The 57,279-nt window shown below is 45.8% G+C and carries 60 protein-coding genes (1 of these 60 running past the window's edge); 15 read left to right on the plus strand and 45 right to left on the minus strand.

The genetic code is table 11. From position 1 onward, the window contains the following. The 6 genes from HPY31_RS13390 to HPY31_RS13415 form a co-directional block, all read right to left on the minus strand. On the minus strand, positions 1–64 hold the beginning of the coding sequence (locus HPY31_RS13390) for an NAD-dependent epimerase/dehydratase family protein (protein ID WP_172141125.1). It extends 938 nt beyond the left edge of the window; the window shows 64 of its 1,002 coding nt (coding positions 1–64); its start codon is at positions 62–64; the stop codon falls past the left edge of the window. Positions 65–79: 15 nt separating this feature from the next. Next, positions 80–1,255, minus strand: coding sequence for an ATP-grasp domain-containing protein (locus HPY31_RS13395; RefSeq protein ID WP_172141126.1), 1,176 nt, complete (start codon positions 1,253–1,255; stop codon positions 80–82). After that, positions 1,245–2,240 carry a beta-ketoacyl-ACP synthase III gene (locus tag HPY31_RS13400; protein WP_172141127.1) on the minus strand — a complete coding sequence of 332 codons (996 nt, stop codon included), beginning with the start codon at positions 2,238–2,240 and terminating at the stop codon, positions 1,245–1,247. Before HPY31_RS13400 ends, HPY31_RS13395 begins: the two co-directional genes overlap by 11 nt. Positions 2,241–2,382: 142 nt before the next feature. Then, positions 2,383–3,078 carry a response regulator transcription factor gene (locus HPY31_RS13405; protein ID WP_087343121.1) on the minus strand — a complete coding sequence of 232 codons (696 nt, stop codon included), beginning with the start codon at positions 3,076–3,078 and terminating at the stop codon, positions 2,383–2,385. Further along, positions 3,075–4,532, minus strand: coding sequence for a sensor histidine kinase (locus tag HPY31_RS13410; RefSeq protein WP_172141128.1), 1,458 nt, complete (start codon positions 4,530–4,532; stop codon positions 3,075–3,077). Before HPY31_RS13410 ends, HPY31_RS13405 begins: the two co-directional genes overlap by 4 nt. Before the next feature lie 27 nt (positions 4,533–4,559). Further along, entirely contained in the window at positions 4,560–5,465 is a 906-nt protein-coding gene (locus HPY31_RS13415) for a hypothetical protein (RefSeq protein WP_172141129.1), read from the minus strand. Positions 5,466–5,637: 172 nt separating this feature from the next. Here HPY31_RS13415 and HPY31_RS13420 point away from each other — a divergent pair, with 172 nt between their 5' ends. Beyond that, a complete protein-coding gene (locus tag HPY31_RS13420; RefSeq protein WP_172141130.1) occupies positions 5,638–6,516 on the plus strand; it encodes a proline iminopeptidase-family hydrolase in 879 nt (292 codons plus the stop codon). Between the two features lie 50 nt (positions 6,517–6,566). On the opposite strand, the gene HPY31_RS13425 is transcribed toward HPY31_RS13420, so the two are convergent. From HPY31_RS13425 to HPY31_RS13450, 6 genes are all read right to left on the minus strand, one after another. Continuing rightward, positions 6,567–6,863 carry a hypothetical protein gene (locus HPY31_RS13425; RefSeq protein ID WP_172141131.1) on the minus strand — a complete coding sequence of 99 codons (297 nt, stop codon included), beginning with the start codon at positions 6,861–6,863 and terminating at the stop codon, positions 6,567–6,569. A 79-nt stretch (positions 6,864–6,942) separates the two neighbouring features. Next, positions 6,943–8,952, minus strand: coding sequence for a peptidoglycan D,D-transpeptidase FtsI family protein (locus tag HPY31_RS13430; RefSeq protein WP_172141132.1), 2,010 nt, complete (start codon positions 8,950–8,952; stop codon positions 6,943–6,945). Positions 8,953–8,963: 11 nt separating this feature from the next. After that, positions 8,964–11,015 carry a penicillin-binding transpeptidase domain-containing protein gene (locus HPY31_RS13435; protein ID WP_172141133.1) on the minus strand — a complete coding sequence of 684 codons (2,052 nt, stop codon included), beginning with the start codon at positions 11,013–11,015 and terminating at the stop codon, positions 8,964–8,966. Positions 11,016–11,184: 169 nt separating this feature from the next. After that, complete coding sequence (locus tag HPY31_RS13440) at positions 11,185–11,877, minus strand: FHA domain-containing protein (protein ID WP_172141134.1); 693 nt, start codon at positions 11,875–11,877, stop codon at positions 11,185–11,187. Between the two features lie 200 nt (positions 11,878–12,077). Further along, the gene (locus HPY31_RS13445) at positions 12,078–12,407 is read right to left on the minus strand and encodes a cupin domain-containing protein (protein ID WP_015892924.1); all 330 of its coding nucleotides are present in this window, start codon (positions 12,405–12,407) and stop codon (positions 12,078–12,080) included. Positions 12,408–12,590: 183 nt separating this feature from the next. Continuing rightward, positions 12,591–12,866, minus strand: coding sequence for a DUF2277 domain-containing protein (locus HPY31_RS13450; protein ID WP_015892925.1), 276 nt, complete (start codon positions 12,864–12,866; stop codon positions 12,591–12,593). 199 nt (positions 12,867–13,065) lie between these two features. Between HPY31_RS13450 and HPY31_RS13455 the strand changes: the two genes are divergently transcribed. Next, complete coding sequence (locus tag HPY31_RS13455; protein WP_172141135.1) at positions 13,066–13,518, plus strand: VOC family protein; 453 nt, start codon at positions 13,066–13,068, stop codon at positions 13,516–13,518. 73 nt (positions 13,519–13,591) lie between these two features. Continuing rightward, on the plus strand, positions 13,592–14,068 hold the full coding sequence (locus HPY31_RS13460; RefSeq protein WP_172141136.1) for a hypothetical protein: 477 nt from the start codon (positions 13,592–13,594) through the stop codon (positions 14,066–14,068). Positions 14,069–14,193: 125 nt separating this feature from the next. Here HPY31_RS13460 and HPY31_RS13465 read toward each other — a convergent pair whose 3' ends face one another. The 4 genes from HPY31_RS13465 to HPY31_RS13480 form a co-directional block, all read right to left on the minus strand. Then, the gene (locus HPY31_RS13465; RefSeq protein WP_172141137.1) at positions 14,194–15,126 is read right to left on the minus strand and encodes an aldo/keto reductase; all 933 of its coding nucleotides are present in this window, start codon (positions 15,124–15,126) and stop codon (positions 14,194–14,196) included. Between the two features lie 188 nt (positions 15,127–15,314). Beyond that, positions 15,315–16,091, minus strand: coding sequence for a GNAT family N-acetyltransferase (locus tag HPY31_RS13470; RefSeq protein ID WP_172141138.1), 777 nt, complete (start codon positions 16,089–16,091; stop codon positions 15,315–15,317). 29 nt (positions 16,092–16,120) lie between these two features. Continuing rightward, on the minus strand, positions 16,121–17,014 hold the full coding sequence (locus tag HPY31_RS13475; RefSeq protein WP_172141139.1) for an AEC family transporter: 894 nt from the start codon (positions 17,012–17,014) through the stop codon (positions 16,121–16,123). A gap of 12 nt (positions 17,015–17,026) precedes the next feature. Next, entirely contained in the window at positions 17,027–17,992 is a 966-nt protein-coding gene (locus tag HPY31_RS13480; protein WP_172141140.1) for a carbohydrate kinase family protein, read from the minus strand. Positions 17,993–18,208: 216 nt separating this feature from the next. Between HPY31_RS13480 and HPY31_RS13485 the strand changes: the two genes are divergently transcribed. Next, positions 18,209–18,733, plus strand: coding sequence for a DinB family protein (locus HPY31_RS13485; RefSeq protein WP_172141141.1), 525 nt, complete (start codon positions 18,209–18,211; stop codon positions 18,731–18,733). 61 nt (positions 18,734–18,794) lie between these two features. Here HPY31_RS13485 and cuyA read toward each other — a convergent pair whose 3' ends face one another. Beyond that, entirely contained in the window at positions 18,795–19,793 is a 999-nt protein-coding gene (cuyA, locus tag HPY31_RS13490; protein WP_172141142.1) for a D-cysteate sulfo-lyase, read from the minus strand. A gap of 150 nt (positions 19,794–19,943) precedes the next feature. Between cuyA and HPY31_RS13495 the strand changes: the two genes are divergently transcribed. Next, positions 19,944–20,435, plus strand: coding sequence for a DUF2569 domain-containing protein (locus HPY31_RS13495; RefSeq protein WP_172141143.1), 492 nt, complete (start codon positions 19,944–19,946; stop codon positions 20,433–20,435). Here the strand turns inward: HPY31_RS13495 and HPY31_RS13500 are convergent. Beyond that, positions 20,387–21,133, minus strand: a complete 747-nt coding sequence (locus HPY31_RS13500) for a Crp/Fnr family transcriptional regulator (protein WP_172141144.1) — start codon at positions 21,131–21,133, stop codon at positions 20,387–20,389. The two genes, HPY31_RS13495 and HPY31_RS13500, sit on opposite strands and share 49 nt — an antisense overlap. 109 nt (positions 21,134–21,242) lie before the next feature. Here HPY31_RS13500 and HPY31_RS13505 point away from each other — a divergent pair, with 109 nt between their 5' ends. Further along, positions 21,243–21,584 (plus strand): DoxX family protein, encoded by a 342-nt coding sequence (locus HPY31_RS13505; RefSeq protein ID WP_172141145.1) that lies wholly within the window; start codon positions 21,243–21,245, stop codon positions 21,582–21,584. Here the strand turns inward: HPY31_RS13505 and HPY31_RS13510 are convergent. From HPY31_RS13510 to HPY31_RS13545, 8 genes are all read right to left on the minus strand, one after another. Next, a complete protein-coding gene (locus HPY31_RS13510) occupies positions 21,581–22,198 on the minus strand; it encodes a DUF3267 domain-containing protein (RefSeq protein WP_172141146.1) in 618 nt (205 codons plus the stop codon). The genes HPY31_RS13505 and HPY31_RS13510 overlap by 4 nt on opposite strands. A 120-nt stretch (positions 22,199–22,318) precedes the next feature. Next, a complete protein-coding gene (locus tag HPY31_RS13515; RefSeq protein WP_172141147.1) occupies positions 22,319–23,254 on the minus strand; it encodes a cation diffusion facilitator family transporter in 936 nt (311 codons plus the stop codon). A gap of 174 nt (positions 23,255–23,428) precedes the next feature. Then, positions 23,429–24,343: an N-acetylmuramic acid 6-phosphate etherase gene (gene murQ, locus HPY31_RS13520; protein ID WP_172141148.1), complete on the minus strand. Its 915-nt coding sequence runs from the start codon at positions 24,341–24,343 to the stop codon at positions 23,429–23,431. 38 nt (positions 24,344–24,381) lie between these two features. Continuing rightward, positions 24,382–25,995, minus strand: a complete 1,614-nt coding sequence (locus HPY31_RS13525; protein WP_172141149.1) for a glycoside hydrolase family 3 protein — start codon at positions 25,993–25,995, stop codon at positions 24,382–24,384. A gap of 30 nt (positions 25,996–26,025) precedes the next feature. Beyond that, positions 26,026–26,988: a GNAT family N-acetyltransferase gene (locus tag HPY31_RS13530; RefSeq protein ID WP_172141150.1), complete on the minus strand. Its 963-nt coding sequence runs from the start codon at positions 26,986–26,988 to the stop codon at positions 26,026–26,028. A 26-nt stretch (positions 26,989–27,014) separates the two neighbouring features. Then, complete coding sequence (locus HPY31_RS13535) at positions 27,015–27,842, minus strand: carbohydrate ABC transporter permease (protein ID WP_015892945.1); 828 nt, start codon at positions 27,840–27,842, stop codon at positions 27,015–27,017. A 17-nt stretch (positions 27,843–27,859) separates the two neighbouring features. Then, entirely contained in the window at positions 27,860–28,807 is a 948-nt protein-coding gene (locus HPY31_RS13540) for a carbohydrate ABC transporter permease (protein WP_142497140.1), read from the minus strand. Between the two features lie 29 nt (positions 28,808–28,836). Beyond that, complete coding sequence (locus tag HPY31_RS13545) at positions 28,837–30,168, minus strand: ABC transporter substrate-binding protein (protein WP_172141151.1); 1,332 nt, start codon at positions 30,166–30,168, stop codon at positions 28,837–28,839. A 535-nt stretch (positions 30,169–30,703) separates the two neighbouring features. Here HPY31_RS13545 and HPY31_RS13550 point away from each other — a divergent pair. The 3 genes from HPY31_RS13550 (at position 30,704) to HPY31_RS13560 (ending at position 32,747) form a co-directional block, all read left to right on the plus strand. Next, positions 30,704–31,327, plus strand: coding sequence for a hypothetical protein (locus tag HPY31_RS13550; protein WP_172141152.1), 624 nt, complete (start codon positions 30,704–30,706; stop codon positions 31,325–31,327). Between the two features lie 15 nt (positions 31,328–31,342). Beyond that, positions 31,343–32,005, plus strand: a complete 663-nt coding sequence (locus tag HPY31_RS13555) for a hypothetical protein (protein ID WP_172141153.1) — start codon at positions 31,343–31,345, stop codon at positions 32,003–32,005. Positions 32,006–32,147: 142 nt separating this feature from the next. Further along, on the plus strand, positions 32,148–32,747 hold the full coding sequence (locus HPY31_RS13560) for an undecaprenyl-diphosphatase (RefSeq protein ID WP_172141154.1): 600 nt from the start codon (positions 32,148–32,150) through the stop codon (positions 32,745–32,747). Between the two features lie 7 nt (positions 32,748–32,754). Here the strand turns inward: HPY31_RS13560 and HPY31_RS13565 are convergent, their stop codons facing one another. The 10 genes from HPY31_RS13565 to HPY31_RS13610 all read right to left on the minus strand — a co-directional run bounded on the left by HPY31_RS13565 (position 32,755) and on the right by HPY31_RS13610 (position 40,179). After that, complete coding sequence (locus tag HPY31_RS13565) at positions 32,755–33,654, minus strand: SDR family oxidoreductase (RefSeq protein ID WP_172141155.1); 900 nt, start codon at positions 33,652–33,654, stop codon at positions 32,755–32,757. 151 nt (positions 33,655–33,805) lie between these two features. After that, the gene (locus tag HPY31_RS29035) at positions 33,806–34,207 is read right to left on the minus strand and encodes a DUF4183 domain-containing protein (protein WP_172141156.1); all 402 of its coding nucleotides are present in this window, start codon (positions 34,205–34,207) and stop codon (positions 33,806–33,808) included. Positions 34,208–34,313: 106 nt separating this feature from the next. Next, on the minus strand, positions 34,314–34,598 hold the full coding sequence (locus tag HPY31_RS13575; protein WP_064201426.1) for a DUF4183 domain-containing protein: 285 nt from the start codon (positions 34,596–34,598) through the stop codon (positions 34,314–34,316). 164 nt (positions 34,599–34,762) lie between these two features. Continuing rightward, a complete protein-coding gene (locus HPY31_RS13580; protein WP_371811714.1) occupies positions 34,763–35,275 on the minus strand; it encodes a hemerythrin domain-containing protein in 513 nt (170 codons plus the stop codon). 57 nt (positions 35,276–35,332) lie between these two features. Continuing rightward, complete coding sequence (locus HPY31_RS13585; RefSeq protein ID WP_172141158.1) at positions 35,333–35,650, minus strand: hypothetical protein; 318 nt, start codon at positions 35,648–35,650, stop codon at positions 35,333–35,335. A 28-nt stretch (positions 35,651–35,678) separates the two neighbouring features. Continuing rightward, positions 35,679–35,882, minus strand: a complete 204-nt coding sequence (locus HPY31_RS13590; RefSeq protein WP_048034491.1) for a hypothetical protein — start codon at positions 35,880–35,882, stop codon at positions 35,679–35,681. Then, a complete protein-coding gene (locus HPY31_RS13595) occupies positions 35,866–36,399 on the minus strand; it encodes a Rieske (2Fe-2S) protein (RefSeq protein ID WP_172141159.1) in 534 nt (177 codons plus the stop codon). The genes HPY31_RS13590 and HPY31_RS13595 overlap by 17 nt, the downstream gene beginning before the upstream one ends. 16 nt (positions 36,400–36,415) lie before the next feature. Further along, positions 36,416–36,985: a 4Fe-4S dicluster domain-containing protein gene (locus HPY31_RS13600; RefSeq protein WP_088909171.1), complete on the minus strand. Its 570-nt coding sequence runs from the start codon at positions 36,983–36,985 to the stop codon at positions 36,416–36,418. Further along, the gene (locus HPY31_RS13605; RefSeq protein WP_172141160.1) at positions 36,978–39,152 is read right to left on the minus strand and encodes a molybdopterin oxidoreductase family protein; all 2,175 of its coding nucleotides are present in this window, start codon (positions 39,150–39,152) and stop codon (positions 36,978–36,980) included. The genes HPY31_RS13600 and HPY31_RS13605 overlap by 8 nt, the downstream gene beginning before the upstream one ends. Further along, a complete protein-coding gene (locus HPY31_RS13610; protein ID WP_172141161.1) occupies positions 39,139–40,179 on the minus strand; it encodes a hypothetical protein in 1,041 nt (346 codons plus the stop codon). The genes HPY31_RS13605 and HPY31_RS13610 overlap by 14 nt, the downstream gene beginning before the upstream one ends. A gap of 186 nt (positions 40,180–40,365) precedes the next feature. On the opposite strand from HPY31_RS13610, the gene HPY31_RS13615 reads away from it, so the two are divergent. After that, on the plus strand, positions 40,366–41,073 hold the full coding sequence (locus HPY31_RS13615; protein WP_172141162.1) for a Crp/Fnr family transcriptional regulator: 708 nt from the start codon (positions 40,366–40,368) through the stop codon (positions 41,071–41,073). Positions 41,074–41,156: 83 nt separating this feature from the next. On the opposite strand, the gene HPY31_RS13620 is transcribed toward HPY31_RS13615, so the two are convergent. Beyond that, on the minus strand, positions 41,157–42,656 hold the full coding sequence (locus tag HPY31_RS13620) for a nitrate/nitrite transporter (protein WP_172141163.1): 1,500 nt from the start codon (positions 42,654–42,656) through the stop codon (positions 41,157–41,159). Positions 42,657–42,801: 145 nt separating this feature from the next. Here HPY31_RS13620 and hcp point away from each other — a divergent pair, with 145 nt between their 5' ends. After that, positions 42,802–44,097: a hydroxylamine reductase gene (gene hcp / locus HPY31_RS13625; protein WP_172141164.1), complete on the plus strand. Its 1,296-nt coding sequence runs from the start codon at positions 42,802–42,804 to the stop codon at positions 44,095–44,097. Positions 44,098–44,159: 62 nt separating this feature from the next. Here hcp and HPY31_RS13630 read toward each other — a convergent pair whose 3' ends face one another. From HPY31_RS13630 to HPY31_RS13640, 3 genes are all read right to left on the minus strand, one after another. Continuing rightward, on the minus strand, positions 44,160–44,528 hold the full coding sequence (locus HPY31_RS13630) for a hypothetical protein (protein WP_172141165.1): 369 nt from the start codon (positions 44,526–44,528) through the stop codon (positions 44,160–44,162). Positions 44,529–44,670: 142 nt separating this feature from the next. Next, positions 44,671–45,735: a hypothetical protein gene (locus HPY31_RS13635; RefSeq protein ID WP_172141166.1), complete on the minus strand. Its 1,065-nt coding sequence runs from the start codon at positions 45,733–45,735 to the stop codon at positions 44,671–44,673. Further along, a complete protein-coding gene (locus HPY31_RS13640; protein ID WP_172141167.1) occupies positions 45,725–46,300 on the minus strand; it encodes a sigma-70 family RNA polymerase sigma factor in 576 nt (191 codons plus the stop codon). Before HPY31_RS13640 ends, HPY31_RS13635 begins: the two co-directional genes overlap by 11 nt. Before the next feature lie 174 nt (positions 46,301–46,474). Between HPY31_RS13640 and HPY31_RS13645 the strand changes: the two genes are divergently transcribed. After that, positions 46,475–47,296, plus strand: a complete 822-nt coding sequence (locus HPY31_RS13645) for a DUF2785 domain-containing protein (RefSeq protein WP_172141168.1) — start codon at positions 46,475–46,477, stop codon at positions 47,294–47,296. Positions 47,297–47,368: 72 nt separating this feature from the next. On the opposite strand, the gene HPY31_RS13650 is transcribed toward HPY31_RS13645, so the two are convergent. Continuing rightward, positions 47,369–47,962, minus strand: coding sequence for a YdeI/OmpD-associated family protein (locus tag HPY31_RS13650; protein WP_172141169.1), 594 nt, complete (start codon positions 47,960–47,962; stop codon positions 47,369–47,371). A 177-nt stretch (positions 47,963–48,139) separates the two neighbouring features. Between HPY31_RS13650 and HPY31_RS13655 the strand changes: the two genes are divergently transcribed. Beyond that, a complete protein-coding gene (locus tag HPY31_RS13655; RefSeq protein WP_172141170.1) occupies positions 48,140–49,957 on the plus strand; it encodes an APC family permease in 1,818 nt (605 codons plus the stop codon). A gap of 64 nt (positions 49,958–50,021) precedes the next feature. Here HPY31_RS13655 and HPY31_RS13660 read toward each other — a convergent pair whose 3' ends face one another. Further along, the gene (locus tag HPY31_RS13660; protein ID WP_253901797.1) at positions 50,022–51,827 is read right to left on the minus strand and encodes an FG-GAP-like repeat-containing protein; all 1,806 of its coding nucleotides are present in this window, start codon (positions 51,825–51,827) and stop codon (positions 50,022–50,024) included. Between the two features lie 286 nt (positions 51,828–52,113). Here HPY31_RS13660 and HPY31_RS28840 point away from each other — a divergent pair, with 286 nt between their 5' ends. Beyond that, a complete protein-coding gene (locus HPY31_RS28840) occupies positions 52,114–52,980 on the plus strand; it encodes a hypothetical protein (RefSeq protein WP_253901798.1) in 867 nt (288 codons plus the stop codon). Between the two features lie 251 nt (positions 52,981–53,231). On the opposite strand, the gene HPY31_RS13670 is transcribed toward HPY31_RS28840, so the two are convergent. After that, positions 53,232–53,837 (minus strand): hypothetical protein, encoded by a 606-nt coding sequence (locus HPY31_RS13670; protein WP_172141171.1) that lies wholly within the window; start codon positions 53,835–53,837, stop codon positions 53,232–53,234. A gap of 436 nt (positions 53,838–54,273) precedes the next feature. Between HPY31_RS13670 and HPY31_RS13675 the strand changes: the two genes are divergently transcribed. Then, positions 54,274–54,966: a hypothetical protein gene (locus HPY31_RS13675; protein WP_172141172.1), complete on the plus strand. Its 693-nt coding sequence runs from the start codon at positions 54,274–54,276 to the stop codon at positions 54,964–54,966. Between the two features lie 5 nt (positions 54,967–54,971). On the opposite strand, the gene HPY31_RS13680 is transcribed toward HPY31_RS13675, so the two are convergent. Both HPY31_RS13680 and HPY31_RS13685 read right to left on the minus strand, forming a co-directional pair. Then, on the minus strand, positions 54,972–55,292 hold the full coding sequence (locus HPY31_RS13680) for a hypothetical protein (RefSeq protein ID WP_172141173.1): 321 nt from the start codon (positions 55,290–55,292) through the stop codon (positions 54,972–54,974). A 162-nt stretch (positions 55,293–55,454) separates the two neighbouring features. Next, positions 55,455–56,468, minus strand: coding sequence for a hypothetical protein (locus HPY31_RS13685; RefSeq protein ID WP_172141174.1), 1,014 nt, complete (start codon positions 56,466–56,468; stop codon positions 55,455–55,457). Positions 56,469–57,279 lie beyond the last annotated feature (811 nt).

Below are 57,279 nucleotides of genomic sequence, written 5' to 3' on the forward strand. Positions count from 1 at the left end.
GTCGTGTAGCCAGCTTCTGTCCGAGAAACCCTGTCGCCCCTGTTACTAGAACTCGCTTGTTCATTTCTTCCTCACGTCCTTACGCCTCTTCTCCGTTCCATTCGATATCGCTCGTACTGCAAGCGATCATGCTTTTTCCCGTTCGAAAGCTCTGCCAAGCCAAATCTGCCAGCATGGTGAATTGATCAAAAAAAGGCCGTGGATCATCCCACCTAAACAGAACATCCCTTGCAGAAAGCAGGTCGCTCACCCAACGCTTTGCCTTCTCTCCATTTGTCATGCCAGCAAGACCGTATGTCAGCATCGCCATCCCTAGCATGCAAGCTTGCTTTCCAGCAGGAACAACGGTTTTTCCCCGATCAGAAAAATAGGCAGTAGCCGCCTCTTGCTGTCCTGTAAACAAATGAACACCGCTTGTCAGGCGTGGATTGCACTCAATCACATAAAGCTCTCCCTGCTCATTCTCAATGAAATCAAAAGCGATTTGTCCATGAAACGTATGCCGTTGCACAAAGCGACTAACAAAATCTCTTACCTGTGGATGGTCTGAATAGGCGAAGTAAATCGAGGCACCCTGCCCTGCTGTATGTGTTGTTTCGTAATCGGCGTACAAGGTGAGCTTTCCATCCAGAGCAACCGCGTAGCTGCACACCTGTTTCCCTTTTATAAACTGTTGAACTAGCCATGGTTGCTCAACTGTCGGTTCGGGCAGTGAGGACTGCCCTACCGCAGATAACGGGTCAGCTACGATTTGTACATGAGCTGCGAAACGAGAATAGACGGGCTTCAGCACCACAGGTCCCCCGGCTTGTAGCATGGCCTCCCGCAATTGAGCCGAAGATTGTACCCGAACCGTCTGTGGGACCAGTGCTCCCACCTCGCGCGCCATTTCGGCAAAAAGCCATTTGTCGTGCAACGAACGCAATACCTCGATTCCTTCCACAAGCACTTCACCATAGTCAAGCAATCGATCCCGCCCCTGCGATACGTAAAAGATCTCCTCGCAAGTCGGGATCAACAAATCGATACCCTCACGCTGCATGATTTCACACAGCTTTTCGATATAAGCATCGGGCTGCTGTCGGGGTGGAGGCACTTGGTAGGATCGCTCTACATAACGAGAGTGCTGGCATAAATGTCGCCGCGCACTCTCCGCTACAATGACTCGGTGTCCCACAGAACCCAGCAAGCGCGCCAGCTCTAACGTAGCTGGAGCTCGTCCTCCTGTCAGCAAGACTGATTGTTTAGTATTCAAGCACAATTCCTCCGAGAGACAAGCCAGCAGATGTGCCCAACAGCATCAGGTGATCGCCTCGCTGTACTCGTTTCTGCCCAATCGCTTCATGCAGCGCCATCGGAATCGAAGCTGCAATGACATTTCCATGATCCGCCAAAATGTTCACCATTTGCTGGTCGCTAAATCCGAGCTTGCCCGCCATGATCCGCATCGCCATCCCACTGGCCTGATGAGGAATAACGGTACGGATTTGCTCCTTGGTTACGGAGGCTGACGACAGCAAACGATCCACGAATCCGGTAATCAGCTGCGAGGTCAGGCGAAAAATTTTCCGTCCATCCATATCAAATGCAAAGTCCGCTTCTCTTCCTTGCGCAAATTGTCTCGGGTGGATCAGCGTGCCGCCACCCCTTATTTCGGAATAGTGCGCGCCTTCACTATATGTTTTCATGCTTGAACCCAAGATGCGGGAGCTTTCTGTTTCTGGCGTCCTGCCGATGACAACAGCCGCAGATCCATCTCCGAACAGCACGCAGCTCTCTTTTTGCTCCCAATTCAAACCTGCGGAGGATATCTCTGATGAAATGATCAAGACTCGCTCGTAAATACCAACCGCCATCTGGCACGACATCACATCCAGCGCAGTGACGAAGCTGAGGCATGTCGCATTTATATCAAAGCAGGGAATGCCTGATTTGCTTAGTTGAAGCTCTTCTTGAATCAAAGCAGCCGTGCATGGGATTTCCTGCTGCGCCGTTCCGCTTGCACATACGATACAATCGATATCGTGAAGGGAAAGTCCCGCCGCTTCTATAGCACGCCTAGCAGCGATGGCTCCCATCTGTGCTGCCGTTTCATTCGTCACAAAATGTCTGACGCTTACCCCGGACTTTTTCTCTACCCATCCAGCTGCAAGTCCCAGCTTTTCTTCCAGTTCTGCTGCTGTCACTCGCCGAGTGGGCAAGTATTTCCCTGTTCCGAGGATTTTGATTTTTCTCTCCATATTCTGTGTCTCCCTTAGCTCGCATTCCTACACACTATTCGACATCTGCCATTTATTTTACCTAAGTTTGTCGATTTATGGGAAACAGAATAAACACTTGGTACGAAATACCCAAGTGTTGATGTATGTCTCATTTCTACTACTATAGTAAAAAGCGATAACCGACACCCCACACCGTCTCGATGTATTGCGGCTTAGCCGGATCACTTTCTATTTTTTCCCGCAGCTTGCTAATATGCACGGTCACCGTCGCGATATCCCCGTACGAATCGAGACCCCAAATTTTTTCAAACAGCTCCGTTTTGCTAAATACCCAGTTAGGGTGGGTTACCAAAAAGAGCAGGAGGTCGTATTCCTTGGAAGTGAAAGCTACTTCATTTCCATTGATATAAACTCTCCTCGCCAGCTTGTCGATGCGAATCCCACGAAGCCTGATCTCCTCTTTTGCCGTATGCGGTTTGGAATCGGAAACGAGACGGTCGTAACGGGCCAGATGGGCTTTGACCCTCGCTACCAGTTCTCCCAAGCTAAAAGGCTTGCTGATATGATCGTCGGCACCTAGACCCAGGCCACGGATCTTGTCGATGTCTTCCTTTTTCGCAGAGACGAGCAGGATGGGAATATTTTTGGCTTTCCGGACTTGCTTGCAGATTTCGAAGCCATCCACGATGGGGAGCATCAGGTCTAGAATCAGGAGGTCATACTCCTCTTGCAATGCCTTTTGCAAACCCCTATCGCCGGAAGTAGCAACATCGACCGAGTAGCCGTTTGCCTCCAAGTAATCCTTTTGCACCTCTGCAATCACCGTGTCATCTTCAATGATTAAAATGTGCTTCATTCCGTGTTACCCCCGACTCTCTTGATATCTGGCAAGGTAAAACAAATACGGGTCCCGCGTCCACTCTCACTCTCCACCCATACACGACCACCGTGCCCCTCCACAATTTGTTTGACGATGGCGAGTCCAAGACCGCTTCCTCCCATGGCCGAATTACGTGCAGGGTCCTCCCGATAAAAGCGGTCAAAAATATGGGGCATTGCTTCTTTTTCAATCCCTGTTCCATTGTCGGAGATTGCCACTAGCACTTCACTGTTGGCTTTCTCCACTTCCAATCGAATCAGCTTCTCATCCTTGTTCAAGTACTTCAAGCTATTGTCCACGATATTCATGAGCACACGATGGAGTTTTTCCTGATCAGCCATGACTGGAATCGGACTTCCCTTATGCTCGTCATAGCGAATAGATACGCCGTGCATTCGCGGGTCTAGTCGCAGCTCTTCGGCAAACTCTGCCATATATGCTCGCATATCGACTTCTTCAAAGTGAAAGGGAAGCTTGTTCAAATCCAGTCTCGAGAATAAAAACAGCTCATCAATCAGACGGTCCATCTGCTCTGATTTGATGGCAATCATCTTCATATATTTTTCCCGCTTCGCTTCCGTATCCGCAATCCCTTCCTGCACCGCTTCCACACATGCTTTGATTCCTGTGATGGGTGTTTTTAGATCATGGGAGATACTAGAAATTAGTTGCTTGCGATTTTCCTCATACTGTAGCTGCAAATGGATAGAATCATACAATCTGCTGCGCATCTCTTCAAATGCTTCTCCCAGCTCTCCCAGCTCATCTTTGCGATAGAGTTGAACAGGACGCTCCAGATTGCCTTCTTTGATTTCGTTCGCTGCCTGCTTTAAGGCGTACAAAGGTCGAATGATACTGCGTGAAACAAGAAATGTTAATACACCGTTCGTCAGCGCCACTATCGTTAGAAGACTGAGAATCAATGCACTAAAAAAATAAATGCCTGTCTGCATATATGGGGAAGAATTCGCAAGGAAGTAGAGCCTTCCTTTACTTTGATCAACAAAAGTAAACTCGTACGTATCAAGCGTGTAGCCGTCCTGTTTAAACGGCTTCCAGCTATGCATATGCCCCTGATCCGGTTGATCCTGCAAATAATCAGGCACGTCAGCGCTATCAATCGACGGGGAAACAAATAGCACATGATCATCCTTTGTCAGAATTAATGCACCGCCAACTGCTTGTAGCTCCGCATCCGTCTCTGTTAGCATCTTCTGGTTCGTCAATTGATTGGGCGCGTATTTAGCCATGAATGTGACACCAGCAAACAACTCGTCTCGTTTATTGAGCGTATCACGAAGGAACGGTTTGCCTGCTTCTCGTTCCCCCCAAAAGTAATTCGCCAATCCCGATGCCACCAATCCAAACAAAACAAGGGGGATGATAATCATGGCAATATAGGATAGCAAAAGTCTTGTTTTGATCGACATGGTTCATTCCCCCTTTGCAGTCATGGTTTACTCGGAATCGGAATGCTTCGCCCAGCCTTTTCTCCATTGGTTCTTCATGTCTTCATTGGAAACCTTCTCGACTTGCTTCCCAGTAAGATCGATGCGATCAGGTGTGGTCGTACCCAGATCGGACAGGCGGATATCCAAAGAAAGCTGGAGCTTGTGCTCTTTCCCAGACGCGTCCGTTCCCGAGAGGTGTATCACAGCAGCTTGCTGTTCGATTTGATTTTTTTCGTTGATCTTGGCGTTCAGCAATACTTGGTCCACTTGAACATCCTCTTGCAAGCGGGGAAGCTTCACAGATAGATGGTTTTCAGAGGAAGACGCTTCTTGACTATGTTCGGCGAGCTTATCGTAGAGAATAGGTCCGGCCGCCTGGATCAATGCTGGAATTTGCTCTTCGGAGAGCTGAAGCGACGTACGCTTGCCTCCATCTGGTAGATTCTCAACGGTCGCGTTTTTTCCGAGATCGCCGAATACCGTAGCAAACAGCTTATGCATCATGGCGCCGCGTTTGTTATCAGCGTCATTTTCTGATTGGGGTCTTCTATCCATTTTTTCCATGACCCGATAAACGTTACTATCCCCTTTTTTAACCACAACTTGATCCTTTTCCAGAAAGGCTTGCATGCTTTTCTCGCCCAGCGTGTCTGTAATAGTCGCATTCACATTCCCGATGTGCTGGTTATGATCGATCTTTGCAACTCCCTCGAGTGTGAGCAACTTCGTTCCGTTGTCAGTGAGCGCTAGCTGCGCGTGGGCCGTCATGTTCTTCGCTTCCTTCGTTTGATGCAGAGCTGATTCATACACGCCCATCGTCGTGCTATCCGCACTCGCTGAAGCCCCGAATCCCCAAATCAATGCTCCTGTGATTCCAACCGACAAGCCGATACCCAACCATTTTTTTCGCATGCTAATCCCTCCTAGTCTTATCGAAAGCAACTGTCATCGCTTTCTATACAGTGATGATAAATAGTGGGTCTAAACATGCTCTAAATCAATTCTAAAAAAAGTGTAAAAATAATTCCATATGCTATATTGAAAGAAGAGAGATCAGTATGAACCTGAAGTGGAGGCATTATCGATGAGTATGCAAGAAGACTATATTGAAGTTCCTGGCGGAAGAGTATGGTACAGTCGTGTCGGCGAAGGGGAGAAAACGCCTCTGATCGTCCTTCATGGCGGACCTGGCAATACCCATGATCCGCTCAAATCAACGCTTCATGTCTTAGGCAACGACAGACCCGTCATTTTCTACGATCAGCTGGGGTCAGGCAATTCTGATCGCCCGACTGATCTGACTCTTTGGAAAACCGAACGCTTTGTGGAGGAGCTCGCTTGCATCAGACAAGCCCTTGACTTAAAAGAGGTACACATCCTGGGGCATTCGTGGGGCACGATGCTGGCAGCAGCTTATTTGGTGGATGCGAAGCCGGAAGGGGTACAGAGCATCATCTTCTCCAGCCCATGCCTGAGCGCTGAGCGTTGGAAACAGGACGCAGATCGTTTAATCGAGCAATTGCCAGTGGATGTGCAACAAACCATCGCCACACACGAGGAGCAGGGTACAACTGATTCACAAGAATATCAGGCTGCCATGAAGGAATACTACAAGCGCCATGTGTGCCGCCTTGATCCAATGCCAGCGGTCATGACAGAAAGCCGACCAAAAGCGAACAAAGAAGTGTACATGACGATGTGGGGACCGTCCGAGTTTTGCCCAACAGGGAATCTGAAAACATTCGACTACACACCCCAGCTGCATCAAATCAACATCCCTTCCCTGTTCGTTTGCGGCCGCTATGATGAAGCGACGCCTGAATCAACTGGTTATTATCAGTCTCTGGTGCCAAACGCCGAGCTCCATGTCTTTGAAAACAGCTCACATGTCGGCTATCTAGAAGAGACAGACGAATACGTGCAAGTCATCCGCCGCTTTTTGCAAAAAGCAGATTCGAAATAAAAAAACGGAAAAACTTCGTATCACCGCCGATGCGAGTTTTTCCGAGTCTCTCATTCTTTTTTTAAGTAAAAAAGGAAATTAAGGATGTTTAACCCTACAATGATGAAAAACATATAGGTAGACATAACGTCTCCACTCAGATTAAATTCATCAGCGATATATCCCATGATTATAAGATTCGTGCCAGAAACGGTTACTGAAATTGCTGAAATCATGCTAAGTGTGAATCCATTGACAAGATTACCTCGTTTCTTTTGAAGCAATAAAGCAACGGAAATAACGACTAAACTTATGATAAAAGTAATCAAAACGAAACGTAATAAATCGTTTATCTCCACCCCTGCCATAATCATCCCCCTAGTCTGTCAAATGGCTTAACGAAGCTGTCCGAAGTAGATCCTCGGCAGAATCACTTCGAACAGCTTGCTATTTCAATCCGATATGCTTGTCATACACTTCGTATACGGAACGTGAAATGATCGCGGCCGATCTTCCCCCATAACCACCCTCAGGAACGATTACGGCTACTGCCAGGACCGGATCGTCGACAGGCGCATACGAAATGCTGACACCATTCGTAATGCGGGCGTGCATTTTCCACTTTGTCTTTTTCTGTCCTGTTTTCTCATCTGTCACCGTCACTGGTACATAAATGTCTTGTTCAGATGTACCTGTTTTTGCTGCTACCTGAAACGGCATTCCCGCATACGCGCGGACTGCTGTTCCCCCCGGTTTCGTCACCATCACCATGCCTTGCTCTAAAACATCCCAATATTTATCTGGGTGAGGAAAGGTACTCATGGTTTTTGACGTGTACGTTTTCACCAGGTTTCCTTTTGCGTCTGTGATCTTATCTACCATCTGCGGCTGCAAACGTACACCCTTATTTGCAAGTGTAGCCGCATACTGTGCCAATTGCATCGTCGTCGCCCGAACTTGCTGTCCGAAGGAAGCCTGCACCATCGATGCTAATGGACCGTAGTTTTCATTCATCACTAAATAGTCTTCTTTCCCCTTGTTTTCATTCGGCAAATCTACACCCGTCTGAACGCCTAATCCGAACGCATGATAGTACGATTGCAGGACGGACGCTGACTCTTTTCCTTTTCGACGGGACAGCTCCTCGCCAATTCTCGCCATATATGTATTCGATGACTTTTGCAGGGAAATCGCTGGGCTAATCATGCCATGGGCTTTTGAACTGTCATTCTTAATCCGATCCGTACCACGTCCATAGTGATACACACCTCCATCATTCCAACGATCGGAGGGAGTAATAATGCCTTGCTGCAAACCGAGCAATACCGTAATCGGCTTGATGACAGACCCAGATGGCACAATTGAACCTGGGTGCTTGTAGCCCTCCTGGATGGCTGCCTCTCCTTTTAATGGCTGTGTATTGTATGGGGCTTCCCGAATGGTTCCATTCGTCACCGCCAGCTTGATCTGGTCATACATTTTTTGATCCGGTCCCTCAATCCATACGTTTGGATCGTATTCGGGATAGCTGACCATCGCGACGACCTTGCCTGTCTTAACCTCGACTGCCACGACGTACGCTCCCTTTGCCCCCCTCGCCTCAGGGATGGTTGCACGCAGCTTCGGAAGAAACTCTCGGATCGAATCCCGGATACCTAGCTGTACCCGCTGATCAATGGTGAGATACACATGATTGCCCGGGACGGAAGGAACTTCCTCCACTTGCTTCACAACCGTCTGATTGGCTGCGACCTCATACATCCGGTAACCGTTGCTCCCGCGAAGCTCGTTTTCGTAAGACAGCTCAATCCCATCGAGCCCGACTAACTGGTTCGGCAAATACCGCGTACTCTCATCCTTGTAGGAGGCGAGCTTCACATTTTCAGCAATGTGAAAGGGCCGTACATATCCAACCGCCTGGACAGCGATTTGCTTCGGATCGTATTTTCGGATCGGTTTTGTCACCACCTCAATCCCCGGCAGATCGCCACGATGCTCACCCAGTACCGCGATTTCTTTAGCCGTCAAATCCACCTTCAGCTCTTTCTCCAAATAGCGCGGCAATTGTCGTGCCGCTTCCACGTACTTGCCATTCTCGTAGGCATAGCCGACATCCATCTTTTTTAACAGTGTGGCCTTGTCGAGACTCAGTATTTTCCCCAGCTTTTCCACCAGGTCAAAGTACGCTTTCTTCTCCATGATCTCTTGTTCACGAAAGACGGCGAGATGAGAAGGCCGACTTTCGGCAATGACATATCCGTTGCGGTCATAAATGTTTCCTCGCATAGCCGGAATGTAATCTTTTTTGTACGATCTGTCTGCCAGCTCATTTGCATAAATGCTCCCTTGCTGGATTTGAATTTGCGCCAATCTCAAAATGATACCCACAAACATCAGAAATACGACGATATATACGATTTGCAGTCGTTTCACACGATCGTTTTTTGCTTCTTTCATACTTGCTCTCCCTAATTTTTCAGTACCTTCGTGAAGATCCGTTTGATACGTGCATCGAGTACATGACTGCCACCCCTACCACGGACATCCTCTATCATCATGGTAACCAGCAAACGCGGATCATCTACATTAAAAACGGCGTACCATCCGTTTTCCAACCCAAGCTCGCCTTTTTTCTGTTTCAGCTCAGCAGTTCCAGTCTTACCCGCCATGCGAATACCAGGGACGCGTGCTCCTCGACCGGTACCGCGCGGGTCTTCCATAACCTGTATCAAATGCTGCTTCACCGTGCTCGCCACATCGGCAGGTATGACATTCGTCTTCCAATACCCATCTTTTTTGTCTCCCTGCAACAGAGATGGATTCACGATATTCCCGTCATTTGCAAAAGCGCTGTACACCAACGCGAGGTGAAGCGGCGTCATCGTTACCTCGCCCTGACCGTAACCGGAGTCTGCCAATTGAATCTCGTTTTTGAAACCGTCGTTATACAGCTTCGACTTTTCTAGTGGATATGGAATCGGAAGTGCTTCATGGAATCCAAACAACTCGCTCTTTTTCACGAATGGCTCCTCCCCAATGGAGAGCGCCGCTTTCGCAAAATAAATATTGTCGGAGTACACCAATGCTTTTTCCAAATTGACAGGTCCCCCGTAATCGCTGACCCGCGTTACCTCGTATCCACCCCAGGACAAATCCTTTTGCCAATGCAGTCCGCGGACGTGGATACTATCCGCAGGGGTAATAGCTCCTGACCCAAGGCCAATCGCTGCCGTAATCGGCTTGAAGGTGGAGCCCGGCGCAAACCCGCGCGCGAATCGATTGAGAAGCGGCTTTTGCGGGTTTGCGTTCAGTTGCTTCCATTCTGTAGCCGACATCCCAAGCACAAACGCATTCGGATCAAAGGACGGAGAATTGACGAGGGCCAGTATTTCTCCTGTCTTTGGTGAGATGGCCGCAGCCGTGCCTGCTTCGTTTTTCAGCTCCTGGTAAATGGTCTGTTGTACTTCAGCATCTATGGTTAATGCCAGTGGCTGTCCATGCTTGGGCAAACGTTCCACCACGGTCTTTTTTTCCGTTCCATCTGCATCCGTGATGACGATACGCCCACCTGCACTCCCTCTTAGCTTCTCCTCAAAAATCTGTTCCAGTCCTGATTTTCCAATCATATCTGACGTTTTATAGCCCTGATCCTTTCGCTTCTCGTACTCTTCCTTGTTGATCGCTCCTACATAGCCAACCAGATGGGCCGTCGCGTCCTGATAGGGATAGAAGCGGACTTTCTTTTTTTGCAATTGGAGCCCTTCTGTTTTTTCTAATTGTTTGATGCGTGCGTCGTCCTGCGGAAGCGTGGCGATCCGGATAAACTTGGTCGACTTGCTTGTCGTAGCTTGGACCTTCGAGGTGAGGTCATCCAACGGAATTTGCAAGAGCTTACTGACCGCCATTCTCCCGGTTTGTGACGTCTGGTTCCATTCTCCCGGATTTATCCCGACATCTATCACGACACGCTCTGTTGCCAATGGACGCCCTGCCCGATCCGTGATTTCGCCTCGTCTGGGATACACCGTATTAGCTCTTACTTTGTCCCCTTCTTTCATTTCGGGAAAAATAAAAGTAGGATTCCAATGAATGTACCAGTCCTCCAAGTCGTTCTGCGTTTCTTTGACAAGCGTTGCTTTCCCTGTAAAAGAAATCGGTTCGACGAAGGTTTCCATCGTCAGCCGATAATGAAAGTTGATCTGCCCATTCTCTCCTGGCTTGACGTCGCCATTGTACATCGGCTCGACCACAATCGCTTTGGCCTCGACTCCTCTGTAAATGTTTTGGTAACGCGAAACGAATTCTTCTTTGCTGATAGTCTTTTTTGTATGTAAAGAAAGCTGCTCGTACATGTCAGAGAACTTCTGTTCTTTCCATTTTGTCGTATACGCTGTGAATGCGGCCTTTGCCCTCTCACCATCCGACTGCGTGGTGTCCTTCCAAAAGTCCCAGAAAAGATAGAAAAACCCTGAAAGAACAACGACAAAAACCGTCCAAAATACTATCCATGTCTTTTTCACTAGTCATTCACCTTCCCTACCACACGATATTACAGTCAGATACCATAATATATGGAAAAAAGATGATGACAGGATGAGACTATTCTCATAGTACGATGATAAGTGTCAGATAGTTACATCAAATGCAAAAAAACACAGGAAATGCATCCTGTGTCTGCCGTACTGCCTACTATTCTTCCCACATGTAACCAAAGCGCGGGATTGTGGTGACATTCTCGCCATATCTGCCCAGCCGCTTACGCAAGCGATACACGAGAGCGTTGATCTCGGCTCGTCCAACATCGGGAACGCTGCTCACCGCATTCAGCAACCGCTCTGGCCAGACGAGTACCATGATTTCCTCATAGCTGACCGCCTGATTCGCACGTTGGTACAAAAGCATGAGCAAGTCCATATCTTTTCCGGTCAAATGGATTCTTGCGCCATCGAGACGGATTTCCCTTCGTTCCAGATTGATGACCAAGCCGGAAGTGGAGGTCGTTTCTTTTTGATTCATCAAAGGAAATGAGAACTCCCTCGTCACATCCATCTCGCTACCCTCTGCGAAAAATATCATTTCGACCACGCCTTTGGCCAGCGAAATATGATCGCCATGATAAAGAAAATGGGGTGCTTGCTGTATTGGCATTCCGTTTACTTCTGTCCCATGCTTGCTTTGCAAATCAGAAATGGAATATTGGTTATTGATTCTCCTTATCACTGCATGCCTTCTGGATATATACGGACTGGAAAAAGCAATGTCTGGCTGTAATTGATTGCCCCGTCTCCCAATCGTACACTCTTCCTTATGTAGAAACTGACGCTTTTGAAGCTGTTCGGGGTCTCCCTTTTTGATCAATACATATATGCCGTCGTCCAACATTCATCACCTCGTAAAGAGTTGGAGCTATCATCTGTATTTATTACAGTACAAAGTACGCATAAGTCAACACTTTTTTGAACATATATTAATAGCAAAAAAGCCGCCAATTGTCCAGCCCAACGAAAATGACCGGTCGATTGACAGCTCTATATCATCGCTATCCACAAATGAATAGCGCTCGATTTTCTATGTTGATCGTCTTAGGAGCAGCGCTTGAGAGCAGCAAATTTTTTCGGTTCAATCGCCAGTAGATGACAATCGCCATTCGGGATAAACAGCTTGTAGGACACTCCCTTTGGTACAACGATAAACTCTCCGGCTTCCACCCATATGTTACGCTCGTGGTACATCAGCAGCAGTCTGCCTTTGACGACAAACAGCAGTTCATCTTTTTGCTCATTTTGTTGCCAAGGATACTCACCTTGCAGCTTCTCTAGCTTAATAGACGTATCATTCATCTCTCCGACAACCAGAGAGCTCCAGGAATCTTGCAAGCGTGATAAATGTTGTGCGACGTTCACCTTTTCCATGATGATCCTCTCCCCTTTGCACTCTACGATAATATAATTTGCAGGAGAGAGACATAGTAACGAAATGATAAATCATCTCATAAGGAGATGATAAGATACTGAAATTTCTGATATAGGAAACAAAAATAGGCAGTTACCCTGAAGGCCTGCCCGTTAACTAGTCTGTTCATCTTTGGCGTCTCACTACTCTGTCGTGCCAAACCGTTTGGCGTTTCTTGCGCGAGCTCGCTCGATTTCGACTTCTCGATTGCGTGGGTCTGCATTCGTCACGAGCGAATCCAGGAGATTTTTCGCAACAACGGAGACCTCTTGGACCGCACGATGAAAAGCCTCTTCATTGGCCTTCGAAGGCGTGTTGAAGCCCGAAAGCTTTCGTACGAATTGCAGGGCTGCTGCTTGAATCTCATCTTCTGTCGCGGGTGGGTCGAAGTTGAATAAGGTTTTGATGTTTCGGCACATCGCTTACACCTTCTGTTCCCTTTTTTGTATCATTCTACTATACGTAAGCAATGAATCCTAGGTTGTGCTGATTGTGCCTCAAAAAATCTCACTGACGAGGCGTCGTAATGTTAATCATTGGGGGGTAATTGGTAATCCTTGATAGAATAAATATGAAGATGACCAGGGAATAAATTTGTACACATAAGGAGATAAAACTATGGCGAATAACAAATTATTAAGAATGGACAATGTTGGCATCGTTGTAGAATCCCTTGATGACGCAATCTCTTTCTTCGAGGAGATTGGCTTGAAGCTCGAAGGGCGCGCTACTGTCGAAGGTGAATGGGCTGGTCGCGTAACCGGACTGGGTTCACAATGTGTAGAGATTGCTATGATGGTTACCCCAGATGGCCACAGCCGACTTGAACTTTCGCGATTTCTCACCCCGCCTACTATATCAGATCACCGAACTGCTCCTGTAAATGCCCTCGGTTATCTGCGCGTCATGTTCACCGTTGAAGACATTGACGAAATGGTATCCAGACTCACTAAGTATGGCGCTCAGCTCGTCGGAGAAGTGGTTCAGTACCAGGACTCGTATCGGCTCTGCTACATTCGTGGAATTGAAGGACTTCTAATCGGTTTGGCGGAAGAGCTCCGTAATAAATAAGTGACGTTTAAAAGAAGACTTAACTGAAATATATACAAAACTTGTCATTGGGAAACAGGTGGTGTGAACGAAGGTGGCAGACAACAAGAGAACGATCGTAATTTGCAAGGATGTGGGTCTTTATTTTGACGCTCTGACACGTGGTAAGCATTACGAAGTTTTAGCTGAAGACGAAGTAAAAGAACAGATAAGGGTTGTTGGTGACAATAACCGAGCAAGATGGTTTAGAAAGTATTATTTCGTACCTGACGGGAGTAGTGTGCCAGTATTAGTTAACTGGGCATTTGACGATACGATTCAAGATTCAAGTGAAGAATCTTTAGAACATATTGAGATCACAGTCACCTTGAGTGAAGGTGAAAAGAGATGGTGTTCCCTTTGCACTAAGGCTGGATTGTTGGATTACATTGAGCGGTGCATGGACGATAATGTTTTCTTAATAGAGAATCAGGTAATTGTGAAAAACTTTTCAAAAGAAGTAGTCAATGACGCATTAAAGCGATTAGACCAACAAAATCTACTAATTAGTTCAACCAAACCGTTCAACTAACGGGGTCAATAGACTAGGATCATGTACGGTGAACCGTATAACAAGTAATGGTAAAGTTGTGTAACTAAGGAGGTCAACCAGTAACAACTGGCTAACCTCCTAATACAAAAGGGCACCACAGAGACCTATTTAAAAATACGATCAATTTCTTTGATTTCTTCTTCTGTCAGGTGGACGTCTACTGTTTTAAAATTATCCAGCATTTGCTCTGCTCTTTGTGCTCCGGGAATGACAACATCAATTGAATCATGTGAGAAATACCAAGCAAGGACTATATGGGCAACTTCGGCATTCTTTTTATTTGCAATTTTACGGAGCTGCTCTACCTTTTCTAGATTTTTTTTGAATTTGTCGCCCTGGAAGTGAGGCATATCTTTGCGTAGATCATTGAATGTCATATCCTTATTGTATTTACCGGCAAGCAAGCCTGACGCTAGTGGAAAGTATGGAATAAACGAGATGTTATTTTCTATCGTATATGGAAAAAATTCTTGTTCCGCTTCACGCTGCAGCAAATTGTAGTTTCCCTGTAATACATCGACATACCCATCCTTATTTGCTTCTTTCAATTGTTCCAGTGAGAAGTTAGAAACGCCAATTGCTCTAATTTTACCTTCGTCCTTTAGGCGCTTTAAGACTCCAACCGCCTCATCTTTTGGTGTATCCTGATCTGGCGCATGAATATAAAATAAATCTATGTAATCTGTTTGTAGCCTTTTCAAACTATCTTCAACGGCTTGTTTTAAATAAGCAGGTGAATTATCCATGGTAACATCATTGCCGACAAGTGTAAGGCCACCTTTTGTTGCAAGGATGAGTTCATGACGCTTTCCTGCTTCTTTTATCACTTCACCTATTAACTCCTCTGAACGTCCTGTCCCATAAAAAAACGCTGTATCTAAAAAATTTACTCCATGGTTGATCGCAGCCCGCACCAAATTTTTTCCTACTTCTTCATTTAAATTCGGGTAAATATTGTGGCCACCTACAGCGCTTGTTCCAAGTCCGATTGGATTGACAACTAAATCTGTTTTACCAATTCGTGTTTGTTTCGTCATTCTCTTCAACTCCCTCCCATTTTTAAGCTTAGCGTACGTCTTCGCGCGAGGCTTTTACCGGTATCTACAGCATAATTCATTACGTTACGTAAGCTTCAAGTGCTATTCTTACAACCGCTACATAAACGTATCTCTGCAACTACAAAAGCTGCCCCTCACAACAACGGGCAGCTTCCTTTAGCGCGATACTATTTATACTCATAAAAACAAGGATAAGAATAGGCGAGAAATTCAAAGCCTTTTTTCTCCAAAATCGGTCGACTCATCGGACTCGCATCCACCATCAATAGCGGATACCCGCGTTTCTGTGCTTCTTGTACCCGGACTGCTACAAGGGCCGTATAATAGCCTTTACTTCGGAAGTCAGGTAAAGTAGAGCCTCCCCACAGACTGCCAAAGGACGTTTTCTCATGCAAGTACATCCAAGCAGCACTCACTGCCTGATCGCCACTGTACGCAGCGTAAACGAGCAGGTGCTCAGGATTTTCGGCCAAATCCCGTTTTAATCTCGCAGCAAGCTCCTCATTAGCACTGCCCCATACCTGCTTCTTCAAGTGCATGATATCATCAATGCCCGCCGCGTCGGTGATTTGCCGTATCTCTGGCGGAATGACAAGGCTTCGTAACTCCTCTGCCTGCGCCACCTCCAACACAAGCGTCGCTTCCTCCTCATCAACTGTAAAACCATGACCTTTCAGCCTCTCAAGCAAATTAGCCGGTTGGTCATAGTCAAACAGCTTCCACTCAAAGGATTGCTGTAGACTTGAGAAATATTCGAGTTCCTGCTTGATAACTTCCTCTGCATTTTCTTCAGACAGCCTGGAAAACAAGACGACTCCGGAATCATCCGGGGTGGGTGAGATGTGACGAACGAGGTGTTCTGTCTCCTCCCGGCGGAGGGGCGGATAGGTGATTTCCACCCTCATCTCTTTGTCAAAAAGCCGCAATACTTCTGTCTTGTTCATGTTCTCATCCTCCCTTGTCTACATCAGTACTAATGCAAAATGTTTAGCAAAAACGTTACTGTTCCTATACTGATCACTGTCGTAACCAACACGCTGCTGGAGACGAATTGCGGTCGCATGTTGAATTGGATCGCATAGATCGCTGTAGTGGCGGCAGAAGGCATGGCTGCCAGAACGACCAATACCTTTTGCAGAAGCGGATCAATCGGGAATAACAGACAGATGAGGTACGCCAAAAGTGGTGACGCCACTAGCCGAATGACGCTCGCAGCACTGAGTCCCTGCCACTCTAGCGCTTTGGTCGATACATTGGCGAGCTGCATGCCCAGGATGAGCATCACAACTGGAATCGCCGCCTGTGCAACGAGATCAATCGCCTGGTAGTAGCTTTGCGGGATGACGATTTGCAGCTGTTGTAGCAAAATGGCGAGAACCACAGCGTAATTGGACGGCTGCTTGAAGATCGCCTTGATGGCCGTCCCCATCCCATTCCCGCCTCGAGAGGCAAAATACACACCGAATACGCCCATCATGATCGAGTGGAAAACCATGATTTGCACCGCATACGTAAAGCCGGCCTCCCCAAAGGCAAACAAAATAATCGGCGTACCGTAATTGCCACTGTTCATGAAGGCGGTCGCGAGCATCAGTGCGCTTTCCTGTTGCTTGTCGTATTTGAACATGCGTGCCGTCAGCTGCGTGATCACAACGAGAGCAGCCAGCAAAAGCAGCGAAATCATCACGATATAAAATAATTGCAAGTCGAGCTGTGTTTTGTAAAATGTCCGAAAAACGAGAGCCGTCGACAAGATGTAAATCGCCAGGGAAGAGATCGGTTTCAAATCCATTTTGAAAATGCGCTGCAAAATATAGCCGCTAAGAAAAATGAGCAGGACGGGCAGGATGACTTCCACAAAAATCATGATTTTTCCCTCCTACCGTGCTGCTTCCATGAAGCTTTTTACCTCGGACAGCGTAGGCATGGAGGGAATGGCACCTAATCTCGTTGTCGTGAGCGCACCTGCGGCATTCGCAAAGCGCACCATGTCCTCTATCGTGGCTTGTGGGATATCCAGCATACTTTCCCCCACCTCAAGAAGCTGATAGAGCAGCCCGCCCACAAACGCGTCTCCTGCGCCAGTCGTATCGATCGCGGTTACTGGAAAGCCACCGACTGTGCCAAAATGATTTCGTGTGCGGTAAAAACACCCCTTTTCCCCCAACGTGACAAAAACAGCTTGCAGATCATATTGCCCAAGCATCCTCGCTGTCGCTTCCACGACATCCTCGCTCCCCATGAGAAAAGCCAGTTCTTCCTCGGACAGCTTGACGATATCGGCCTGCGCCATTCCTTTGAGGGCCAACGCCTTCGCTTCCTCCAGATCCTCCCACAAGGACGCTCGAATATTCGGGTCAAATGAAAGGAGCCGCTGATGCTTTTGGGCGTACTCGACTGCTTTCCAGGTTGCTGATCGGGTTGGCTCATGCGTCAAGGACAGCGTACCGAAATGAAAAATCGCTGCCTGAGCAATCAGCGCCTCGTTCACGTCTTGCTCCCGCAGCATCATGTCCGCACCCGGATTGCGGTAAAAGTGAAAAGAACGATCACCTGTCTCATCGAGATGAACAAAAGCCAATGTCGTAGGCGCTTCCTCCGTGAGTACGAGCCCTTCTGTGCCAATATTCAGTCGGATTAAGGTCTGCTGCAAAAAACGTCCAAACACATCGTTTCCTACCGCACCGATAAAGGAAGTCCGTTTCCCAAAGCGCGACAGAGCGGCAAGTACATTGGCAGGCGCTCCTCCAGGGTTTTGCTCAAATGCAATGCTGCCCGGTTTTTCCTTCTGCTGTACAGGTGTAAAATCAATCAATAGCTCCCCACATGCAACCACATCTACCATGTTGATTTCCTCCGATGACCGTGATAGCTCCAGTATGTCACAGGTTCTTTTTTTTGCCAATGAAAGCCAGCGGATGTAAAAAGATTGACGAAAGATCCAGACATGATCTGTGATCTCTATCACACAAACAAATCCACCCTTCTCCAAACAAATAGGAAGGGATGACGTTGGTAAAAGGCGAATAACTCCGGATTCCCTACCGAAAGGAGTCGTACCATGAATTTTAATCTGGATGAAGCGATTGAGGTTCTAGAGCGTACGTCACAAACGTTGGAATCCTTGTTAACAGGCTTATCGGATGGGTGGTTGCTGCACAACGAAGGCGACGGCACCTGGAATGCCACCGAAGTGATCGAACACCTTATTGAAGCTGAGAAAACGAATTGGCTCCCACGTCTGGAGATCATTCTGCAAGAGGGAGAGAGGAAACCGTTTCCTCCATTTGAACGGTACGCTCACTTACAGGACAACTCGGTTAGACCGTTCGAGCAAAAGCTGCTGGACTTCAAAACGCTTCGAGCCCAAAACATAGCCAGGCTGCGAACGCTCGTGGAACCGGAAAAGCATCTGGAATTAACCGGACTCCATCCTGCATTTGGCGTCGTAAAAGTACGAGAATTGCTCTCTACGTGGGTCGTTCACGATTTAACGCATAAGGCGCAAATCGTACGGGTCATGGCAAAAAGGTACACGGCTGATGTAGGGCCATGGAGCGAATATTTAGGTATTCTGAACAAATAATTGAACAGGCAAGGGTAGCTCTGAACGGAAATGTACGTCATCGCTACCCCTGCCTGTCTTTTTACGGCAAAAACAACTGTGGAACCGTATAGAGTGCAGGGGAACCACCCGTATGCAGGAACAATACGTGATCACTCTTGTTAAAATGCCCTTCGCGAATCAAGCCAATCAAGCCTGCCATCGCCTTTCCGGTATAGACTGGATCTAGCAAAATTCCCTCTGTCCGAGCAACCAGCTGAACGGCCTCGATCATGCCATCCGTCGGAAGCGCATAGCCTGGCCCGACAAACCTGTCGTCGCAGAGCACAGCTTCTGCTCGTATGTCCCCTTTCAAACCGATCAGTGCAGCTGTACTGTGCAGTAACCCCATCACCTTTGCTTCCTGTGCAGCCCGATCGCGGCTGACATTGATCCCGATTACTTTTGTGCTAGACTGACGCGCCATAAATCCCGCAAGTAAGCCTGCTTGGGTACCGCCGCTTCCCGTTGCCGTCACGACATAATCGTACGGAGTCATCGTTTCCCAAGCCTGTTGCTCGATTTCTTCCGCACACGCCATGTATCCCAAGGACCCGACTTCGTTGGAGCCTCCTACAGGGATCAAATATGGTTTTCTTCCTTGTTTTCGCAGACTTTCAGCAAGCTCTTCCATAGCTGCAAGCAAATCTGCCTCTGCGGGAATGACCTCGATTTTTTCTGCTCCGAGCAAGTGAAACAACAGATGATTGCCACTCGCCTGCGGTTGGTAGTCCCCCGTCTCAGGCGCGGACAGCACGAGCTGGCAGTGCAGACCTTCGCGAACTGCCGCCGAAAGTGTCAACCGACAGTGATTGGATTGGACAGCTCCGCATGTAATCAACGTATCTGCCCCTTGCTCGATTGCCTCCGCCACCAGATATTCCAGCTTTCGCGTCTTGTTTCCACCTGCTGTCAAGCCAAGCATGTCGTCTCGCTTGATAGAAATACTCGGTCCGCCTAACTCTTTGGATAATCGCTCCAGCCTTTCGATTGGTGTATGACCCTGCGTGTATTTTCTGCGATGGTAACGGATTTTGTTCATGCTTTTCTTCCCTTCTTCTATCGTATCTTGGGATTAGCTCTTGCCAGCTCCTTGCAAAAATCTTAGTTTTAACAATTGACCTTCTGCCTTTCATTCTATACCATTATTTGGTACACACAACATTACGAACAGAGAGGTAAGAAAACACGAATGAATGTCCAAGTAGAAGAAACTGTAAAGAAACCAAACGGATTGGGCGGTTGGTTAATCTGGCCGACCATTATGGTCGTTCTCAGCCCATTTTCCGTGCTTGCATCCATTATCGGCATTTTTCAAGATCATGCTGAAGCAATGGAAGAGCTCCAACCGTTTATGGAGCAAAGTCTGTCGTTCACTTTGTATTACTACAGCAACATTTTGTTAGAGATAGGTTTACTCGCATTTTCACTGACCCTTCTCGTTTTTTATTTCCAGAAAAAGAAACGTGCTCCCCATTTATTTGTTGGTATGATTCTTTTTTTTATCATCTTAAACATGATCGATTTGTTGGCTTGGGCGAGCTTTGATAGTCTTTTCGGAGACACAAGTCAGCTTGTCAAGCAATCAGGACTAAAATTGCTCCAGACTGGCATTACCGCAATGATCTGGATTCCCTATTTCCGCTTGTCCATACGAGTAAAGAATACATTTGTGAATGAATGAGGGACCAGCTCTTCCCTCAACCGCTCCCGCTGTATCCATAACGGCTTACGCAGTCCCGCTTTCTTCACGATGCCTTCTACAGTTAGCTCATGGAGCGTTTCTGTTACGGTTTCACGAATACACCCCATCATCGTCGCCAGCTCCTGATGCGTCAGGTTCACTGCCAGCTCGATCCATTCTGGTGCGTCAGCCTGGCGCTCTCCTCCGTATTTCTGGCACAGCCTGTCGAGCAAATATACAAGACGCTGTCGCACACTTCCATACGCCATGAGCTCCATCATTTCTTCTACCTCTCGTAAGCGATTGGAGACAATCTCGATAAAATGCAAGGCAAGCCTCGGTTTCTCCAGCATCAGTTCTTCAAATTGTCCTTTATCAATCGAACAAATCACCGAATCTTCCCACGCTTCGGCGTACATATTGGTTGAACTAATCGTAAAAGACCCGATCTCGCCAAAAACATGGCCTGTGCCGAGCAAATCAATCGTTAGCTCTTTGCCGTCAGCCGAAAGCTTGTATAGGCGAACCTTCCCAGCCTTGATCAAAAACAGCCTTTTTAGCTCCAGGTGAGGGGAGGAAATTATCGTTCCTTTTTTGACCACTTCCATAGGAGTCACCGGTCCCAATTGGGCTAGCTCTGCTTCACTTAACGACTGAAACAAATTGATGCGGGATAAAAATTTCTCCTTTTCGATCACCTTGTACTTCCTCCTGCTCACTGTAGGCTGGACTACATATTGTATGGATCACTCCCATTATACTCCTCGTTAAGCAATGGATTTCGAATGAACAAAGGAGTGTAAATCGTTGAACACATTCATCATGATTCTTTCACTGATTTTGGCTTTGATGTTTTCCATCTCTGTGTTAATGAAATTTTTACGCGCAAACTCTATGCTTCAGCACTGGAAGGAATATGGGTACCCCCTTTGGTTTATGGACGTGATTGCCTCACTCGAGCTGGTCGGAGTTATCGGCGTAATTAGCTCCTTTTGGATTCCTGGAGTCTTAACATTCGCTTGTATCCTGTTCGTCATCCTCATGCTCGGTGCTATCCATGCCCATCTTTTTCGGGCAAAGCATAAACCCGTCATGGCGATAAATGCAGGAATTTTGCTTATTTGTTCGTTGCTTCTCCTTTGGCTTTAATCGTTTCGGAGCGCTTTCCAGTACGTTTTTTGTCCGTTACTGATCAAGCTTGCTTGTTTCGGAACTTGCTTCATCACCAGGAAAAGATTCAGCATATCAACCGATGAAGCGATTGCGTTTATCAAAATCATAAATTTTAATACAGTAGTGAACAGCCCCAAAAAACCTAGAAGAAAAGGCAACATAACCGAAATGAGAATGAATGGAGCGACGGTAATCAGGATGTATCTTGCTTTTGGAATCTTTTCTTCTGTTGCTACAAACCCGCCAAACAACGTTAGCCCCATCCATGTTTTTTCTGATCTCAAGAAATTCGGGATAAAAATCAAATGCAAGCATTCATGAATAATGACCAAGGCGAGTAGAGAGAATATCACGCTGAAGTCAATGGATATGGATAGCGAGTCAGATGTCAGCCCCAAGTCCTGCAAGGTTATTGGCGAAAAAATATGGATGATCCCAAAGGCGATGAGGGCATTGATCAGCATGAAAGGAATCGATAAAAGCGTTGCCATACCCAAGCTCTGTGGTTCTTTTAGTGGAACCCATTCATTTCTCAACAACTCAACATGTACATTTTCATGATACTGTGGCAATTTGGTTGTGATTCTCATAAAAAACCTCCCCTTTCTAGTAAGACGTTCACCCTATGTAATCAGTTTCTTTAATGGGGATATAAATAAAAAAGGCTATCTCCTGAGCTTGCCTGGAGAATAGCCTTTTTTCATGGTCATTTATACTTGGTTAAGCAAAAACTGTTTGCCATATTCCCCGTGATCCAGAATCGTCGGGTGCTCGATCTGAATCGTCGAATGGTCAATTCCGTACTTCGTTTGCAAAATATGATTAATCGCCAGAATGACACAATATGGCTGGATGCCTTCACGAACGAACACATGCGCTGTCAGGGAGTAATGTTCTGTGGATACCGCCCAGAGGTGCAGTTCATGAACATCCTCCACACCCTCTACTTCACTAAGGTCCTGACGGATTTGATCGAGATCAAATTGCTCTGGGACAGATTCCATCAACACAAGCAGCGACTCACGAATGATTTTGGCACCACCTGTAAAAATAATGCCCCCAATCACCAAGCTAATCAACGGGTCGAACAAGTAGAAACCTGTCATGTAAATGAGAATCGCCGACGTAATCACACCGACAGAGCTGAGCAAATCCCCGATAAAGTGCCATAACGCGCTTTTTACATTGAGGTTGTCTTCTTCCTTCATACTGCGGGAAAGGACGATGGTCAACACGATGTTTACAACCAAACCGATGGATGCAATTGTCAGCATCAACTGCAAATCAACGTCTTGCGGATTGATTATTCGCTTGATCCCTTCAATCACGATCCCAATCGAAATTACGGCAAGAGCCAAGCCATTCAAGAACGAAGCAATAATTTCAAAGCGGAGAAATCCGAACGTGTACTTCTTCGTCGGCTTACGTGTCGCCATATAAATAGCGGTCATACTCAACCCTAATGCAACGACGTCAGAAATCATATGGGCGGAGTCAGACAGGAGCGCGAGTGAATTGGACATCAAGCCCCCCACAACCTCCACGATCGTAAAAAACAACGTCAAAAGGAGCGTAATCCACAGTGTTTTCTTCGATGTTTGCTGTTCTTTCACATGATCAAGATGGTGAAAATCACCCTTTTTCATACCTATCACCTCTGTCCAATTAATTTATAAAAATTACAATATAAGAATGAATGTAATCATATCCTCTTTTTCGCTAATATTCAAATGAACATTTTATGGATCATACAAGTGATTTTCATTACCAGTCATGTGGTACCAAAACAAAAAAAGCCTCATCCAAAAGGATTAGGCTGATCATTCCTGATTGTGATTCCCTTCCAAAACTCGCCGGATATTGCCCTTGTACTGGGTGAGCAAGCGGCTTGCGTCCTCTGCTTGCAGCCCTGTTTTTTGCATGACGATTGCCAGTTTTGCGTCACCATCTGCCTTGTGCAACAGTACGTCTGCTTCATCGGTAGAGACGTTGGTCGCTTCTGCCACGATTTGTTTTGCTCGTTCCTTCAGTTTCTCATTGGTTACCTGCACATTGACCATCAAATTTTTGTACACTTTTCCCAACCGTACCATGCATCCGGTCGTTATCATATTGAGAACCATCTTCTGCGCCGTCGCTGCTTTTAAGCGAGTCGATCCGGTCACCACCTCTGGCCCAACTACCACATTAATCGCTACATCCACACCTTGGCTGATCTGCGCCACCTGGTTGCAGGACACCGAAATGATTTTTGCCTGCTGCCTTCTTGCTTCCGCCAATGCTCCGATGACATAGGGTGTCCGACCACTCGCTGCAATTCCCACCACCGCATCCCCTGCCTTAACGCCATAGGCAATCACATCTTCCCTGCCGTTTTGCTCCACGTCTTCGGCTCCTTCGACTGCCCTGACGATCGCTTTTTCCCCGCCTGCTATGACTCCCTGCACCAATGAGGGGTCCGTCCCAAAGGTCGGGGGGCATTCAGCAGCATCGAGCAAGCCCAATCTCCCACTCGTTCCCGCTCCAAAATAAAAGAGTCTTCCGCCGTTTTCCAGACATTCTGCGATCAAATCAACGGCCGCTGCAATCGAAGCCAGTTCCTTTTCAACGGCAAACGCAACTGTTTTATCCTCTTCATTCATAATCTGGACAATTTCCATCGTAGAGAATGTATCCAGCTCTTCCGTATTCCGATTCCTTGTTTCTGTCGTTAAATCACGCAGGTGAAACTTCATCCAGTTACCTCCCACCCATCTACACTCATCTTCTCTTTCTACCCCATACCATGCTGCTTTTTCTCCGATGGAAACAGGCTGACCGGAAGATGTCCAGCGGCCTTTCGTTTGCCGAACAAAATGTCTGCCACAAGCTCTATGGCTTGGTACGTATGGTCGTAAACGGCGAGATACGCATCGACCTCTGGCATTACCAAGAGATCATACGGGTTTCGCAGGGCGACAGCTACGACCTTTTTCCCCTGTTGAATGAGCCGATTCACCAGCAGCGATTGGCCTTTAAAGATATGGGCATTGTACGTAAAAACGACGATTTGCTCCGTGGCTGACATCACATGCGCCGCCATCCCCACTTCATCCTCTGTCGGGTTGAGCGTCGACATCATATAGTATTCAACTTCACGGTATTTTCTCAATGGTTCGACCAGATCGCCAGAAGCTGCTTGCCCATCCTCTGCCAAAGTAAGGTTGGCAAGCCCCGGAAAAATGACACCGAGCGGTTGCGTGCTTCCCTGCAAAGGAAGCAGCTGATGTTGATTTTTCACCAAGGTTATCGCTTGGGCGAGCGCACTTTTCGCCATGTCTGCATGCTGGACACGGTCAAAGGAAGGGCCTTTTGCTCGCAAGCAATGTTCCCAGGAAAGAAATCGTTTCTTTAATTGAAGCACGCGATTTACAGCTTCGTTGACCCGCTCCTCCGACAGCTCGCCCGAATGAATGGCTGCAACGAGTCGATCGTACGTTTTTTCCTGAACTTCATACGTGTGGGACACCAGCACCAGATCAATCCCAGCCTGCACACAACGAACCGCCGCTTCTGCAACCCCGATAGTACCCGCAATGGCTGCCATCTCCATGCAATCCGTAATCGCGACCCCATCAAAGCCGAGTGACTCACGCAATATTCCCGTTACGATCTCCCTGGAATACGTAGCAGGAGAGCCTGACGCATCCATGCTGGGCAAACTGATATGTCCAACCATCACCATGGGGACTCCTGCCGCAATGCTACGCTGGAATGGAACCAACTCGACCTGATCCAGTCGCGTCCGATCATGCCCAAGCACAGGAACGGCTTCATGAGAATCGATGCTCGTATCACCATGACCGGGGAAGTGCTTGATAGCGGGAATGACACCACTCGCAAGCAAGCCTTGAATGGCAGCCTCACCAAACCGTGCCACCTGCTCTGGCGCTTCTCCAAAAGACCGCACCCCAATGACGGGATTGTCCGGATTGTTGTTCACATCGACCGTCGGGGCAAAATTGACTGAAATCCCTGCTGCACGCAGCTCTTCACCTGTTGCCTCGTAGATGCGCTTGGCCTGATCGAGATTGCCTGTGGCCCCCAAAGCCATCGCTCCAGGGAAGCGCGTCGCCCCTTTTTGCAGACGGGAAACCACACCATTTTCCTGATCGGTACCGACCAACAGCGGATAGGGATGCCCAGACTCATACGCCAAGCTCTGGAGCTTCTGTACGCGCTCATAGGTCTCCTCCGGTGTCCCGATATTGCGGCTAAAAAGAATCACGCTGCCAATCTGTTTTTGTTTGATCCACATTTCCATTTCTACGGGAATGTCCAGCGTAGGGTAACCGATCATCAGCAGTTGCCCGACCTTCTGTTCCACCGTCATATGTTCGGCTTGCATGGAATCCTCCTCCCTACTGACCCACTCTTTTTAAGAGAATGCTTTACCGTACTTCGCATACTGCTTCCAGCTGCGATACCCGAGCCTCGCATAGAAGTCGACCAGCGTCGTCCAATCGATGACAATGTTTGAGATACCGCGATTTCGCAAAGCCACAATGCCTGCCTCCACAATCGCCAGTCCCAACCCCCGTCCTCTGTACTCCGCATCCACGCCCAACGGACCGATGCCGCCCAGCTCATCTGCAAACAAAGGTGCCCAGTATACGTTTTGGGCAATAAATGGGGAATTGGCATCATTGATCCGGCAAAAACCGACGATCTCACCGTGCAGCTCCACCACAACGAATTCGCGTCCGGTTCCTCCCCGCTGAAAATAGTGAATGGCTTCATATTCCCAGCGTCCGGGGAAGCATCGATGCAAGAAGGCCAAAAAGGCATTCTCGTCCGCCCTCGTCAACAAGCGAAAACGGCCATCTGGTATCTCTGGCAACTCCAGCTCGGATGGTTCGGGATATCGGCCTAACAGATCGTTCTCCAACCGATCCTCCGAATGATACCCTTGTCGCTCAAACCACGCTTTTACGTCCGCAGATTCATTGGGTATGCCCGGGAAATAATGATACGGATCGCGCCCAAGCAAGACCTTTTCCACCCCTTGCTCTCGCAACGCATTTTCTGCTCTTGCCAGCAATTCACGTCCGACCCCTTGCCCGCGATGTGCTGTAGACACGAGCAAGACCTGTATCCAGCCAATGTCTTTTCCCAACTGAATGTCGAGCCTTTCCTGCCAGCATTTGGCTACGACAAAACCAACGGGACGCTGCGTTACAGCATCTAGCACAATCCACGACCCGGCTTTGACTACATTCTGATCCTCGAAGCTATTTTGCCGCATGAGCTCCGTCCGCATGGGAAAGCGATCACCCAACTCCTGATTCCACAGCTCGCACAGAGCGTCCGCATATTGATCGTCCCAAGGTACGTATTGCATCGGATGCTTGCCTCCCTTCCTACGCCCTATTTCAATCCAGAAGTTTTGGAGCCTTCCACAAAATATTTCTCCGCAAACAAAAACACGATCAAAATCGGGATCAAGCTGATCAAGGCCCCTGCTACCAGCAGTTGATCCTCTGTCTTGTACTGACCACTCAAAGACAAAATCCCTATCGGCAGTGTAAAGTTCTCGTCCGAAATGAGATAAATGACTGGCGCCAAAATCTCATTCCACTTCCCCATAAACGTAAAGACCGCCAGTGTTGCCAAGGAAGGCTTGCACATCGGCAAAAACACCCGCCAGTAAATCTGGAACGGATTGCAGCCATCCAGCTTTGCCGCTTCCTCGTAATCCTTCGGGATATTTAAAAATGCTTGCCTCATTAAAAAAATAGCAAACGGCTGTCCGAGCCACTCCAAAATCCAAAGCGGAGCCAACGTGTCGAGCAGTCCCAAATTTTTAAAGATAATAAACTGCGGGACTATCGTGACGATCCCCGGGATCATCATCGTTCCCAGCACAATCATGAACAGCGTGTCTCGAAAAGGAAAACGCAGCCTGGCAAAGGCAAAGGCAATCATCGAACTGGACAATAAGGCCCCGATAACAGAAAGAATCGCGACAATCAGACTGTTGATCGTATAGCTGCTAAAATTCGCCTGTTCCCACACGGTTGTATAGTTGCTCCACTGTGTTGGATTGGGCAGCCATTCTGGCGGAAATTGCATGTACTGCTTGTAGGTTTTCAGCGAGTTAAACACAGTCGTCAAAAACGGTACCAGCATAATCAACGCACTCGCTATGACAAACAGGTATCCGACGATTTTATTGAGTGGAAAACGCTTTTGCATGGCTACCTCCTTGCCTTTTAATCATAATGAACCCATTTCTTTTGCAGCTTGAATTGGATGAGCGTAATGGCAAGCAGGATAAGGAACAACACCCACGCGATAGCAGAGGCGTAGCCCATTTTGAAAAAGCTGAATGCTTGACGGAACATGAACAGCATCAGGACGAGGCTGGCGTTATTCGCTCCACCTGTCGAGCCTGCCTCCGTAGAGCCACCCGTCATGACAAAAATCTGCTCGAAGTTTTGGAAGGAGTAAATCGTATTCAAGATGACGACCAGAAACGTCGTGCCAGAAATCATCGGGACTGTCACCCGCCAAAACTTTTGCCAAGCGTTTGCTCCATCAATCGAGGCTGCCTCGTACATGTCAGAAGAAATTCCTTGCAGCCCAGCGAGAAAAATAATCATCATATATCCGACCGATTTCCAGATGGCGATGAGAACCAAGACCGGGATGACCCAGAATTCATCAATCAGCCAGTTTTGCGGGGCGATACCCAGTTTGGTTAGAAAAGCATTGGCAAATCCGATCCGCTGGTTAAATACCGCATCCGCTACATACGCGATCACTGTCCATGAGGAGATAACTGGCAAAAAGTGAACCATCCTGAAAAATTTCAAGCCCTTTAGCTTTTGATTCAGGGCTACCGCTAACAGCAACGCCAAAAACGTTTTGGCCGGAACGTACAGGATTGTAAAATAGACCGTATTCCATAGCGAGCGATAAAACAGCGGGTCTTCAAACAGCTTTGCGTAGTTGTCCAAGCCCGTCCATTTGGGCGGATTTAAAATATCGTAATCCGAAAAGCTGAAGTACAATGACGCAACCGATGTTCCCACGACGAATACGAGAAAGTGGATGAGATAAGGGGAGACCAGGAGCAGTCCCCATCTCCCCTCGCTATCCAACCATTTTCTCTTTTTCACAGCAGGCTTCGCCTGTTGCTTGGTTTGCAGCTCTAGCATGGTTGGCACACATCCTCACTGATAGATGACTACTGCTTCTTGAAGAAATCATCTAGAACTTTTTGAATGCCTTGGTCTGTTTTCGTAATGAATTCATCCGTTCCGTATTTATCCATGAACAGCTCCGCCAGATTATCCGTGAACACCTTCACCCACTCGGTAAAGACAGCGTTGGTATCAATCGTGCCAGCGAACTCCAAGGTATCGAGGAACACTTTTTTGTTTTCCGGCTTCGTGGCTGGGTTTAGGAACATTTCGGAATTCGCCACTGATTTTTTCACGGGAATCGCTTCGCCTACTTCTGTCCACTCTTTTTGCGCTTCATCAGATGTCGTCCAGTAGGTGATCCATTCTTTAGCGGCCTTGACCTTCTCTTCCTCTGCTTTTTTGTTGATGACCCATGAGTTGGCGATGACGGGTGCGAAGCGTTTGCCGTCCGGCCCTTTTGGCATAGGAGCAACATCGTAATTCAACCCTGCACCATTCATCGAGGTTGTTGCTGCGTAAATATCGATTTGCATCGCTACAGCCCCGCTCAAAAACGCTTTGAAGTTGCTTTGGAACGCCTTTAGATCAGCCGGATTCGGGAATAGCTTGCGCTGCATGCCGTCGACCATCCACTCGACCGCTTTTTTGTTCTCTGGGCTGTTAATAATCGATTTTTTCAACGTCGGGTCCAATACCCCGCCCCCATACGCTTTCAAGATGTTAAACGCCCCGCGTGAGCTACCGAAAAACGCGAAGCCGTACTGCTTCACTGATTTTTTGTCAAAAGCAGGATCGTCTGCATTTTTCCCGTTGGCATCGAGGGTCAGCTTGACGGAAGCCGCCTTCAAATCATCCCAGGTCCAGTCAGCCGTAGGGTATGGCACGCCCGCTTTGTCGAACAAATCCTTGTTGTAGAAAAGCGCTCCGACTTGGATGCCCTGCGGCACGCCCCAATACTTCCCGTCAGAGTCTTTGTTGAACTCCAGACCGTTGAGCTCCTCTTTGTTGATTTCTTTCGTGACGTAGTCGGTGATGTCGAGAATCGCACCACGTTGGGCGTAGCCAAATACTTTTGTCCCGTCGCTCTGCCAAAGATCAGGTGCATTCCCAGCCGCGATCTGAGTCGTCAGCTTTTGATAGAAGTCATCATAAGGTGCTGTCATTGTTTTGATTTTGATATTCGGATGTGACTGTTCGAATTTTGCGATAATTTCTTCCATCTTTTTCTTCGTGGGCGGATCAGAGTTGTAGCCCATATACAATTCGACTTTGTCCCCCTGCTGTGTGGAGGACTGGCTGCTACATCCGGAAATAAGCAATGCCGCGGTTAAGCCAATCAAACCGAGTACTGAAAGAAACCTTCTCTTTTTCATGGAAAACCTCCCCAATTGCAATAAATGAAAACTTGCATAGCTAACCATATTTCCAAACGCCTCACGTACTTCTAACTACATGTGGATACTTTGAAGGTAATGGACTCTTTACTGACTGATAGGATAAAAGGATAAAGGCAGGAGTTTGTGTAGTCTAAGGAGGAAGTGGGAATCAGATTGGCGCAGAACAGCTCCTTCGTTTTGTTCAGAACGCTTGATATTGTGCAACGATTCGCGGATTCGCAGCAACCCGCCATTCAACACGATATCACCCCTTTATTCTACAGAGTTATTAAGCGCTTACATTCCGGTGTGACGTTGGTAATGGATTACATATTTTGTATTATAGACGCTTGAAACAAAATATCAAGATGAATTGTCAGATTTGAAATAAAATTTCAAAACTATTTTTCGACACTTTCTTCCTTATGTTCGATCCATTATAATTTTTCACAATTTTTACAGTTACTTATGTAGATGTCTTTCCGTATTAATCCATGTACGCCTAATTTACAAATAATGGAGCTGATTGAGAATGTCCAAGCGTAAGGCACTAGCATTCACATTGATGGCGGCTTTACTTTTGTCGAACTCTGCCGTTTTGACAACCGAAGCTGCCGCAAAAGCATCCTCCACCGAAGAAGAGGTCATTAGCAAAAAATTGACAGCAGAAGACCTGGATGACAATGCAAAAGCAACACTAGAACTGGTCAAAGAAGTCATGCCTGATATGGAGAAGTATGACATTATCCACGTGAGAGTCTATGAAAATTTAAAAACCAGAAACGGTGATAGAATCGACCAGTTAGAAGTGGAACTGATGGGTACCCCTGAAGGTGAGAAGCCTCATCACGCACTTGTCAGAATGAACGCAAAAACAGGAGAACTCATTGGCGCCGAAATAGCCAACGGTTTGCTTAAATCGGAAGCGAAATTGAACAAGGAAGAAGCCACCAAGAAGGGTTTCGAGTACCTGAAACATTTTTTGGGGGAGAAAGCAGACAAGTATGAGGTATCCGATGTTCGCAACTATGTTTTCGGAGATGGAGCAAAACAAATTCTCGTGATTTACACCGCACCAGACCATGACATTTACGTGACAATGGATAGCGAAGGTGAGCTTAAGGCTGCCAAAAAAGATATGTTTATCGAAGAATAAGAGGGGTTGCTTCGAATGTTCAAACACCAAGTACTACCCTTTGCCTTGATAGCGGCACTCCTTTTGCCAAACACACCTATTCTGACCAACGAAGCCGCAGCAGCCTCTACCCACAAAGAAAAAGCAACTGTAACTGCGACCAAGTTAGAAGAGCTTTCCATAAACGATCTGACTCAAAAAGCAAAAGCGACTCTGAATCACGTCAAAGAAGCCATCCCTGACCTGAAGAACTATCACATCACCTCCATCGTAAAGGAGAATGTTGCCGCCACTTCTGGTCCGCTCGAACGTCTGGAAGTGATCTTGTCGAGCAAACCAGACGGTACCTCAGACTTCGGAATTGTCCATGTAAACGCAAGTACAGGAGAGCTGATCAGCGTCGACATTCAAAACGCACTCCCCTCTTCGAAAGAAGTTTTAGGTGATGAGGAAGCGATCAAAAAAGGCAAGGAGCACCTCAAGCTTTTGTTTGGAAAGCAAGCAGAAAAATACAAGTTCTCACAGATCAACTCCTCTACCGTCCAGGAAAACAAGACACAGGTTCTTGTCATTTACACTTCCCCGGATCATACCATCAACGTGACTATGGATCGTGCCGGAAAATTAAAGGCTGTCAAAAAAGACATTTATCCCAAAGCAGCGGGTAAAAACAAAAAACAAAAAACTTTTGCCCAATGAAAAAGAGACGGTTCTGCCGTCTCTTTTTTGATGCTACCAAACCAACCTTACAACCCTGTAATATTTCGTAAGGTAAATCAATTTCCCATTTCTCTCTTATCGATTAAAATTCTCCTGTTACATGTAAAGGGGGATCTCCAAAATGAATGGCATGGAAATTAACATTCACTATTTTCGCTTGATTAATGACTTGGGGAAAGAGTATCCGGCTCTCAATCCCGTGTCTTTTTACTTAGCGGAATATACGGTGTTTATTCTGGCGTTAAGCGCTTTGGTGTATTGGTTTACGAGAAAACATGAGAATCGCATCATGGTCGTTTGTGCGACATTTACGTTTGTCATCGCTGAGCTATTCGGGAAAGTAGCTGGAAGCCTTCATGCGAATAATCAGCCATTCGCAGAGCTTGCGAATGTTAATCAATTGGTACAAAAAGCGGTCGACAATTCATTTCCCAGCGATCATACGATCCTGTTTTTTTCCTTTTGCATGACCTACTGGCTTTTTAGAAAGACGACGGGGCCACTCTGGATGCTGCTTGCTGTTTGTGTCGGGCTTTCTCGCATTTTGGTAGGCGTTCATTATCCGGCAGATGTCATTGTGGGTGCCTTGATCAGCATTGGGTCTGCCTTGGCGGTCTATATAATCGTGCCGAGATTGAGTTTTGTCCATACTCTACTGGCTTTCTATGAAAAAGCAGAGCAAGCGATCTTACCTGCCAAATCGAAGACGAGAGACTTTTAATTCACCGCTACGTCCCTGTAATCGTTCCACCATTGACATGCAATACCTGACCCGTGACATATCCCGAATCATCCGAGGCCAGGTAGACATAGGTCGGAGCCAGCTCAAACGGCTGTCCTGCGCGACGCATCGGCGTGTCGACACCCAAAGTTGTGATGTATTCTGCCGAATAGCTGGATACTTGCAGCGGTGTCCAGATTGGTCCAGGAGCAACTGCATTCACCCTGATGCCTTGCTTAACCAATTGAAGGGACAAGGAGCGGGTAAAGGAGACGATGGCCCCTTTGGTTGCTGAATAATCAACCAATTGCGGATGACCGGCATAGGCAGTAACCGATGCCGTACTAATGATGGAGCTACCTGACTGCAAATACGGCAACGCCTCTTGTGTGATGTAAAATAAGGGGAAAAGGTTGGTGCGAAACGTGTCTTCCAGTTGCTCGCGACTTATCTGGAGGATGCTTTCTTGTGGAAACTGTACGCCTTGATTCAAAACAAGCACATCCACTTTGCCGAAGCAGGCAACCGTTTGGCGTACCACCTCCCGGCACCAAGCCTCGTCGCGCAAGTCTCCCGGCAGCAGCAAACATTGCCCTCCGTAATACTCAACGACTTGCTTGGTCTCCTCGGCGTCGATGTGCTCATCCAAATAAGGAATCGCTACAGCTGCTCCCTCTTTCGCAAATGCAACCGCTACGGCACGGCCGATCCCGCTATCTCCACCCGTTATAATCGCTACCTTTCCCCGAAGCTTTCCGCTTCCGATATAGTCAGGATTATCGAAAATCGGTCGCGGGACCATCAAGTATTCCATCCCCGGTTGTCGATCCTGATGCTGAGGCGGGAACGTGAGGGGAGTTTCTTCGCAAGTAGTTTTGTAACTGTAGTATGGGTATCTCGGATACATGGAAAATACCTCCTGTACGGATTCAGTCGATATCGCCATGATATTCGCCCACCCTTCTTGATGTGCGCCGTGTACGCCATCAAGGGCACAGCATGGAAGGAAAATGACATGTATGTATGACATGACCTTTTCCCAAGATGGAAGCTACCATTTATGAGAGAATCATTTTGATGAACTGAAGAATAAGAGGAACACCTTGTACAGGAATGTCACTGAGAATCAAAACTCCCGGCTGGACCACATACAAATTGGGAGGTTGTAGCATTCCATTGATGAATAGATTCACAACCGAAACTTCATTCGGATCCAGAATCCCGGAAGTACTGAATGGCATGACAGCATCACTGTTGGTATACACATTTTTGACTCCATCTGATATTGCTGTATACTGATAGGTTTCTGTTCGTATGATACCAGGCGTACATGGACATGGGGGACAGGGAGGACACGTGGGGGAGGGCTTTACTGGAAAAATCCCGGGACAACCTAATGGCTGGACGATTTGCAGACACTGTCTCCTCACGGTGTATGACTGTGTGACATAGCGCCTCATGAAATCACTCGTCCTTTCTCGAAGTGTTTCGATCGTTCACTCCGATTTACACATAGAGTGAACCCCAGGCACATTCCATCCACCTGGGGCCACCAAACTATTCACCTTAGTTAACGACAAATTCTACAACTACGGGTGTACCACCGTTTTCGGCATTTCCATCTGGAATCGTGATCGCTGTCGTTGTGATTGTGGAAGTATTACCTGCCTGAAGCACACCGTTGACGTAGAGATTATAAAAAGCAAACGTACCAGGAAATGCTGTCGCAGCAGCGCCAGCATCAGTGGTAAATGCAGTTGCCGCAATGGCAAACGCTGCACCAGTACCAGTTCCAGCACCCATGGTGGACGTAAATCTCAATGAGGTGAGATACGGTTTAACAATCGGCACATTGAACACCTCCTCCTCTAATTAATCCCTACTAGTAAATGATTGGTTTCATCTGATTGAAACCGACAAATGACAGTAGAAACAAGCACATTTCCCCTTAAAAGAATATAATTGGAAAACGAAATCACCCTCCCACTTTTACCAGTAGGAGGGCTACATGATTTCTAAGCTTGAAACAGTACTCGCAACTGCTCTTTTTCTGCGTCACTCAATACGTATTCTGCCATCGGGAACAGTACACTCTCTTCTTTATAGAAATGTTCCATGAGGATTTCTATTGACTTCAGCAAGTGAGAGTGGACCGCTTCTATTTCAACTGGTTCAGACTGTTCCTTTTCTACGATCCGCATGAACGACATCAGGCTTTCATGAATAAGATCATGCTCTTCCTCCATGGCAGCAATCGGTCCCATCTCCCGTTCGATATAGTTAGCCATCAGGGGATACAGGTCTTCCTCCTCGCGTCTGGAGTGTTTCTCCAGTTCCGCCCGAAACGAGGACGCCAGCTCATGGAGCTCTGTTAAGCCTTTTTTTCGTTTCGTAGGTTCGGCAGTAGCTTTCAGGTTATTTGCCAGATGTACGAGCTCATTCATCTGCTCAGCTAATGCTAGGTGCTCGTCTTTCAGTTTTTCCAGGGCTGGACACAGCTTCCTTTTCCCTTCAAACTCCTGCATCATCCCCATACATCCTATAGGCGGTGGTCCCATTACAATCCCTCCATCTACTAGTGGGAGTTAGTTACCAAAAGAAATGCGATAGGCTAGCTGTCCCCGATTGTCCCTGGCAACCATGCGAATACAGTCATCCTCTTGCGAAAAAACAACCGGTCCGTTCTGGATGGGAATTGCAACAAACTGGCAAGGATTAAAATAGAGTCGCAGATGCTCCTCATCCTCCGTGATCTCCCATTTTGCCAGATGCCTTTCTAAGAGAGCCGGACTGTGTGGTTCAGCATTATCCGCCAAATCTTGAATGAGTATCCCCATTTTTTTATCCACCAAGGCAGGCAGCTCCTGGTGAAGCTCGGCAATCGTTCGCTTACTCGGATTCATGGCAACTGATCACACTCCCTTACCCAGATTATTTCCCTTGTTCTCTTCGATCTCGCTGGTCTTTTCTCAACACCATCCATGCCAGTGGGAACAACACTACCGTTGCACCGCTGAGCAAGAGCACCTCCATATATCGCTGTGCAAAATACATGTTGACTGTGTACTGCGTGCAAACAATGCTGGCGAACAAGATCAATGCTAATAGGATGACACCTCTATAGCTGCTCTTCATATTTCTTCACCCCTACAGCGTATACGGCTCCATCTTTCTCTTGCAGCACAATTTCCGGAAGTGGTCTTCTTGGGGGACCAGCGAGCGGATTACCTGTGGCGATATCAAACTTCCCATGATGGCAAGGACATAGCAGCTCTTTCTCATCCCGGTCCCAAAATACCGGACAACGCAGGTGGGTACATGCATTTTGATACGCCTTGTATTCCTTTTCCTTCACATAAACGAACAACGCGCTGTCATGCTCTCCTGGATAAGCAAACTCAATCGCATCTCCGGGCTTTATATCGCTGAGATTCGCGATTTTTTGTGTGGGATACGACTTGCTGGATGAACTCATCAGCTCCTTAGCAGCTAATGCTCCCCATGGCAGAGTAGATGCCGCGAAAAGACCGGCCGCTCCTACCATTGTTTTCATAAAACCCCGTCGATCCAGACTACGCTCATTGGAACGATTGATGTTATGCGTGTAATTGTCATCCTTCAACGGAATGGGGCGTGTTTTCTCGTTCTCCATAAGGTATATCTCCCCTCTAGAATAGCTTCTGTTTGCCCTGCAGAATGCCCGGCAGGCTAATTTTCACATTGGTTTCGCCTTCCAGCACATCCGGGTCGTGGCTGGCAGTCCATTTGCCATTGGCCAAAGGAATCTGTGCCCGTTTTTCTTCCAGCTCTGCTTCCTCAATCCACTGCAAGGTGTTTGTCGGGCAAACCGAAGCGCACATCGGCGGGATTCCCTCTTTCGTACGGTCGTAGCATAGATCGCACTTGTACATGAGATTCTGCTCTTCATCAAATTTGGGAATCCCATAGGGGCAGGCAATCGTACAATTTTGGCAACCAATGCATTTCTCTACCAAGGCTGACAATACGGCCCCATTATCTGCGATTTGAATCGCCTGAGCAGGACAGCTGCGGGCGCAAGCAGGATTGACACAATGGAAGCACATGAGAGGAATCGTTTGTCTGCTGATAAACGGGTCGACATCCAGTACGTAGTTTCGGTTTCGGTTGTCGTGACCTCCACACTGTGTACACGCCGCCAAGCAGCTGCGACAACCAATGCAATTATCCATTTCGATGTATAAGACTTGTTTACCCATGGCGAACTCCTCCATGTTTGTGCTTGATGATTTTCGCGGCGCACGCTTTAAACTCAGGCATTTTGCTGTAAGGGTCCAATGCCGGGTTGGTCAGCAGATTGATAGATTGTGCTTTTCCCCAATGGTACGGTACAAACACTGTATCCTCTCGAATCGCCTCGATCACTTTCACGCGGTACTGCGCCTCGCCTCTTCTCGTTTTCAGAGTGACCAGCTCATCGTGTTCAATACCGTAACGTGTTGCTGTTTTTGGGTGAACCTCTAGCAACGGATCAGGATACATGTCCTTTAAAAACGGGATTCGTCTTGTCTGGTTCCCGGACAAATAGTGGAACACAACTCGTCCCGTCGTTAACCGCAAAGGATATTCTTCATCCGGCTCCTCCGCTGGCGGGCGGTAAGGCAGCGCACATATTTTGGCTTTGCCATCCGGGTGATAAAATTTTTTATCCAGGAATAAATGGGGCTGTCCCTCGTCGCCTTCCTCGCGGCACGGCCAGAAAACACCGTTGTTTTGATCAATTTTCTCGTAGGTGACTCCGTAGTAGTCAGCTACTCCGCCTTTGGAGACCTGACGTATTTCATTGAAAATATCCTGAGGAGACTTCAAGTGAGTAAAGAATTGTCCGCGCCCCATTCTTTTGGCGATTTCGATCTGAATCCACCAGTCAGGCTTGGATTCGGCAAACCATTCCTGTGCCTGACGGTGACGAATGATGCGTCCTTCCAGATTGGTTGTCGTTCCATCGTCCTCTGCCCAAGTCGTAACGGGAAGAACGACATCGGCGTATTCAGCTGACTCGGACAAGTAAAAGTCGCAGCAAACCATAAAATCCAGACTTTTCAGGGACTCCCGAACATGGTTTAGATTTGGCGCACTTACAACCGGATTAGAGCAGAGTAAGTATAAGCTGCGAATCGTTTTATCCTTCATGAGCTGGAACATCTCATAGGCAGAGACACCTTTCTGCGGCATCTCTTCCGCGGGAATGCCCCAGGCACACGCTATTTCACGCACATGTTCAGGATTGTCGAGCTTGCGGTAGCCAGGCAATTGATCGGCTTTCTGCCCGTGTTCCCGCCCACCCTGACCGTTTCCTTGACCAGTAAGGGTTGCTACCCCTGATTTTGGGCGGCCAATCTTGCCTGTGACGAGTGACATGTTCGTATAGGCCGATACGTTGTCTGTCCCTTTCGATTGCTGTTCCACACCACGGCAAAACATCACAATTGCATCGGGTGCCCTTCCAAAAATGTCGGCAGCCCGCACAATCTTCTCCACCGAAACCCCTGTTATTTCGCTGACATACTCCGGTGTGAAGGTAGCAACGACTTCTTTTGTTTCTTCAAAACCATTCGTATGATTCCGAATAAAGTCTTCATCTATATGCCCATTCTTAATCAGGAGATGAACGATTCCGTTTGCCAGCGCCAAATCTGTACCGGGCCGCAGATCCAGGTGGATATCAGCTCGACGTGCCAAAGGTGTTTCCCTTGGATCGGCTACGATCAGATAGCCGCCTCGATTTTGCACTTCCCAAATACGGAACATGCTGGTTGGGTGACACTCGGCCGCGTTTGATCCGGCCAAAAACAAGCAGTCTGTTTGGTGAATGTCCGTCCAAGGAATGGTAGAACCGCGGTCAATCCCCAAGCTTCGATTCAATCCTGCCGCAGCGGAGGACATGCAGAAGCGGCCATTGTAGTCGATATAGCGAGTTTGCAAGGCGACCCGCGCAAACTTACCCGTGAGGTAGCATTTTTCGTTCGTCATGGAAACGCCAGAGTAAACAGACAAGGTATCTTTGCCATAGTTGTGCTGCAGCTCCTTGAACTTGGAAACGATCAAGTCAAGCGCTTCTTCCCATGACGCTTCCCGAAATCCTTCTGCCGTGCCTTTTAATGAAGCATCTGTTCGAATCAACGGCCGCTGTATCCGATCCGGATGGTTCACCTGCTGATAAGCCGTCACCCCTTTCGGGCACATCTTCCCCAGATTGACAGGGAAATCGTATCGTGGCTCCACTCCAATAATCTTGTTCGTCGTTGTATCTACACGCAGGTTCATCCCGCATTGCATACCGCAGTAGCTGCAGTGCGTGCTGACCAATTTCTCATTCGGATGTATCTTGTTTTCAATTACTTTATAAAATTTATCCTTTGGCATGTTGATTTGCCTCCCTGGCATTGATCTCGTGCGTAGGAACTCCTGTGAAGCGGAACATCCGGTATTTTCTGCGGCACGGCAAGCAAAGTTCAGCCAAGTGGAATCCTTCTTCCATTTGAAAAGCCATTTCGTTTTTACCCAGCACGTTGATTACATCTGCCGACTGTTCTGCTGAAACAAACTCATTGTTGCACACTTTGCACTTTTTCATTTCCTGTTCACCATAGTGTTCGCGATAATTGCGTGCAAACACACTCATGGGACGGAATGGTATGTGAGCCAGTTTTCCAAAAGGTAGATAAATCAATGTTACAATCACTGCAAATTGATGAGTGACTGATATGACCGGGTGCCCAAAGCCCCCTAAGAACATATTGCTTGCGGTTAACATCAAGCCTGTCACGCTGATAAACAGCAGCAGGTATAAAGGCAAAAAGTCGTAGACAAAGGATTGTTCAGCCCGTGCCTGCATGTTCTTTAATCTGCGATACAATGCCATGACTGCTCCACCGATGACCATAAAAGCAGTAATGTTCAACGCGTTGTAAAAGAGAAACGCAATCCAGCCATCCGCTTGTACGGTCAGAACATCCACACCCATGAACACGACCTGATAGTAGCCATTGTCCGTCATCGTGAAGTACATCCAGCCAAACACTAACGGAAAGGTGACAAACGCGGCCAGGATGCATCCCCATCCAAGCAAAATGTGCTGTGTCCAGCGGTACCATCCCCGATTCCAAATAAAGCGATAGATGGCCAGATGATCCACTGCTGTATTCGCCGTGCTTTTACGAAAAAGAAGGCGTAGCCCCTTTTTCAAAATGACATTCGTTGGCGGGCGATCTGCCCACGCAGAAAATCGATAAAGGAAACCTCCGATAAAGACAAGGGTCCCTACCATATAGCCGTATAGCGCCAAATCAATATGCGTGAAAAAACGTGTTCCCACGTAACTTAGGACGAACAAGCAAGCAATGATGATAAAAGCACGCTTCGCCACTTTGGAAGCAAATAGATAGTTCATACAACACCCTCCCTGCTGCTGCTCATTTTTTCCTTTCGCTCGAGACCATTGTAGCAATGGCTCGTAACCCAGGTTGTGATTTATCTCACACCCCTGCCACAATCAAGACGATTTCCTCTTCCCAAACCATCAATTTATGATGATATAATGAGTTACCTATGTATCCTTGTTGTAAGGGGGTCCCACATGACCGGAAATGGTACAACGTTTGTCGAACAGATTTCTTCCGATTTTGTGAATAGCCTTGAAACGTTTTCTGTTCGGAAAAATTTCGTTCCCGGAGCCATTCTGTTTTTGGATGGTGAAAGTGCCGATCAGCTATTCTTAATTTCGTCAGGCCAAATCAAACTCACCAAAAACACGAACGATGGAAAAGAATTAACACTGCAAGTATTTGGTGCAGGAGAGCTAGTTGGCGTTTCCGGGCTCTTCGAACAGGAATTGACGTACACCTCCACAGGAACCATGCTGATGGAGGGTGAGGTATGGATCATCCCGCGACAAGGGTTGGAAAAAATGCTCATCAAAAACGGCCAATTCTGCGTAGACTTCCTGCGTTGGATGGGATTGATGAACAGGCGGATGCAGTCCAAATTTCGCGATTTGCTACTCAATGGCAAAATCGGCGCCTTGTATTCAACGCTCATCCGCATGAGTAACACGTACGGCAAGCCACACCCCGACGGAATCCTCATCGACCTTTCCCTTACCAATCGTGATTTGGCACAATTCATTGGTCTGACACGAGAAAGTGTAAACCGGATGCTTTCCGATTTAAAAAAACAGGATTCTATCGATCTGCTTCCCCACGGGCATATCTTGATTAAGGACCTTGCCTATTTAAAAGAAGCGATTTATTGTGATGATTGCCCACCTGATATTTGTCAAATGTAAGCAAAGTCTACATACTTTCCTGCACAAAAAAAGTCCTGGACTTGTCCGTCCAAGACTTTTTTTCATCCGTGATTTAAACTTCTTTATCCATGTCTTTGCTCCGCGAGCTCGCTGAACATGCCAGCATAGTACTCGACGTCTCCTGCATCGTCTTTAATCGCGCTAATCGTTAACCACTGGAGATACTGATCTCCATTCTTCCGGCGATTCCAGATCTCTCCTTGCCAATAGCCATTCTTCTTGATCGAGTCCCACATCTTTTGATAGAAATCGGCATTCTGCCTGCCTGATTTTAAAATATTGGGGGACTTGCCAATCACTTCATTCATCTCATAACCGGTCACTTTCGTAAAAGCGTGGTTCGCACTTTTAATGACTCCTCGCGTATCGGTAATCAGTATCGCCTCTCCCGTCTTTTCCATAATGGTGGCGGCGAGCTGCAGCTTCTCTTGGTAAAACATCCACATCACCAAGACCAAGCTTACCAGTGCAAACTGCGATAACGCCATGAAACCGATCGCGTAATGCCCGGTCAGATTAAACAGCAGCGTTAGGATCAACGGTGGGAAAAATCCTCCTAATCCCCCCATTGCAGATACGATCCCATTTACAATCCCCGCTTGTCGCGAGAAATACATCGGCACCAATTTGAACACAGCACCGTTACCGATTCCGGCACATGCCGCTACCAACAAGCACCCTACTGTATACATCAAAATCGATGGCGAAAACGATAAGACAATACCAGACAAAGCGAGACCGGCAAACACAATCATCAATGCCTTGAAGGGGTTCCACTTATCTCCAAGCCAGCCTCCCAATGGTCTTGCAAGTGTCGCCAAAAGAATGAACCCTGCTGTTCTCATACCTGCATCTACTTTATCCAGTTGGAAATGACTCACTAAAAAATTCGGGAGATACACGGTGAAAGCGACGAAGCAACCAAACGTAATAAAGTAGAACAAACTGATTAACCACAGCTTTTCGTTTTTGTAGACACTCTTTATCTGCTGACCAAGAGGAGTGACTACCTTAGGTTCATTTTTATCCCCCATCAAGAAGGTAAGTACTGCGAATCCCACAAGCAATAGCATAAACATCTGTACAGTGGTTGCCCATCCAAACGATTTAGCCAGAACTGGCGCTGAAAACGTCGTGATCGCTGTACCAATATTCCCCATACCGTAGATTCCGTTTACAGAACCATGCTTCTCTTTCGGATAGTATTTAGGTAGAGACGTGACACCAACGGAAAACACCGCTCCGCCTATCCCTATAAATAGCCCGCCGATTAACAAATCGGTATACGTGGTCGCCTGGCTAATATAGAAAACAGGAGCCAGCAGCAAGAGAAAGCTGATGCTAAATAATAGTCTCGCGCCAAATCGGTTACTCCAATATCCAACTGGGATTCTTAGCAACGATCCAAGAAGAACAGGAATCGCTGTCACCCACGCCACTTCGCTTGCACTCATGGGTACGGTTTCTTTGATAAAAGGCATGAGCGATGACAGAATGACCCATACCATGAACCCGACCGTAAGACTCAACGTCTGTAATGGCAACTGCCATTTTCGTACCATAAACAACACCCCTCATTTGGGAAATCTTCTTCATCCACTATGATAAGAGGCAAAGTTTGGTTTCGTTGTGATTTTAATCACAGCTCCTTTCCGGCAATCCACTTATAATCAAAGCGAAATCTTGAATCGAAGGAGTGGATTATACATGTTTTGTTATCAATGTGAACAGACTCCAACAGGTGGTTGTAAGGTCATCGGTGTTTGCGGAAAGAATGAAGATCTTGCGAGTATTCAGGATACCATTATTTTTGCTTTAAAAGGAATTGCAGCATATGCGACACATGCTCGACAACTGGGATATATCGATCCTGAAGTGGATGGGATTACACAGGAAGCTCTTTATTTTACATTGACGAATGTGAATTTCAACTTGGACGAACATTTGCAAATGGCCATGAAAGTAGGGAAGGCCGCGATAAAAGTCATGGAGCTTTTGGATCAGGCTCATACCGATCATTTCGGAGTGCCGCAGCCAATTACCGTCTCGCAAAACAAAATAGAAGGAAAATGCATCGTTGTTACGGGGCACAATCTGTTTGCTCTCGAAGAGCTGTTAAAACAGACAGAAGGCAAAGGAATCAATGTATATACGCATTCCGAAATGCTGCCAGCACATGGCTATCCCGCACTGAAGAAATATCCTCATTTAAAAGGGAACATCGGGAAAGCATGGTACGATCAACGCCAGTTGTTTGAGAAATTTCCCGGCGCTATCCTGGCTACAACAAACTGTGTGATGCCTATTCGAGGCAGCTACGCCGATCGTTTCTTTTCGTATGATATAACCGGCTTGGAAAATGTGACGAAAATCGAAGAAAACGATTTTGCGCCGCTCATTGAAAAAGCATTGTCTCTTCCTGAGGTTTCCATCGAATCGGAACTGACATTGACGACTGGCTATCATCATAAAACGGTCCTCGGCATCGCCCCTGAAATTATTCAGGCAGTCAAGGAAGGAAAGATCAAACGCTTCTTCGTCATCGCTGGTTGTGACGCTCCTGGCAAGGGTGGCGAGTATTACCGTGAGTTGGCTACGTCCTTACCGCCAGAAGCAGTCATTCTTACGACCTCCTGCGGAAAATTCCGTTTTAACGATGTAGATTTCGGCACTGTACCAGGTACCGACATCCCAAGATATATCGATTTGGGACAGTGCAATAACTCTGTTTCTACTATTACGATTGCAGCTGCATTAGCCGATGCCTTCGAGTGTGAAGTAAACGAGCTGCCGGTAAGTATCGTTCTTTCCTGGTTTGAACAAAAAGCGGTTGCCATCCTGCTCGGTCTGTTTAGCCTAGGGATACAAGATATACGGATCGGCCCAAAATTGCCTGAGTTCATTCAGCCCGGTGTTCTCCAAGTATTGCAAGACTTGTTCCATATTCAGTTGATTGGTGATGCTCAAGAAGATATGAAGCAAATGCTCGGAATCACTCAATAGGCTGTAACCGCACATTACAAAAGGAGGCACCTTCTTCTAACAGGAAGGTGCCTCCTATTTCCTTACAGCGGCAAATGCGTAACGGCCGTCCATGTTCCCACTTCTCCTGCCCGCACAGATGGGGGCTTCATTCGAACCGTTCCCCGTAATACATAATGTCGCAACCCATTTGTTGGCTCTTCTTTGTAAGCCAAGGTGCCAACAAAATTGGCATAAGGTGATTCAATCGTGATTTGCCTGGACCTCTCATCCCAACTTCCTTGTATGGGAGTCGGAGTACCACGGAAATTAACGGTACCGCTGACCCTGCCATTCGAGACATTGGATATCACCAATGTGCCCAACGTGGTTGGTCTTCCACCGAAGCTCGCTTGAATTTCCCATGTAGAGGGGGACGGCAAGCTGACCCGAGTCATCTGTCCAATTGCCACAGTCGACCTCTCCTTTCGATTGACTTGAGCGTGTAGTCAAAATAGTACGTTACAGTATACGTAGCCATCCTGAATCTTCCCGTAGGCGGAAGCACAACTTTATTTTTGACGAAAAAAGAGACGGTTCCCCGCCTCTTCTCTATTACTTCCATTCTGTTTCCGTTTTGTGTTCAATTATGGGTATGATTTTTGGTTCACTGCTTTTTATCATTTGTTTCAGTAATTCATCGCTGATCGTTACTTTATTTTTTCCGTCTTGAAGTTGCCCTTCAGCCATTGTTCTTCCAATCACATCGATCACTTGTTGTCTCGAGACATTTTTAGATCCTGCAATCTCGACAACAGTTTTCCCTTTGGCTAGTTCTTCTTTTAACTCTGTCGCACTCATTTTTAGTAAAGCAAGCAGTTTTTCATCGTTTAAAATGGAATCAGCGCTATAATCAGGCTTACCATTCAAAGAGAAAAAGCCCTCTACTTTATTGTTTGATGGTTCAAAATCTACCGGAGAAAGACTAATGGTATTACCCTGAACAAATACTTGGTAACCCCCTCCTTCTGATCCCTTCTTGGTGTAATTCAAGATAAATGTTTTTTGATCTTGATTGTCCATTTGCTCCATGGCAACCTCGTAATCTTTAATGTTGCCATACAATTTATCAATGAGCTGATCTACCTTTGCCTGGATTTCTTGATCGGATAACGTAATAAGTGCTTTTTCCTTCGGCTCCCAATTCTCTTGCGTCAGGTCTTGAATCTCATCCGTAATACCGTTTGTATGGAGGGTAATCTTTTTGCCAGTCCCCCCTTTTTCTTGCAAGACGATGCTTAGTTGGACCTTTTTGGTTGAATCATTGGGGTCTCCAAGGTAGCTTGCATTGATAATCTCAAATGATTTTGTTTCAGGAATGGCACGATACAGCTTCTCAAGTGTTGCTTTTCCAGCCTCATCCAGCTTGACTTGTTCAGAAGTCATCGGTGCTCGCGTGAGCATTTCAATCACAACGGGGGCCGCAAATGCTGCGGTTGGAATCAAAATCGCAGCAGCAACAATTCCACCAATTAATCGTTTTTTCATCGTTATTTCGCTCCTTTTTCGTTGCAAATAGTGAGAATAGGATTGTTCGATTCGTTTGGAAATGGCCGGCGGGCACTCCATCGTTTGTGCCTCTTCGTGCAGATGTTCACGGATTTTGCGTTCAATAGTCATTGATCTTTTCCATCCTTTCCACGGGGAGATTCCCTATGTTTTTTCGAAGCGCCTGGAGCCCGGCATGATATCTGGACTTGACTGTACCCAGCGGAATATCGAGCAAAGTCGCAATTTCCTCAAGCGTATAGTCGTGATAAAAGCGAAAGATAATCACTGTACGCTGTTTGTCGGTCAGTTTTCGTATGGACTGGGATATCATTTGGTTTGTACCATCCATCAACGCGGTATGTTTATCCCAATAAGACTCTTCGTGGGAGAAGGCACGGATGCGTTCAAATATGCGGAATCTCCTCCAGCTCTTGACCCGAAATCTCTGCACTTGACGAATTACCAGGCCATGCAGCCAAAACTGGAAAGGACGGTTCGTATCGTAATTAGGAAGTGAGGTCCACATTTGCATATAGATTTCATTCATGACATCTTCCCGATCCTGCTTATGATCCACCAGAAAGGAAACGGTCCGGTAGACATCCTGAAAGGTGGCGTCATACATCGTATGAAACGCTTGTTGATCACCCTCTTTCATTTGTATAAGTAATTGATACATCTCTTCGTTTTGCATTCAGAGGGCCCTCCTGAGTAAGCAGCTTACACCCTATATTGTCTCTCAATCGAAAAAAGGTTCGGTTTTCTTCGTATTTTTTTCAAAGGGCCTAACCGATTTATGTCGAAAACCTAAAGTGGCAACAACTACCAAGTTAGTCAGTTCGGAAAAATTCGAGTAGGAGCGTGTACAATGAATCTAAAAGAAAAGCTGATATCCATAAAAGAAAATGGTTACCAAGCACCATCCGATACATTTCCATTCGTATTAGAAATGATCAATGAAATTGGTTCTTTGGATGCCCAATTACGTGATGACCTCATTTATACAACCTTATCACATTGGATTCCTGGTCATTCTCTATCTGCAAACGAATTAGAACAGCTAATACCACTCATTCTAGATAAAAACCATTTGCTTTTTAAACTTGGTGAAATAAATACAGACTCCGTCTTTACTCGCTCTTTCTCCATGCTAGTCATACCGCTACTCCTCATGAGGCATAGAGAATCACCCTGTCTCTCCAGCGAGAGCATCCATGAGATAAAAGAGAAAGTATTTTTCAACGTACGGGAAGAACGCGATTACCGAGGATACGATGAAGTAAAAGGCTGGGCTCACGCCATAGCCCATGCAGCAGATGCATTAGACGATTTAGCTCAATGTTCCGAGTTGGATAAAAATGACCTCATAAGCATCCTCGATTTGGTTTACGAGAAGATGACCATCACCGATCGAATTTACTCCGATGGGGAAGATGAGCGAATGGTAACAGCCATTGTAACTGTGTTGAATAGAAGAGTACTAACCCAGAGCTATGTAGAGCAATGGATTCATAGTTTTGGTGATGTGACTAAGAGTTCCGAATTTCTTCCAGCCTTTAAACAAAAAATCAATATAAAGAATTTTTTGAAGAGCTTGTACTTCCGCTTGAAATTTTACAAAGGAAATGCCGATCTCTGCCCAACCATCGAGCAGACATTATATAAAATAGAAAACGTATACTATTCCTGATACCGTAATGAAACAAAACAAAAAAAGAGGCGGTTCTCCCGCCTCTTCTCCATTCATATCTCATCAAATACACTAATCATTTAATCCCTTTCCCTCGAGAATTTGCTGCATACATTTTTCAACCCTTGACTCTCGCGTTTTGGCTTGTTTGGGTGCTGAAAAATGAAGCAGGTAAGCTCTTTGCCGTCCCGGAGTCAATGCTTCAAAGGCAGTTTTCAAGGCAGGGATTTCATCCAATTTATTTTGAAATTCTTCAGGAATGGTATATTCTTCATGCTTTTTAAAGTCCACTTCCAAACCGGCCTTTTCAACTTCAATGGCTTCCTGAATGTAGGCCTTCAAAATAGATTCCCTTTCCATGATTTCTTCCACACTGGTGAACCGGATCTGGCGCGCAGCCTGTACATTCTCCGTTTGTTGAATGAGAATCCCATTTGGATCTTTTAACAAAGCACCTTTTTGAAACAGTAGCGCACAATATTCTTTAAATCCATGTATTAAAACGATGTTTTTTTTCTCAAACGTGTAGCAGGGATGCATCCACTTGAAGTCTTCGGTCAACTCACAGTCCAGAACAATCCTTCTCAACTTCTCGTATTCTGCCTTCCACTTTTTCGCCTTGCCTAAAAATTCATCAACCTTAGGATTCGTTTTACTTGTTGTCATCAAGGAACACCCCTCATCTCGTTGGTGTCATGTCAATTTTTAGTTTTGACATTATGGTATTTGTATTATTCGATCATCTGCTATTCAGGTTCCTTCTTTTAATGGCCTTCATCATTTGACTAATTTTCCTGTGATAGAGGGAAAACTAACGAGAAATGTCAGATAAGGGGACTACATATGATCTCAGAATTCAAGCGATTTTTACTCGGTAGACCTATGAAATCAAGTGAGCTTGCCGAAGAAAAGTTAAATAAAGTAAAGGCTTTGGCGGTACTTTCATCGGATGCTCTGTCTTCTGTCGCTTACGGAACAGAACAAATTCTTCTCGTGTTAATTTCTTTGGGCGCAGTAGCGATGTGGTACTCTCTCCCCATCTCCATTGCGGTTGTCTGTCTTTTAACCATCCTCATTTTGTCTTATCGCCAGACCATCTTTGCTTATACAACAGGCGGTGGAGCATACATTGTTGCAAAGGACAATTTAGGAACGACTACGGGACTGGTTGCAGGTGGCTCTTTGCTCGTGGACTACATTTTAACGGTCGCTGTTAGTACATCTGCTTCTACAGACGCTATTACTTCGGCATTTCCAGTCCTACATGAGCATCGCGTTCTGATTGCACTGTTCATGATTGCCATCGTGACGGTATTAAATTTACGGGGAATCACAGAATCGGCAACGATTTTAATGTATCCTGTTTATTTGTTTGTTGTCGCCATGCTCGTCCTAATTATTGGCGGGGGATATCAATGGCTGGTGGGGAATGTTCAAACTCATCCCCCTGCATATGGGGCAGTTGTTCCAGGTATAACCTTATTTCTTCTATTGAGAGCATTTAGTTCAGGGTGTTCCGCATTAACAGGAGTAGAAGCCGTATCCAATGCCATTCCCAACTTCAGGGACCCCGCACCCAAAAATGCAGCATTAACTCTTATCATGATGGGACTTATCCTCGGAGTTATGTTCATGGGCATTAGCCTGTTGGCCTATTTGTATGGTATTTCACCTAATCCTAAGGAAACGGTGGTATCTCAAATCGCTTCTACTGTTTTCGGACGAGGAATCATGTATTACTCGATACAAGCTGTTACAGCGCTTATTTTATTCCTGGCGGCTAATACTGCTTTTGCAGCCTTTCCTTTACTCGCCTTTATGTTTGCCAAGGACAGATTTATGCCAAACATGTTCATGGTTCGAGGAGATCGTCTTGGGTTTTCAAACGGGATTATTTTCTTGGCTGTTCTTTCTGCCCTATTAGTGATTGCGTTTAAAGGAGAAACGGAAAACTTAATCCCTTTGTATGCGCTCGGTGTTTTTATACCGTTTACCTTGTCACAAGCAGGAATGATGAAACGCTGGATTTCCAAAAAGCCCCGAGGGTGGTTCACACCTTTCATTATTAATACGTTAGGAATGCTAACGACCCTTACCATTTGCCTGATCTTTTTCATTACAAAAATCACACAGGTCTGGCCGATTTTTGTGTTCCTTCCTATCGTCATTTTCATCTTTAGAAAGATCAATCAGCACTATAGAGATTTGGCAAATGAGTTACGACTCGATATGGAAACAGAAAAGCCCGAACCAAAAGGGAGTGTCATCGTTATTCCTGTGGCAGGGATTTCGCAGGTGGTGAAAAACACCATTAGCTATGCACAATCCTTGTCAGACGACATTGTTGCAGTCTACGTCGGGTTCAGTGATGAAGACATGAAAAAAATGGAGGAAAAATGGGAGCTCTGGAATCCGGGAATACGCTTGATTGTCCTGCGTTCCCATTATCGCAGTATAATAAGACCTTTGTTTAAGTTTATTGATACGGTTGAATGGAAAAAGGCAGAAACAGACCATGTTACTGTCATGATTCCACAGTTTATTACCAAGCGCTGGTGGCATAACTTACTTCATAACCAAACGAGTTTATTGATCCGTGCGTATTTATTCGCCCGCCAAGATGTAAAAATTGCTACGGTTCCATACCGGTTAAAGAAATGAAGCAGTATCCATTAAGCCATAAACAACGAAGAAAACCCGTCCCTTTGTAAGGTGACGGGTTCCATCATTTTTGATTACCTTGATCATCACGACTATGATTCAAATCCAGTATGAGCCTAAAATTAGATTGAAGGACAACCCAATCATACACTTTTTTTACGCGAATGATTTCTGGCTGAATACTGTTGGGGACTCCAAAGGTGACGGTAACCACAAAGCTGCATGAGGCCGTATTTCCTGACTGATCCCTGGCTGTGCAGGTGAGCATCGTCATCCCTACAGGAAAGTCCATAGTAAAAGTTGCAACTGCAATGGGGGCAGGAGGGGAAAAGGACCGTGTCATCCCATGACAGGTAATAGAGGTCACCCCACAAGTATCAGTAGCAGTGACTTCATAGGTAACCGTAGCGGAAGTTCGCCCTGGTAAAACAGGGACTGTGATATCCTCAGGGCAAGTGATGGTTGGTGGCTCGTCAATAACCGTGATGGTAAATGAACATACTTCCGTATTCCCAAATATATCTTGTGCCGTACAGGTGACAACAGTATCTCCCACTGGAAATAGCGATCCAGAAGGCGGAGAACAGGTAACAGTGACTCCGGGGCAGGTGGCAACAGGTGTTGTATAGTTTACGATCGGGCAGGGTACTACCATGTCAGGCGGGCAGGTTGGTGGCTGCACGCAGCCATTGAGCAAAACAGAAACATTGTCCGAATCCTCGTTTGCAGTAGCGATGTCAACTCTTCCATCTCCGTTAAAATCAGCTACTGTAATGCTGAAAGGACCTGCTCCTGTAGGAAACTGAAAGGGAGTCGAGAACCCTCCTGACCCGTTGTTTATGAGTACAGAAACGTTATCAGAACCTGCATTTGGGGTAGCCAAATCAATGGCTCCATCACAATTAAAGTCAGCCGCCGTTATATCAAAAGGAAAGGCATCAGTGCCCAAGGAAAAGGGACTTCCTGCTGCTTCTGTAAAAGAACCTAACCCATTGTTTAGAAAGACGGTTACATTACTCGTAGCAATATTAGCGACAGCAATATCGATAGACCCATCACCATTTAAGTCAGCTGCTACAAGGCTAAGGGGGGATGCTCCCCCTGGAAGTACAGAGAAACTCACTCCAGGAGTTTGGAACGTACCGTCTCCATTCCCGTTAAATATCGTTATATCATTCGTGTCCCGATTGGCAGTGGCCAGATCAAGGTTCCCATCTCCGTTAAAGTCAGCCGCTACAATATCAAAAGGGGCCAAACCAGGGGTAGTGGCAAAAGGACTTCCTGGCGCCATCGTAAATACACCTGATCCATTATTCAACAACACAGTAATGAAGCTAGTTCCTGTAATTTGGCCTACATTTGCTATAGCTAAGTCCACACCGTTTACACCATCAAAGTCACCTGTAGCAATAGCAAAAGATTGCGAAACAGCCGGAAACACACCTGTACTATAAGCTACAGGTGCAGCAAAGGTGCCATCCCCGTTATTCAAAAGGATAAAAACGCGGTCATTGGGAGTTTGATCTGTTACAGCCAAATCAATAAAGCCGTCTCCATTAAAATCTGCTGCTGCAATTTGCCCTAATAAAGACCCAGGGAATAAAGTACTGAAAGGTATCGTTTGAGATACGGAAAACACGCCGGAACCGTTGTTGATAAGAATAGAAACATCGTTGGACCCAATATCCACTACAGCTAGGTCTATTAAACCGTCTCCATTAAAGTCAGCAGATGTAATGCTGGATGGAGATGTCCCTCCCGTATCATATTCGACTGCGGGCTGAAAAAATGGGCAGGCCAAATTGGATTCACCCTTTCTTACAGGAATACAGGCAGCCATTCTCTCTTCGAGATGCTTCACTTCAAACATAAATACAGGTTAAAAAGTGCATGTGGTGTATACGATGCAAATGTCTTTGATTATGATATGGCTGTTTAGGCGTGAATGTGAATCTGCTCTTCTTGTATGACTCAATCCCAAGCAAACCCGTCTCATTAAAACAGGGACGGGTTTGCTATTTTTTGAACATATATTGAACTTTTTAACTGATTATTCCTTTGATTTGAATTTATTCCTTTTACTGTTTTGCTCAAATCAAGGAAATGTAATATATTTCTAAGGTAAATTATCCATTTTTTACACATCAAGGAGGACTATGATGAATTTAACAAAAAGGTTCTGGAAGCAAATCTTTAGCTTTGCCCTCATGTTTTCTGTTTTATTTTCAGCTCAGAGCATCGGTCATGCTGAGGAACAGTATACAGAAAATGTAGTTCCCGTAATGACAAGTGACACATCTCCTAGTGGTAAAGCAAGTGCGAGCCGAGTATTTAATAACAACTTTGCTTACTATGCCTTTGACGACCGTAATAAAGGCTCGTTCTGGTACTCAGATAAAGTTCAATCTTGGCTAGAATACGAATTTGAAACACCAAAGCGAATTGAAAAATATGCAATTCTACCAAAGTGGGAAATTCTCGCTCCAAAAAATTTCACATTTGAAGCTTGGAATGGAACAGAGTGGATTGTATTGGATACCCAAAATTTGGTATCGTGGCGTTCTAACGAAAAAAAAGAATTTGTATTTACAAACAGTGCTTCCTACAATAGATATCGTATAAATATAACAAAAGGTTTTGATAATTCAGTTGTTGGTATCACAGAATTAGAGATGATGGAAAATGCTAATCCGACTAACCCAGATCCAAATCCCAATCCTAACCCAGACCCAAATCCTAACCCAGATCCAGATCCAAATCCTAACCCAGATCCAAATCCTAACCCAACTGGTGACAATGCATTGCTTGTAATTAAAATGATCAGTGGTCTTGAGAAGGAATTTGAGCTAACTGCATCGGAAGTACAGGACTTCATCGTCTGGTACAATGGCCGTGCAGATGGACGTGGCAAAGAAACATATATGTTCGATAAGGACTTTAACAAGGGACCATTTACTTCACGCAAAGACTATGTGGCATTCAGCAAGATTCAATCCTTTGAAGTCATGGAATATACCAAATAACACGAAGAGGCACCTTCTATCTAACTGAATGGTGCCTCAAAATTTTGAAGACGCTGAAACCTGCTAGTGTGTAGGGGGGAACGCCCAGCTCCATCATGCCAATTGGTCGATCGCACCACCAATCCGAAGTCTCTTTTACGTCAACATACGATATGAACGCCAACATATCTGTAGTTAATTGTACGCTTATCCACATAGTAACAACCGAAAAAAGCCCCCGAATCGATCGGAGGCAATAATTTAACTAATATTTAATTATACTTCTCTAAAACTTCTTTCTTCAATTTATTAAACTGCTCAACATTTTCACCAAAATATTCACTTTCCTCTAAACTACGGTACGTATCAGTTTGTTGTGCTTTTTTAGCCTTTGTATTCTGCATACCTGCACTGATATCATATTTACCCTGATACATTCCAATAATTGCATATCCATCTTTATCACCTGTATCTCTCAAGAATAATACGTAGGTACCTTCTTCATTCATGAGATTATAGCCTTCCACTGTATCAAAAACATCACCCTCGAAATAAGCAGGCTCATATACAGAGATTGTATCTCCTTCTTTAAGACTTCCCTTGTGAACCTTCTGTATTTTCACTTCAGACTCTGAAGCAGTTTTTACATCACCTTCGCCAAGATTCCATTCTTTTAATGATCTCTTTCCGGTAAATTCAGCTTGCACTATATAGCCGGAGTACTTTTCAACCTCTCCGATATTTTCAAACAAAATAAAATCGGCCTTATTCATAGCAACTCTATAATCTTTTTCAGTAGGTTTTAATTCTTTATAAGAAAATGCTCCTCCTACTAACAAAGCAATTGTAGCAACAGAAACAGCGATCAATTTTTTCATAACTTCACCTGCTTTCTCCTAGTACTTTCAGGACAAATTATTTTCGTCTAATGTCGTAGAATCAGTAAGGCTCAACTTTCCTTGCTGCATGATACAATTAGACGCTTGATGGACTAAGCCAAGTCCATGACTACTGACTTAAAACCGTTCCTTTTTGAGGACTATATACCGGCTCCTTATTTACTGTAATATCCATTCCTTTATGATCCTTAGAATATCCCCCTACTTCTTTCTTAATAAGTAGTAACCCAATACCAATTAAAAATCGTCATATGGATTTATGCCTGATGCGTAAGCCGTTCCGTTCCCCGCACCGACTACCTTTAACTTTATTTTCTTCCATATATAGTATATTGCTACTATTATGATTATATTAACCATCCAAATAATTGTCATTCAATTTAGATATAAATTATGTTAAAAGGTGGTAATTTGCATGTACAAAAAGTTAAAAGTATTCTTGTTGCTTTCTGTCGTTTCAATAGCTGGATGTACTACTAGTAACAATGCGTTATCCATGCAAGCAAGTCCCCAGCCTCAATTGGTAGACTATAATAAAAAGCTAGAAATTCTTGATCGATTAGAGAACCACGATACTACCTTAAGTCGAATGACGGAAATACTAACAATTGAATGGCATCATTTATTTACACAAAAGAATGAAGAGGATCTATGGAATACATACTTTTATCTCACTTGGAATTTACGTCCTGACGAAAAAGAACGAGTAAAGAAAGGATTAACTACAACCCATAAAGAACTCGCAACATACTTGGAAATGCAGAAGAAAGGCATTCTTCCCGCAAAGGAAGTACATGTAAAGAATATTATGGCTGAAAGAAACACCGATAATGACGGTTATCTCGTAAAAGTATGTTACCTTCTCACACTAAATGATCGCTCATCGAAAGAGATTTGGGTAGAACTTCATGCGGACGACAATATGGAAACTTTTAATCCTCGTTTCAACACTATAGCTACTGGTGAAAATCTTCCTGAGCCTAAAAATGAACAAGAGGAATTACGTCGTGAATTTATTTTCAGGGCACTTGACTACAATGTGATTAAAAAAATGACTTATGATGAAATTTTAGAGATGATCGACATGAAATCGGTGGATAAGTATTAAAGGCATTATAGTTTAATTTTTCCGGTTTCCTTCAGTAATTTAACGAAAAGAACAAGGGAATAAGTAATGATTAGCATCGAACTGCCCAATCCCGTTAGGCTACTATAAATTAACTCGTCTACTCTTGTTTCCATTTCTAATGATGATTCTAGGCTAGTTGACCACCAACCAAAAATAATGATTTGAACAAAAGTATTGATGATCAGTATAGAGATTTTTCGTTGTAACGATAAGAAAACCACAAATAGTGAAAACAATACGCCAGAATACTTTATAAACCGAATAAACTCCCCTTCATCTAGTACTACCGGAATATCTGCGCCCATAAGTAAATTAAGAAATAGTTGAATGCCACTTCCAATTAAAAAATGCTTACTTATACAACTTCAATATAGAAATATAGCAAATAAAGTAAAGAACCCGCCTAGACATTTCGCCTGGCGGGAGCTTCCCCAACCGAACCTCCACATCCTGTTAGAATCAACGGTCTAGTTGATCATGCCGTTTTCCGGAGTGACGGTAAAACCATAAAAAACCCCTTTTTTATTGATCGATGCCGTAACGGTCGGTTTTCCCTTTTTCGTAAAGGTATACTCGTTGTATTTTGTTGAAACATTGTATCCTGTCAAATCTATTTGAAAGATTTTCTTCACCATTGGATTAGCGGCAGCAATCGCTTTTTCTTTCGTATAGAACGGTTTGGCAAACACTTTTGGAATATCTTCGTCCGAAACATAGTTGCTATCTCTGAAGTCATTGTAATTGATGGTTGAAACAACTTTCCCTGTTTTCGCCCCGATGAAGACACTATTTGTACGGTCACGATCCATGAAGCTCCACACCTGATCAAAGTGATAATCCGAGTTTTTCAGGAGCGAAACCTCAGGGAGCAATGCTGATGCTTTTCCGTTTGATAGTGCCTTCATTGCCTTTTGTGCTGTATCGACCACCTTGGGGTTAATTTTTTGGCTTGTATATTTTATCGAAACAAAGCTGAGCTTCCCTGTTGTCGCTTCGACGGATGCCGTTACATTCTCCCCCCTAAACACCCAACTGTTTTCTACATCCGAGCTGTTTCGATCTACCTTATCAAATGTAAAAGCCTGTGTGCCATCCATGCTTTTCAACGTGCTCATGACAGTATTTTGCAAATCTGTAGCCACTTCGCTGAACTTGAAGTTAACATGTACAGATACGACCGTTCCCTCTTTTTTGGTAACCAGAACCTCGCCTCTGTTGTCTTTGGCTGAGATCGCCCAGCAATCGGCGTTCATCCCTGTAATCTCATCCAACTCGATCGGCAGACTGCCCGCCTCCTTCTGCATGGCTTGTTTGGCAGCCTCTACGACATTTTTGTCCAATTGTGCGAGTTTTTTCATTGGTTCCGGGGCCAATTGCGTCTGAGTGTCTGCATAAGCTGGTGCTGGCATGCTCCCAAATGGAACTGCTGCTGACAACAGCAATGTCATCATACTAACGGCTAAAAACGTTTGTTTTTTCATTTCGTTGACTTCCCTTCTATTTTCAGATCACTTATTTGATCCAGCTCGAAGGATTTCGTGACAATGAATTCCGTTTTTTTGTAGTGAAGAGACAAAAACATTCCGTTGAAGAGTGTACTCCCATCTCCTATATTACAGTACCCCTTAAGATACGCATGAGTTCAACTTGTTCGTTCGGGCATTCGCCTAATCTTGCCGCAATAATCATAGATAAATATCTTTTCTTTCTGGGAAGATTAGGCTTTCTTTTATTCCAATAATGTTTGTTAAGCTAATGATTTCACACTGGCGTTGTTGTGAGATAATTCCAATACCAACAGCTAAGAGGAATGATTATGTGATCAGCGATTCCGATTTTTTTGTTCGACAACGTATTGCTTATAACAAGAAAGCTACTTTTAAAGCTCTGCAAGTACTGAGTACAGATAATAACGATGAACTAAGAACTCATGCTCTGAAACGAATTTCCGAAGACCGATACCGTTAACAAATAGTGTGTTTTGCCAATAAAATCCATATGTTGTAAAATACCCTAAAAACTAAAAGGTGACAATCCAAATGAACAAATTCGAAAAAGGAATTGTTTATTTCTTTAGCTTTATTTTCTTTCCCATCGGACTAATCGTATGGATCGTTTCATTTTTTAACCAAAATCAGCAATTTAAAAGTGTAGGAAGAACAGCTTTGTATATTGCTGCTGCTTCTCTTTGCATCCAGATGCTAATAGGAGTCTTAAATTTTGTTGTGTACACTAACATTACTCTCAAATGAGAATGAGTATACAGTTACTATTGAGAGGAACAAAAATGAA

Origin of the sequence: Brevibacillus sp. HB1.3 (assembly GCF_013186635.1) — a bacterium.
GTDB lineage: Bacteria > Bacillota > Bacilli > Brevibacillales > Brevibacillaceae > Brevibacillus > Brevibacillus brevis_D.

Coding starts and splice junctions, on each gene's coding strand:
- HPY31_RS13535 (WP_015892945.1), bottom strand. CDS start 27,842: ATGCAAAAGCGTTTTCCACTCAATAAAATCGTCGGATACCTGTTTGTC.
- HPY31_RS13615 (WP_172141162.1), top strand. CDS start 40,366: ATGACCGGAAATGGTACAACGTTTGTCGAACAGATTTCTTCCGATTTT.
- HPY31_RS13560 (WP_172141154.1), top strand. CDS start 32,148: ATGAATGGCATGGAAATTAACATTCACTATTTTCGCTTGATTAATGAC.
- HPY31_RS13445 (WP_015892924.1), bottom strand. CDS start 12,407: ATGGAAAAGGTGAACGTCGCACAACATTTATCACGCTTGCAAGATTCC.
- HPY31_RS13545 (WP_172141151.1), bottom strand. CDS start 30,168: ATGAAAAAGAGAAGGTTTCTTTCAGTACTCGGTTTGATTGGCTTAACC.
- HPY31_RS13605 (WP_172141160.1), bottom strand. CDS start 39,152: ATGCCAAAGGATAAATTTTATAAAGTAATTGAAAACAAGATACATCCG.
- hcp (WP_172141164.1), top strand. CDS start 42,802: ATGTTTTGTTATCAATGTGAACAGACTCCAACAGGTGGTTGTAAGGTC.
- HPY31_RS13495 (WP_172141143.1), top strand. CDS start 19,944: ATGAATGTCCAAGTAGAAGAAACTGTAAAGAAACCAAACGGATTGGGC.
- HPY31_RS13680 (WP_172141173.1), bottom strand. CDS start 55,292: ATGGGCGCAGATATTCCGGTAGTACTAGATGAAGGGGAGTTTATTCGG.
- HPY31_RS13565 (WP_172141155.1), bottom strand. CDS start 33,654: ATGTATCCGAGATACCCATACTACAGTTACAAAACTACTTGCGAAGAA.
- HPY31_RS13675 (WP_172141172.1), top strand. CDS start 54,274: ATGTACAAAAAGTTAAAAGTATTCTTGTTGCTTTCTGTCGTTTCAATA.
- HPY31_RS13655 (WP_172141170.1), top strand. CDS start 48,140: ATGATCTCAGAATTCAAGCGATTTTTACTCGGTAGACCTATGAAATCA.
- HPY31_RS13475 (WP_172141139.1), bottom strand. CDS start 17,014: ATGATTTTTGTGGAAGTCATCCTGCCCGTCCTGCTCATTTTTCTTAGC.
- HPY31_RS13540 (WP_142497140.1), bottom strand. CDS start 28,807: ATGCTAGAGCTGCAAACCAAGCAACAGGCGAAGCCTGCTGTGAAAAAG.
- HPY31_RS13455 (WP_172141135.1), top strand. CDS start 13,066: ATGGCGAATAACAAATTATTAAGAATGGACAATGTTGGCATCGTTGTA.
- HPY31_RS13620 (WP_172141163.1), bottom strand. CDS start 42,656: ATGGTACGAAAATGGCAGTTGCCATTACAGACGTTGAGTCTTACGGTC.
- HPY31_RS13420 (WP_172141130.1), top strand. CDS start 5,638: ATGAGTATGCAAGAAGACTATATTGAAGTTCCTGGCGGAAGAGTATGG.
- HPY31_RS13425 (WP_172141131.1), bottom strand. CDS start 6,863: ATGGCAGGGGTGGAGATAAACGATTTATTACGTTTCGTTTTGATTACT.
- HPY31_RS13585 (WP_172141158.1), bottom strand. CDS start 35,650: ATGAATCCGAGTAAGCGAACGATTGCCGAGCTTCACCAGGAGCTGCCT.
- murQ (WP_172141148.1), bottom strand. CDS start 24,343: ATGAAGTTTCACCTGCGTGATTTAACGACAGAAACAAGGAATCGGAAT.
- cuyA (WP_172141142.1), bottom strand. CDS start 19,793: ATGAACAAAATCCGTTACCATCGCAGAAAATACACGCAGGGTCATACA.
- HPY31_RS13670 (WP_172141171.1), bottom strand. CDS start 53,837: ATGAAAAAATTGATCGCTGTTTCTGTTGCTACAATTGCTTTGTTAGTA.
- HPY31_RS13410 (WP_172141128.1), bottom strand. CDS start 4,532: ATGTCGATCAAAACAAGACTTTTGCTATCCTATATTGCCATGATTATC.
- HPY31_RS13515 (WP_172141147.1), bottom strand. CDS start 23,254: ATGAAAAAGGGTGATTTTCACCATCTTGATCATGTGAAAGAACAGCAA.
- HPY31_RS13685 (WP_172141174.1), bottom strand. CDS start 56,468: ATGAAAAAACAAACGTTTTTAGCCGTTAGTATGATGACATTGCTGTTG.
- HPY31_RS13640 (WP_172141167.1), bottom strand. CDS start 46,300: ATGCAAAACGAAGAGATGTATCAATTACTTATACAAATGAAAGAGGGT.
- HPY31_RS13530 (WP_172141150.1), bottom strand. CDS start 26,988: ATGCAATACGTACCTTGGGACGATCAATATGCGGACGCTCTGTGCGAG.
- HPY31_RS13580 (WP_371811714.1), bottom strand. CDS start 35,275: ATGATGCAGGAGTTTGAAGGGAAAAGGAAGCTGTGTCCAGCCCTGGAA.
- HPY31_RS13465 (WP_172141137.1), bottom strand. CDS start 15,126: ATGACGAAACAAACACGAATTGGTAAAACAGATTTAGTTGTCAATCCA.
- HPY31_RS28840 (WP_253901798.1), top strand. CDS start 52,114: ATGATGAATTTAACAAAAAGGTTCTGGAAGCAAATCTTTAGCTTTGCC.
- HPY31_RS13610 (WP_172141161.1), bottom strand. CDS start 40,179: ATGAACTATCTATTTGCTTCCAAAGTGGCGAAGCGTGCTTTTATCATC.
- HPY31_RS13400 (WP_172141127.1), bottom strand. CDS start 2,240: ATGGAGAGAAAAATCAAAATCCTCGGAACAGGGAAATACTTGCCCACT.
- HPY31_RS13430 (WP_172141132.1), bottom strand. CDS start 8,952: ATGAAAGAAGCAAAAAACGATCGTGTGAAACGACTGCAAATCGTATAT.
- HPY31_RS29035 (WP_172141156.1), bottom strand. CDS start 34,207: ATGAGGCGCTATGTCACACAGTCATACACCGTGAGGAGACAGTGTCTG.
- HPY31_RS13645 (WP_172141168.1), top strand. CDS start 46,475: ATGAATCTAAAAGAAAAGCTGATATCCATAAAAGAAAATGGTTACCAA.
- HPY31_RS13650 (WP_172141169.1), bottom strand. CDS start 47,962: ATGACAACAAGTAAAACGAATCCTAAGGTTGATGAATTTTTAGGCAAG.
- HPY31_RS13415 (WP_172141129.1), bottom strand. CDS start 5,465: ATGCGAAAAAAATGGTTGGGTATCGGCTTGTCGGTTGGAATCACAGGA.
- HPY31_RS13600 (WP_088909171.1), bottom strand. CDS start 36,985: ATGGGTAAACAAGTCTTATACATCGAAATGGATAATTGCATTGGTTGT.
- HPY31_RS13450 (WP_015892925.1), bottom strand. CDS start 12,866: ATGTGCCGAAACATCAAAACCTTATTCAACTTCGACCCACCCGCGACA.
- HPY31_RS13405 (WP_087343121.1), bottom strand. CDS start 3,078: ATGAAGCACATTTTAATCATTGAAGATGACACGGTGATTGCAGAGGTG.
- HPY31_RS13550 (WP_172141152.1), top strand. CDS start 30,704: ATGTCCAAGCGTAAGGCACTAGCATTCACATTGATGGCGGCTTTACTT.
- HPY31_RS13525 (WP_172141149.1), bottom strand. CDS start 25,995: ATGCAAGCCGAACATATGACGGTGGAACAGAAGGTCGGGCAACTGCTG.
- HPY31_RS13595 (WP_172141159.1), bottom strand. CDS start 36,399: ATGGAGAACGAGAAAACACGCCCCATTCCGTTGAAGGATGACAATTAC.
- HPY31_RS13590 (WP_048034491.1), bottom strand. CDS start 35,882: ATGAAGAGCAGCTATAGAGGTGTCATCCTATTAGCATTGATCTTGTTC.
- HPY31_RS13555 (WP_172141153.1), top strand. CDS start 31,343: ATGTTCAAACACCAAGTACTACCCTTTGCCTTGATAGCGGCACTCCTT.
- HPY31_RS13440 (WP_172141134.1), bottom strand. CDS start 11,877: ATGTTGGACGACGGCATATATGTATTGATCAAAAAGGGAGACCCCGAA.
- HPY31_RS13470 (WP_172141138.1), bottom strand. CDS start 16,091: ATGAACAAGACAGAAGTATTGCGGCTTTTTGACAAAGAGATGAGGGTG.
- HPY31_RS13635 (WP_172141166.1), bottom strand. CDS start 45,735: ATGACTATTGAACGCAAAATCCGTGAACATCTGCACGAAGAGGCACAA.
- HPY31_RS13510 (WP_172141146.1), bottom strand. CDS start 22,198: ATGAGAATCACAACCAAATTGCCACAGTATCATGAAAATGTACATGTT.
- HPY31_RS13660 (WP_253901797.1), bottom strand. CDS start 51,827: ATGTTTGAAGTGAAGCATCTCGAAGAGAGAATGGCTGCCTGTATTCCT.
- HPY31_RS13485 (WP_172141141.1), top strand. CDS start 18,209: ATGAATTTTAATCTGGATGAAGCGATTGAGGTTCTAGAGCGTACGTCA.
- HPY31_RS13480 (WP_172141140.1), bottom strand. CDS start 17,992: ATGGTAGATGTGGTTGCATGTGGGGAGCTATTGATTGATTTTACACCT.